At 64.9% G+C, this 52791-nt stretch carries 28 protein-coding genes; 18 read left to right on the top strand and 10 right to left on the bottom strand.

Annotated elements, in window-relative coordinates:
• Positions 1-104 precede the first annotated feature (104 nt).
• The gene (locus tag AC6H42_RS20395) at positions 105-563 is read right to left on the bottom strand and encodes a rhodanese-like domain-containing protein (RefSeq protein ID WP_057153492.1); all 459 of its coding nucleotides are present in this window, start codon (positions 561-563) and stop codon (positions 105-107) included.
• Positions 564-846: 283 nt separating this feature from the next.
• Between AC6H42_RS20395 and glnA the strand changes: the two genes are divergently transcribed.
• The 8 genes from glnA (at position 847) to AC6H42_RS20355 (ending at position 13382) form a co-directional block, all read left to right on the top strand.
• Complete coding sequence (glnA, locus tag AC6H42_RS20390) at positions 847-2262, top strand: type I glutamate--ammonia ligase (RefSeq protein ID WP_028833743.1); 1416 nt, start codon at positions 847-849, stop codon at positions 2260-2262.
• Between the two features lie 100 nt (positions 2263-2362).
• Positions 2363-2866, top strand: coding sequence for a DUF4124 domain-containing protein (locus AC6H42_RS20385; protein ID WP_057153493.1), 504 nt, complete (start codon positions 2363-2365; stop codon positions 2864-2866).
• Between the two features lie 69 nt (positions 2867-2935).
• Positions 2936-4045 carry a nitrogen regulation protein NR(II) gene (gene glnL, locus AC6H42_RS20380; protein ID WP_057153494.1) on the top strand — a complete coding sequence of 370 codons (1110 nt, stop codon included), beginning with the start codon at positions 2936-2938 and terminating at the stop codon, positions 4043-4045.
• Between the two features lie 65 nt (positions 4046-4110).
• Complete coding sequence (ntrC, locus tag AC6H42_RS20375) at positions 4111-5691, top strand: nitrogen regulation protein NR(I) (RefSeq protein ID WP_497548815.1); 1581 nt, start codon at positions 4111-4113, stop codon at positions 5689-5691.
• Positions 5692-5766: 75 nt separating this feature from the next.
• On the top strand, positions 5767-6738 hold the full coding sequence (gene corA, locus AC6H42_RS20370; protein WP_057153496.1) for a magnesium/cobalt transporter CorA: 972 nt from the start codon (positions 5767-5769) through the stop codon (positions 6736-6738).
• Positions 6739-7456: 718 nt separating this feature from the next.
• Complete coding sequence (locus tag AC6H42_RS20365; protein ID WP_229418053.1) at positions 7457-10240, top strand: TonB-dependent receptor; 2784 nt, start codon at positions 7457-7459, stop codon at positions 10238-10240.
• 130 nt (positions 10241-10370) lie between these two features.
• Entirely contained in the window at positions 10371-11957 is a 1587-nt protein-coding gene (locus tag AC6H42_RS20360; protein WP_497548814.1) for an HD domain-containing phosphohydrolase, read from the top strand.
• Between the two features lie 69 nt (positions 11958-12026).
• Complete coding sequence (locus AC6H42_RS20355) at positions 12027-13382, top strand: sensor histidine kinase (RefSeq protein ID WP_057153499.1); 1356 nt, start codon at positions 12027-12029, stop codon at positions 13380-13382.
• A gap of 4 nt (positions 13383-13386) precedes the next feature.
• Here AC6H42_RS20355 and AC6H42_RS20350 read toward each other — a convergent pair whose 3' ends face one another.
• Complete coding sequence (locus tag AC6H42_RS20350; RefSeq protein ID WP_497548813.1) at positions 13387-15012, bottom strand: NAD(P)/FAD-dependent oxidoreductase; 1626 nt, start codon at positions 15010-15012, stop codon at positions 13387-13389.
• Positions 15013-15314: 302 nt separating this feature from the next.
• Here AC6H42_RS20350 and AC6H42_RS20345 point away from each other — a divergent pair, with 302 nt between their 5' ends.
• Complete coding sequence (locus AC6H42_RS20345; RefSeq protein ID WP_497548812.1) at positions 15315-18149, top strand: TonB-dependent receptor; 2835 nt, start codon at positions 15315-15317, stop codon at positions 18147-18149.
• 93 nt (positions 18150-18242) lie between these two features.
• Here AC6H42_RS20345 and AC6H42_RS20340 read toward each other — a convergent pair whose 3' ends face one another.
• Complete coding sequence (locus AC6H42_RS20340; RefSeq protein WP_057153502.1) at positions 18243-18968, bottom strand: 16S rRNA (uracil(1498)-N(3))-methyltransferase; 726 nt, start codon at positions 18966-18968, stop codon at positions 18243-18245.
• Between the two features lie 121 nt (positions 18969-19089).
• On the opposite strand from AC6H42_RS20340, the gene tkt reads away from it, so the two are divergent.
• Together tkt and gap are read left to right on the top strand one after the other, a co-directional pair.
• Positions 19090-21087, top strand: coding sequence for a transketolase (gene tkt, locus AC6H42_RS20335; RefSeq protein ID WP_057153503.1), 1998 nt, complete (start codon positions 19090-19092; stop codon positions 21085-21087).
• A gap of 30 nt (positions 21088-21117) precedes the next feature.
• On the top strand, positions 21118-22128 hold the full coding sequence (gene gap, locus AC6H42_RS20330) for a type I glyceraldehyde-3-phosphate dehydrogenase (RefSeq protein WP_028833731.1): 1011 nt from the start codon (positions 21118-21120) through the stop codon (positions 22126-22128).
• 88 nt (positions 22129-22216) lie between these two features.
• On the opposite strand, the gene AC6H42_RS20325 is transcribed toward gap, so the two are convergent.
• From AC6H42_RS20325 to glnE, 3 genes are all read right to left on the bottom strand, one after another.
• Positions 22217-24940 carry a TonB-dependent receptor gene (locus AC6H42_RS20325; RefSeq protein ID WP_057153504.1) on the bottom strand — a complete coding sequence of 908 codons (2724 nt, stop codon included), beginning with the start codon at positions 24938-24940 and terminating at the stop codon, positions 22217-22219.
• A 384-nt stretch (positions 24941-25324) separates the two neighbouring features.
• Complete coding sequence (locus AC6H42_RS20320; protein WP_200953920.1) at positions 25325-25774, bottom strand: cache domain-containing protein; 450 nt, start codon at positions 25772-25774, stop codon at positions 25325-25327.
• A 35-nt stretch (positions 25775-25809) separates the two neighbouring features.
• Positions 25810-28551 (bottom strand): bifunctional [glutamate--ammonia ligase]-adenylyl-L-tyrosine phosphorylase/[glutamate--ammonia-ligase] adenylyltransferase, encoded by a 2742-nt coding sequence (gene glnE, locus AC6H42_RS20315; protein ID WP_497548811.1) that lies wholly within the window; start codon positions 28549-28551, stop codon positions 25810-25812.
• Between the two features lie 159 nt (positions 28552-28710).
• Here glnE and AC6H42_RS20310 point away from each other — a divergent pair, with 159 nt between their 5' ends.
• From AC6H42_RS20310 to tldD, 3 genes are all read left to right on the top strand, one after another.
• Positions 28711-32928, top strand: a complete 4218-nt coding sequence (locus AC6H42_RS20310; protein WP_497548810.1) for a YhdP family protein — start codon at positions 28711-28713, stop codon at positions 32926-32928.
• Between the two features lie 22 nt (positions 32929-32950).
• Entirely contained in the window at positions 32951-33748 is a 798-nt protein-coding gene (locus AC6H42_RS20305; RefSeq protein WP_200953907.1) for a carbon-nitrogen hydrolase family protein, read from the top strand.
• Between the two features lie 84 nt (positions 33749-33832).
• The gene (tldD, locus tag AC6H42_RS20300) at positions 33833-35293 is read left to right on the top strand and encodes a metalloprotease TldD (protein WP_497548809.1); all 1461 of its coding nucleotides are present in this window, start codon (positions 33833-33835) and stop codon (positions 35291-35293) included.
• Positions 35294-35326: 33 nt separating this feature from the next.
• Here tldD and AC6H42_RS20295 read toward each other — a convergent pair whose 3' ends face one another.
• Positions 35327-38137, bottom strand: coding sequence for a TonB-dependent receptor (locus AC6H42_RS20295; protein ID WP_057153509.1), 2811 nt, complete (start codon positions 38135-38137; stop codon positions 35327-35329).
• Between the two features lie 383 nt (positions 38138-38520).
• Here AC6H42_RS20295 and aroG point away from each other — a divergent pair, with 383 nt between their 5' ends.
• From aroG to AC6H42_RS20275, 4 genes are all read left to right on the top strand, one after another.
• Positions 38521-39582: a 3-deoxy-7-phosphoheptulonate synthase AroG gene (gene aroG, locus AC6H42_RS20290; RefSeq protein WP_057153510.1), complete on the top strand. Its 1062-nt coding sequence runs from the start codon at positions 38521-38523 to the stop codon at positions 39580-39582.
• A 79-nt stretch (positions 39583-39661) separates the two neighbouring features.
• Complete coding sequence (locus AC6H42_RS20285; protein ID WP_057153511.1) at positions 39662-40279, top strand: TetR/AcrR family transcriptional regulator; 618 nt, start codon at positions 39662-39664, stop codon at positions 40277-40279.
• 110 nt (positions 40280-40389) lie between these two features.
• Complete coding sequence (locus tag AC6H42_RS20280) at positions 40390-41538, top strand: efflux RND transporter periplasmic adaptor subunit (RefSeq protein WP_082551532.1); 1149 nt, start codon at positions 40390-40392, stop codon at positions 41536-41538.
• Positions 41535-44594: an efflux RND transporter permease subunit gene (locus tag AC6H42_RS20275; protein ID WP_497548808.1), complete on the top strand. Its 3060-nt coding sequence runs from the start codon at positions 41535-41537 to the stop codon at positions 44592-44594. The genes AC6H42_RS20280 and AC6H42_RS20275 overlap by 4 nt, the downstream gene beginning before the upstream one ends.
• Before the next feature lie 48 nt (positions 44595-44642).
• Here the strand turns inward: AC6H42_RS20275 and AC6H42_RS20270 are convergent, their stop codons facing one another.
• The 3 genes from AC6H42_RS20270 to AC6H42_RS20260 all read right to left on the bottom strand — a co-directional run.
• A complete protein-coding gene (locus AC6H42_RS20270; protein ID WP_057153513.1) occupies positions 44643-47426 on the bottom strand; it encodes a TonB-dependent receptor domain-containing protein in 2784 nt (927 codons plus the stop codon).
• 471 nt (positions 47427-47897) lie between these two features.
• Positions 47898-50573 carry a TonB-dependent receptor gene (locus AC6H42_RS20265; protein ID WP_057153514.1) on the bottom strand — a complete coding sequence of 892 codons (2676 nt, stop codon included), beginning with the start codon at positions 50571-50573 and terminating at the stop codon, positions 47898-47900.
• 299 nt (positions 50574-50872) lie between these two features.
• A partial coding sequence (locus tag AC6H42_RS20260; RefSeq protein WP_497548807.1) for a TonB-dependent receptor domain-containing protein occupies positions 50873-52791 on the bottom strand: 1919 nt, incomplete at its 5' end.

Raw genomic sequence — 52791 nt, 5'->3', positions numbered from 1 at the left:
TGTAATACGGCAAAATGGGGTCAGGTTTAATTAATTTGTCTTGGACAAATTAATTAACCCTGACCCCATTTTTCGTTAGGGAAAGTCCTTGCGGCAGGGCGGTGTCAGGCGCCGAGCCAGGGCAGGCCGGCCTGGCACCAGCCGCCGACCAGCTTGCGGTGGCCTGCGGCGTCTTTGTCGCCTTCGAAGCCTTCCAGGATGTCGTAGCATTGGGTGTAGCCGTGCTCGGTCGCCAGTTTGGCGGCGTGGCGCGAGCGCACGCCGGAGCGGCACAGGAACAGCAGCACCTGGTCTTTTTTCGCCACCGCTTCCAGCTGTTGCACGAATTGCGGGTTGGGCACGCCGCCGGGATAGGTGCTCCACTGCACTGCACCATGCTGGGCCTCGGCGATGGCTACCCGGCCCACCCAGTCGCGCTCGGCATTGGTGCGTACATCGATCAGTTTGACCCCGCTGTCCGCGCTCAGCAGCGCGTACGCTTCGGCCGGCGTCACGGCGCCGGCGTAGGGCAGGGCGGCATCGCGGCCGCGCGCCCGGGCAAGGATCTCGGTAATAGTGCTCATGGCGATTTTTCCCACTTCCGCTGTCAATATTGCGTTTATTATAGTGCCCGATCGTCCATGAAAACTTTTTTGCACCAAGTCGATGCATTTTTTTGAAATGCCAATATTTCGCACCGAATTTGTGCAAAATTTGGCAAATGCACCATCGCGGTGCGCGTTTGATTATGCGCAAAAGTAGTGCAAGAGGGGAAAACTTCTGGCACGCTTCCTGCTTAATGGATTGACGAGTTTCAAGCTGCACGCAACAGCGTGGGCTGCCCCACTTTTTCACTAGGAGAGACGCATGGCACTGACCGCCGCAGAAGTATTGAAAATGGTACAAGATAACGAAGTGAAATTCGTTGATTTCCGCTTTGCCGACACCCGCGGCAAAGAACAGCACGTCACTGTGCCTGTATCGCACTTCGATATCGACAAGTTCGAATCCGGTCACGCCTTCGATGGCTCCTCGATCGCCGGCTGGAAGGGCATCGAAGCATCCGATATGATCCTGCTGCCTGACCCAGCAACCGCGAACATTGACCCGTTCATGGAAGAGACCACCCTGTTCATGCAGTGCGACGTGATCGAACCGTCGGACGGCAAGGGCTACGACCGCGACCCGCGCTCCATCGCCAAGCGCGCTGAAGCCTATCTGAAATCGTCCGGCCTGGGCGACACGGCCTACTTCGGTCCCGAGCCAGAGTTCTTCATCTTCGATTCCGTCAAATGGAAAATCGACATGTCGGGCGCCAAGGTGCAGATCGACTCCGACGAAGCTTCCTGGTCGACCGACAAGGACATCGAAGGCGGCAACAGCGGCCACCGTCCTACCGTCAAGGGCGGCTACTTCCCAGTGCCGCCAGTCGATTCCTTCCAGGACATGCGCTCGGAAATGTGCCTGATCCTGGAATCGCTGGGCATCCCGGTTGAAGTGCACCACCACGAAGTGGCCGGCGCCGGCCAGAACGAAATCGGCACCAAGTTCTCGACCCTGGTCGAGCGCGCCGACTGGACCCAGAACCTGAAATACGTGGTCTGGAACGTGGCCCACAGCTATGGCAAAACCGCCACCTTCATGCCGAAACCTATCGTTGGCGACAACGGTTCGGGCATGCACGTGCACCAGTCGATCTGGAAAGACGGCAAAAACCTGTTCGCCGGCGACGGCTATGCCGGCCTGTCCGACTTCGCGCTGTACTACATCGGCGGCATCATCAAGCACGCCAAGGCGCTGAACGCGATCACCAACCCGGGCACCAACTCGTACAAGCGCCTGGTGCCAGGCTACGAGGCGCCAGTGAAGCTGGCGTACTCGGCCCGCAACCGTTCGGCTTCGATCCGTATTCCGCACGTGGCCAATCCTAAGGGCCGCCGCATCGAAACCCGCTTCCCGGATCCACTGGCAAACCCATACCTGTGCTTCGCAGCACTGATGATGGCCGGCCTGGACGGCGTGCAGAACAAGATCCATCCGGGCGAAGCCGCTTCGAAAGATCTGTACCATCTGCCACCGGAAGAAGACGCACTGATCCCGACCGTGTGCGCTTCGCTGGAAGAAGCCCTGGATCACCTGAACAAGGACCGCGAGTTCCTGACCCGCGGCGGCGTGTTCACCGATTCGATGATCGATGCCTACATCGAACTGAAGATGACCGAAGTGACCCGTATGCGCATGACCACGCACCCGGTCGAATTCGACATGTACTACTCGCTGTAATGAGCGACGCAGGGCCGGCCTGGTGCCGGCCTGCAACCAGACGCGAGGACAGCAGCTGCTCTCCTCGCGTTTTTTTTACCGGATGTTGTATAGTCGGGGCATGACTACCTGGAATTTCGCACCTTTCGTTTTGTTGTTCGCCGCCGGCCTGGCTGCCGGCGCCGCGTCGGCCCAGGGACAGATTTTCCTGTGCGTGGACGCCAGCGGCCACAAGGAGCTGACTGACACCCGCAAGCACGCCTCCTGCAAGGCGCTGGACATCCCGGGCGCGATCCCGGCGCCGGCGCGGCGCGCGGAGAGCGCCAGGCCGAAGGCGCCGTCGCCCAGTCCGGCCGCCACGCCGAGCGACTTCCCGCGCGTCGACACCAGCGAGCAGAAGGCGCGCGACGCCGACCGCCGCGCGATCCTGATGGAGGAGCTGAACGGCGAGCAGGCCAAGCTGAATGAACTGCGCAAGGAGTTCAACAACGGCGAGCCGGAGCGGCGCGGGGACGAGCGCAATTATGCGAAATACCAGGAGCGGGTGGCCAGCCTGAAGGACAGCATCAGCCGGTCCGAAAAGAACGTGGAAGCGCTCAAGCGCGAGATCCAGAATATCCGCTGAAATGCGGTCGGGATACGCGGCAGGGATACGCCGGCAGCCGCTTCCGCACCCACCCCAAGGGGAGGCACCATGAGCATTGTCACCAATATCGCCCGCGCGGCGGCCGCCATGGCGCGCCCGCAATCGCTGGCCGGGCTGGAGCTGCTGGCCTCGGCCGTGATCCTGCTGGACGCCGACGGCCTGATCACCTACGTCAACGCGGCCGCCGAGAACCTGCTGGAGAGTTCGGTGAAGGCGCTGTCGCATCAGCGCTTCTCGGCGCTGTTTACCAATCCCGACGAGCTGGTCAACATCATCGCGCAGGCGCGCGAGCACAAGTTTTCCGACCTGCGCCAGGACCTGACGCTGGAGCGCGCCGGCAAGGAACCGCTGCAGGTGCACAGCATCGTGTCGGCGCTGGACGATCCGCACGGCGCCATCCTGATCGAACTGCGCGAGAACGTGCAGCAGCTCAAGCTGGACCGCGAGGAGCGCATCCTGGACCAGAGCCAGGTCAACAAGGAGCTGATCCGCAACCTGGCGCACGAGATCAAGAATCCGCTGGGCGGCATCCGCGGCGCGGCGCAGCTGCTGGAAATGGAGCTGCCGCCGCTGCACCTGGCCGAACTGCGCGAATACACCCAGGTCATCATCAAGGAGGCGGACCGCCTGCAGACCCTGGTGGACCGCCTGCTGGCGCCGCACCGCCGTCCGCACATCGTGGGCGACGTCAACATCCACGAAGTGTGCGAGCGGGTGCGCAGCCTGATCCTGGCCGAGTTCCCGTCCGGGCTGGCGATCCGGCGCGACTACGACGCCTCCATCCCCGAGTTCCGGGGCGACAAGGAGCAGCTGATCCAGACCGTGCTCAACATCGCGCACAACGCCGCGCAGGCGCTGTCGCAGCGCATCGAGCAGGGCGACGCGGAGCTGGTGCTGAAGACGCGGGTGGCGCGCCAGGTGACCCTGGCCAAGGTGCGCTACAACCTGGCATTAGACTTGCATATCATTGACAATGGACCGGGTATCGCACCCCAGATCCGCGACCGCATTTTCTATCCGCTGGTGTCGGGCAGGGAAGGCGGCAGCGGTTTGGGGCTGACCTTGGCGCAGACTTTTGTGCAGCAGCACATGGGTGTGATCGAGTGCGAGAGCCGGCCTGGATATACGGACTTCAGGATCCTGCTGCCCCTGCCATAAGCGGGCGCGGCGCGATGCCGGGTCCGGGTCCCTTGATAGATCCATCCGCGGGATACAGAGAACACATGAAGCCAATCTGGATAGTTGACGACGACGAATCGATCCGCTGGGTACTGGAAAAAGCCTTGGCCAGGGAAAGCCTGGCCACCAAGAGTTTTGCCAACGCGCGCGACGCAATCGCCGCGCTGGAGCATGAAACGCCGCAGGTGCTGGTGTCCGACATCCGCATGCCGGGCGATTCCGGCCTGGACCTGCTGCAGCTGGTCAAATCGCGCCATCCCGGCCTGCCGGTCATCATCATCACCGCCTTCTCCGACCTGGACTCGGCCGTGGCGGCGTTCCAGGGCGGGGCTTTCGAGTACCTGGCCAAGCCCTTCGACATCGACAAGGCCGTCGAGCTGATCCGGCGCGCGCTGGACGAGAGCCTGCGCGAGACCAGCGTGGAGTCCGGCCCGGCCGAGACGCCCGAGATCCTGGGCCAGGCGCCGGCCATGCAGGAGGTGTTCCGCGCCATCGGCCGCCTGTCGCAGTCCAATGTGACCGTGCTCATCACCGGCGAGTCGGGTACCGGCAAGGAACTGGTGGCGCGCGCGCTGCACAAGCACAGTCCGCGCGCGGCGCAGCCCTTTATCGCGCTCAACACGGCCGCGATCCCCAAAGACCTGCTGGAATCGGAACTGTTCGGCCATGAGCGGGGCGCCTTCACCGGCGCGCAGACCACGCGCCGCGGACGCTTCGAGCAGGCCGAGAACGGCACGCTGTTCCTCGACGAGATCGGGGACATGCCCTTCGACTTGCAGACGCGCCTGCTGCGCGTGCTGTCGGACGGACACTTCTACCGCGTCGGCGGGCACCAGCCGATGAAGGCCAATGTGCGCGTCATTACTGCAACGCACCAGAACCTGGAACAGCGCGTGCGCGACGGCCTGTTCCGCGAAGACTTGTACCATCGCCTGAACGTGATCCGCCTGCGCCTGCCCAGTTTGAGGGAGCGGCGCGAGGATATCCCCATTTTGGTGCGGCACTTCCTGGTGCAGAGCGCCAAGCAGCTGGGCGTGGAAGCCAAGCGCATGAGCGATTCGGCACTGGTGTTCCTGTGCAGCCTGGACTTGCCGGGCAACGTGCGCCAGCTGGAAAACCTGTGCAACTGGATTACCGTGATGGCGCCGGGCCAGACGGTGGAAGTGAAGGACTTGCCGCTGGAGCTGACCCAGGAGCAGGGCGGGCGGCCGGCCGAAGGCGGCATGTCGGCGCCGTCCGGTACGGCGCCGGCCAGCGCAGCGCACGAACACGGCGGCCTGCACCACCACGGCACGGTGCTGGCGGTGCCGGCCGAGGCGGGCGCAGGCTCGGGCGTGGGGACTGTGCCGGGCATGGCGGGTGCGCTGAACGGCGCCGGCCACGGCGCGGCCAGTGCTGATAGCTGGCTCAGCCTGCTGGAACTGCAGGCGGCCGGCATGCTGGCCAGCGGCCAGCAGGAGGTGATGGACGTGCTGGGCCGCCAGTTCGAATCGGCACTGATACGCACCGCGCTCAAGTACACGCACGGCCGCAAGAACGACGCGGCGGTGCGCCTGGGCATAGGCCGCAACACCATCACGCGCAAGATCGCCGAGCTTGGTATTGATGGTGCCAAGGACGATTAGCGGACCATACGCGCACGATTAGCGGCCCCACCTTTGCCATGCTAAGCTTCCGGCTTTATCGCGGAAGCTGACCTTATGCTGATCAATTGTGTTGCCTACCAGGACGGCCGCAAGCTGGCCGACGTCCCCGTGCCGGACATCAGCGACTACGTCGCGCGCGGCGACTGCTTCGTGTGGGTGGCGCTGCGCGACGGCGATGCGGCCGAGCTGGCGGTGATGCAGGAAGAGTTCGGCCTGCACGAGCTGGCCGTGGAAGACGCCAGCCGGGGCCACCAGCGCCCCAAGATCGAGGAGTACGGCGATTCCTTGTTCGTCGTGGTCAAGACCATCGAAGCCCGCCCGAACAGCGACGAGCTGCTGGTCGGCGAGGTGGACGTGTTCGTCGGCCCCAACTACGTGCTGTCGAACCGCCAGAACAGCAGCCAGGACTTGCTGGGCGTGCGCGCCCGCGCCGAGCGTGAGCCGCACTTGCTGCGGCAGGGGCCGGCCTTCGTGCTGTACGCCATCATGGACGCGGTGGTAGACCGGTATTTCCCCATTGCCGACGCGATGGAGACCGAACTTGAGCACATCGAGGAGCGCATCTTCGTGCAAAGCGCGCAACGCGCCAACATCGAGCGGCTGTATGCGCTGAAGCGCAAGGCGCTGGTGCTGCGCCACGCCATGGTGCCGCTGCTGGACGCGGTGGGCAAGCTGCACGGCGGCCGCGTGCCGGCCGTGTGCGCCGACACCCAGGAATATTTCCGCGACGTGCACGACCACTTGCTGCGCATCAGCGGCACCCTCGATTCCATCCGCGACACCATCAGCACGGCGATCCAGGTGCACCTGTCCATGGTGGCCATCGACGAGGGTGAAGTGAACAAGAAGCTGGCCGCCTATGCCGCCATCTTCGCCGTGATGACCGCCTTCGCCGGCATCTGGGGCATGAACTTCAAATACATGCCGGAACTCGATTCACCCTACGGCTACCCGGCCGCGCTGGTGCTGATGATCACTGTCTGTTGTTATTTGTACAGAAGATTCCGCAAAGCGGGCTGGTTGTAGCGAAACCATTTGTCATCCCGCAAGTTTGTCATTAGTATCTTTTCGATAGTAAACAAGCAGTCACAAAGTTCCCTGTGGAAATATGTGGCGAGACTGCCCACGCCCTGAAAAAGGGCGCGGCAGATAATGTTGCCCTACCTGATAGTTAATCTGAATATCCTTATTCGATCAATTGCGGTTCGCCGTACAAAATGCGGTTTTGGTCAAAATGAAGAAGTGACGGCGGATTTAAGTTTTAGCGGAATGATATTCGAATAAGCTCATTCGCCAAATGTTGCTTGTTGCATCGCAGCGCCTCTTTCCCGGTTTCACATTCCCCTCCAGCGCTTGCTCTCTTTTTACCGTCCTCCCTATGAGAAATGCGCCTTGCGGGTGCGGCGGCGCACCATACTGGTGCATTCTTCCGTGCAAGCGATTTGTATCGTTTAATAACAATGTCGTAAAAATACATCGATACAAAACGCAGGTTGACACTCCAAATCGCGCCGTGTTTTGATTGCTGCTTGCTAAAAACATCAAAACTGAATTTGGCATATTTTCGCATCAGCGAAAGATTGAGTGGTACCGAAGTAAACAGCCGACCGGGAATCGGCTGCAAATAATCGTACAGTCGTCCACCAGATGGCTTTTAATTGGGAAAAACCACATGTTAAGAAAAACCGTACTAGTCCGCTCCCTCATGGTAGCGTTCGGAGCCGCTGCATTCATCCAGCCGGCGATGGCGCAACAAGCGGCCGCAGAAGCAGCGCCGCAGCGCGTGGTCGTGACCGGCTCGTTGATCAGCCGCGCCGACAAGGAAACCGCAAGCCCTATACAAGTGCTGTCGGCCGACGACCTGATCAAGACCGGCTCGACCTCGATCGCAGAGGTGCTGAGTAACCTGACCTCGAACGGCCAAGGCGCCCTTGGCACCGGCTTCTCTGGTGCGTTCGCCAATGGTGCTGCCGGCGTGTCGCTGCGCGGCCTGTCCGTCGGCTTGACCCTGGTGCTGATCGACGGCCACCGCATGGCCCCGTATCCCTTGTCGGACGATGCGCAGCGCCAGTTCGTCGATGTGTCCTCGATCCCGTTCGACGCCGTCGAGCGGATTGAAGTGCTGAAGGACGGTGCTTCGTCGGTGTACGGTTCGGACGCGGTTTCCGGCGTGGTTAACATCATCCTGAAGAAGACTTTCAACGGCACAAATATCAAGCTGGACGCGGGTAACTCTCAGCACGGCGGCGGCAAAAACTACAAAGTGGCGCTGACCACGGGGTTCGGCAACCTGGATACCGACGGCTACAACGCCTTCATCTCGGGTGAATTCCGCCACGCCGACCCGATCATGCTGTCGCAGCGCGACAACCAGATCTGGGCCAATGGCGACTGGACTTCCCGTGGCGGCATGGACCTGCGTCGCGGCGTGCCAAATGCACAGAATGCCGGCCTGGTTGCCGCCAGCAGTCCGTTCTTCTACAAGCCGAACACCGTGCCCAACCCGGTCACGGGCAAAGTCGGCGCGCTGGACGAAGCCAACTTCCAGTTCCTGGATCCGAACTGCAATTTCCTCAAATACCGCGCTGGCGGTTGCTATGTGCGCGACACGGTTTCCTATCTGCAACCTGAATCGCAGAACGTGAACGTGCTGGCGGGCTTCACCAAGCAACTGAGCGAAGACTGGACCCTGGCGCTGAAAGCATCCATGTTCAAGCGTAATAGCGTGAACAACCGCGGCGTGCCAGCGACCTTCTCGCCAACCAGCTTCGCCGGCAACACTGCGCTGGTGCCGGGCCAGAATCCTGCCATCGTCAACGTATTCGGTGTCACCACCTTCCCGGCATCGCATCCGCTGAACAAGACCGGCGGAACCGCCCGTCTGTACGGCTACATCCCGGGCCTGGATCCAGCCAGCACCCAGGACAACACGGCGACTTCGACCCGCTTCGCCGCCGACTTGAAAGGCACGTTCAAGGGCTGGGACATCGCAGCATCCGTGGGCGCGTCGCAAGTCAAGACCGAGATCGACTACAGCGGTTACGTGAACCGTATCGAGCTGTACAAGGCACTGAACAACCTGGCCAACCCGTTCAATCCGCTGGGCGGCAATTCGACGGGGGTGATGGAACTGATCCAGCCGCATTTCTCGAACGAAGCCACCAACAAGCTGAGCTACTTCGACCTGACCGGTTCGCGCGAACTGGCGCAATTGCCGGGCGGCCCGTTGGTGCTGGCAACCGGCGTAAGCTGGAAGAAGAAAAAGCTGAACGCGCCTTCGCCTAGTCTGCTGCAGCAGGGTGTGGTTGGCAACGGTGCGGCCTACGCCTTCGGCGACGAGACCAACACGGCCGCCTTCGCCGAACTGGTGGCGCTGCCCGTCCGCAACGTGGAAGTGAGCGCTTCGGCCCGTTACGACCACTTCGACACCTACGGCAACTCGTTCACGCCAGGCGCCAAGGTCAAGTGGAAAGCCAGCCCGATGGCCACTGTGCGCGGCACCTTCGCCAAAGGCTTCCGCGCGCCGAACGCTGCTGAAAACGGCACCGCATCGTCGTTCTTCTCGTTCCACGCGATCAACGATCCGATTCTGTGCAAAGACGGCAATCCTAAGACCCCGGGCAATGTGCCGTCGGCATGTAACTTCGCGCCTGCCTTCGTCCAGGTCACCACCAAGGACCTGGCGCCGGAAAAATCGAAGTCCTATACCCTGGGCCTGGTACTGGATCCGATCAAGAACGTCAGCGCCACCTTCGACTACTACAACATCGAAGCGAAGAACCAGATCACCACCGCTTCGGGCCTGCCTGGCTTCGTGCCGACCTATGTACGCAACGCGGTGTTCCCGGTTGAGATTACCAACGCATCGGGCGGCACCTCGCAAGGCATTCCGTCGGTCGGCACCATCGCCTACGCTGCATCGGGCTACGTGAACGCCGGTTCGACCACGACCAGTGGCGTGGAAATGAACCTGAACGTGCGCCACAACCTGGGCGAGATCGGCATCGTCAAGGCAGGCCTGAACGTCAACCACATGATCAGCTACACGATCGAGTCGAACGGCGTCGAATACGAGCTGGCCGGCACCCACGGTCCATCGGCAGTGTCGGGCAACACTGGCAATCCGAAGAACCGCGCGCAGCTGACCCTGGGCTGGGAAAAAGGCCCGACCACTGTGACCACCACCTTCAACTGGGTGGGTTCGTACTCGGCACTTGACCCGTCGGTTGAAGTGACCGATTGCGCCGACGCGGCTGCCGTTTCCGGCCGTGCTTACTTCTTCGGCACCAGCACGCCAGCGAACTACTGCAAGATTCCGTCGTTCCTGACGACCGATCTGACCCTGCAGTACCGCATGAGCAAAAACCTGACGCTGCGCGCTTCGATCACGAATCTGTTCGACAAGGCTCCGCCGATCGACGTCGCCACCTACGGCAACTCGGGCAACCTGACGTCCTACAACGCCAGCCTGCACCAGGCAGGCGCAGTGGGCCGGTTCTTCAGCATCGGCGCGAACTACCAGTTCTAAGCTGAATCCGCTGCGGCGCCGCGTTGCGCCGTTGCTTCCAAAGGACGCTTCCGGGCGTCCTTTTTTTATGTCCTGGCGTGAAGAGCAGATGTACAATCAATAATATAATCAGAGCCCCTGCGAGGCCGCCATGACCGACGACGAGATGCTGTTTGACGACGATGCGCCCGCCGCCCCGGCCGCTGCCGCGCCGTGGCAGGTGCTGATTGTCGACGACGACGAATCGGTGCACCAGGTAACGCAGCTGGTCATGGGCGACTTCGAGTTCGACGGCCGCGCACTGCAGTTTACCCACTGCTATTCGGCAGCCGAGGCGCGCGCGGTGCTGGCCGGCGACAGCCGGGGCGCCCCGCAGTTCGCCCTCATTCTGCTGGACGTGGTGATGGAAACCGACCACGCCGGGCTGGAGCTGGTGCACTACATCCGCGAAGAGCTGGGCAACAGCACGGTGCGCATCGTGCTGCGCACCGGGCAGCCGGGCCAGGCGCCGCAAGCCTATGTGCTGAAAACCTACGACATCAACGACTACCGCGAGAAAACCGACCTCACGCACGGCAAACTGAGCACGGTGTTCTATTCTGCCCTGCGCGGCTACCGCGACCTGATGCGTCTGGAGCGTGCGCGCAGCGGCCTGCGGCGCTCGATCGACGCCATCACCCACGTGGGCGATTCGGACAATCTGCGCACCTTCTGTTCTGCCGTGCTGGAGCAGGCCAGCGCGCTGCTGGGCCACGATGGCGAAGGCGTGTGCGCCAGCCGCCGCCACGACGGCGCCGGTGTGGGCGCGGCGCCGGACATCGCCGCCTATGCCGCCGCGCCGCAGGCGGACCGGCTGCGCGTGCTGGCCGTGACCCCGGCCTACGCCGGCCTGCTGGCAGAGGAAACGCTGGGCCAGCTGCCGGCGCCGGTGGCAGAAGCCTTCGCACGCTGCATGCGCGAGCGGCGCGACCACCACGGCGACACCTATTACGCCTGCTACCACCTCACCGGGGAAGGCAACGAGAGCCTGCTGTACATGGCGTTTTCCGATCCGGTGGGCGAGGCCGAGCGCGAGCTGCTGGCGCTGTTCTCGGCCAACGTGGCAATCACTTATGAAAAGCTGCTGCAGCGCGAGGAAAGCGCCGCCACCCAGCACGCCACCGTGGCCATCCTGGGCGGCGCGCTGGAGCGGCGTGCGCCGGACAGCGGCGGCCACGTCGAGCGCGTGGGCGCCATCGCGGCCATGCTGGCCGAGGCGGCGCAGCTGGCGCCGGCGGCCGTGCGCCAGCTGCGCCAGGCCGCCCCGCTGCACGACGTGGGTCACAGCGGGGTGCCGGATGCGGTGCTGAACCAGCCCGGCCCGCTGGACGGCGAGCAGTGGCGGCTGATGCGCCGGCACAGCGAGGTGGGCCGCGCCATGCTGCAGCGTTCGCCTCAGCCGGTGCTGCAGCTGGCCGCCGCCATCGCCCATGAACACCACGAGCGCTGGGACGGCAGCGGCTACCCGCGCGGGCTGGCCGGCGAGCAGATCAGCCTGGCCGGCCGCATCACGGCGCTGGCCGATTTCGTCGACGCCATGGTCAGCCCGCGCTGCTACCGGCCGGCCTGGCCGCTGGCGCACGCGCTGGAGCAGGTGCGCGCCGAGAGCGGCAAGCGCTTCGATCCCGCGCTGGCGGCGCTGTTGCTGCAGCGCACGCCCGAACTGCAGCAGCTGTACCACCGTAGTCCGCCGCTGTAGCTGCCGCTGCCGCCAGCCCAAGCCTATCCCGCCAAGCCAACCCAATGAAGCCCTGCCCGGAGCCGCGCCATGACCGCCCAACCTCCCGCCCTGTTTGACGAGCACGACGGCCGCCTGCTGGCCGAGGCGGCACTGCGTTCGATCACCGCGTCCACGTCGCGCCTGCGCGGCGACGAGTTCCTGCGCACGCTGGTGCGCGACCTGGCCCAGGCGCTCGACGTTACCTACGTGATCGCCGGCCGGGTGATCCGCATGGCGGACGGCGAGGGCATCCGCACGCTGGCCGTATGGGGCGGCGCGGACTTTCTGCCGAATATGGAATACAGCCTGCTGCACACGCCCTGCCAGGACGTGACCGACCAGACCATGTGCTTCCACGCCTGCGGCATCCAGGCCGACTACCCGAAGGACACGCTGCTGGTGGACATGAAGGCCGAGAGCTACATCGGCATGCCGATGATAGACACCGAGGGCAAGACGCTGGGCATCCTGTCGGCCATCGACACCAAGGCCATCGACGAGAACAAGCGCTTGCTGGCGCTGTCGCTGCTGTCGATTTTCGCGGCGCGCTGCGCCGCCGAGCTGCAACACCAGGACCGCGAGGAATTGCTCGAACACAAGGTGCAGCAACGCACCGAGGCGCTGCGCGCGGCCCAGGCCAGCATGGTGGAACAGGAAAAGATGGCGGCGCTGGGCGCGCTGGTGGCGGGCGTGGCGCACGAGGTGAACACGCCGATCGGCGTGGCGGTGACGGCGGCGTCCGGCATGGGCGCCTATGCGGCGCAGATGGTCGAGACCCTGGGCGCGCCCAAGGTGAGCCGCTCGGAACTGGTGGCGCTGGCCGAGCGGCTGAAGGGGGCGGCCACGCTGATCGAGCAGAACCTGGCCCGGGCGGCCGAGCTGATCGGCAATTTCAAGCAGCTGGCGGTGGACCAGGGCACCGAGCACGTGACCGAGCTGGTGCTGCGCGAGCATGTGCAGGGGCTGGTGTCGGCGCACAGCCCGGAGCTGCGCAAGGGGGCCATCCGCGCCAAGCTGCAGATCGATCCGGCGCTGCGCGCGCGCCTGCCGGCCGGCAAGCTGTCGCAGGTGCTGTCGAACCTGCTGATGAATTCAGCCAAGCATGGCTATCCGGACGGCGGCCCGGGCGAGGTGACCGTCGCCGCGCGCGTGGAGCCGGCCGAGGGGCGGGACTGGCTGCTGATCGATTTTTCCGACGACGGCGTCGGCATGCCGCCAGCCGTGCGCGAGCGGGTGTTCGAGCCCTTCTTCACCACCAAGCGCGGGCAGGGCGGTTCCGGGCTGGGCATGCACATCGTCTACACCATCGTGCACCAGATGGGCGGCCAGGTCAGCGTGGACGCCACGGTGGAGCGGGGCTGCCGCTTCCACCTGCGCCTGCCGCTGCCGGCGCCGCAGCCATAGCGCCTCAGTCCTTGGCGGCCATCGACAGCGCCACCGCTTCGGCCACCTTGATGCCGTCCACCCCGGCCGACAGGATGCCGCCGGCGTAGCCCGCGCCTTCGCCGGCGGGGAACAGGCCGCGCGTGTTCAGGCTTTGCAGGTCGTCGTCGCGGCGCTTGATGCGGATCGGCGAGGAGGTGCGCGTTTCCAGCCCGGTCAGCACCGCGTCGTGCTTGAAGTAACCCTTGACCTGCTTGTCGAATGCCGGGAAGGCTTCGCGCAGCGCGGTCACCGCGTATTCCGGCAGGATGGTGGCCAGGTCGGTCAGGTGCACCTGCGGCTTGTACGACGGCACCACGGCGCCGAACTCGGTGGACGGGCGGCCCGCCACGAAGTCGCCCATCAGCTGGCCCGGCGCGCTGTAGTTGCTGCCGCCCAGTTCATAGGCCTTTTCCTCCAGCCGGCGCTGGAACTCGATGCCGGCCAGCGGATGGCCCGGATAGTCTTCCGGCGAAATGCTGACCACGATGGCGCTGTTGGCGTTGCGCTCGGCGCGCGAGTACTGGCTCATGCCGTTGGTGACCACGCGGCCCGGCTCGGACGCCGCCGCCACCACGGTGCCGCCCGGGCACATGCAGAAGCTGTACACCGCGCGGCCGTTGGAGGCGTGGTGCACCAGTTTGTAGTCGGCCGCGCCCAGGATGGGGTGGCCGGCGTTGGGGCCGAAGCGGCAGGCGTCGATCATGGACTGCGGGTGCTCGACGCGGAAGCCGATCGAGAATGGCTTGGCTTCAATGAACACGCCGCGTTCATACAGCATCTCGAAGGTGTCGCGCGCGCTATGGCCGATGGCCAGCACCACGTGCTCGGTTGCCAGGCGCTCGCCCGTGCTCAGGGTCAGGCTGCGCACCTGGCGCTCGCCGTTGGCCTCGTCGATCTCGATGTCGGTCACCTTGGCCTCGAAGCGGATCTCGCCGCCCAGCGCCACGATCTCCTGGCGCATCGCTTCGACCATCTTGACCAGGCGGAAGGTGCCGATGTGCGGCTTGCTGACGTAAATGATTTCCTCCGGCGCGCCGGCCTTGACGAACTCGGTCAGCACCTTGCGGCCGTAGTGCTTGGGGTCCTTGATCTGGCTGTACAGCTTGCCGTCCGAGAAGGTGCCCGCGCCGCCTTCGCCGAACTGCACGTTCGATTCCGGGTTCAGCTCGCGCTTGCGCCAGAAGCCGAAGGTGTCCTTGGTGCGCTCGCGCACGGTCTTGCCGCGTTCCAGGATGATGGGTTTCAAGCCCATCTGGGCCAGGATCAGCGCGGCGAACAGGCCGCACGGGCCCATGCCGATGACCACCGGGCGCGGCTGCGCCCCGCTGGCGTTGACGTTGTGCGCCACGTATTTGTAGCGCGTGTCGGGCGAGGGCATCAGATGGCTGTCGCGCGCGTTGGCTGCCAGGATGGCGGCGTCGTCGGTGGTTTCCACGTCCAGCGAGTAGATCAGCACGATGGCGGACTTCTTGCGCGCGTCGTAGCTGCGCTTGTAGACGGTGTAGCCGGCCAGTTGGGCCGGGGCGATGCCCAGGCGGGCCAGGACGGCGGCGGTCAGTTGTTCAGGGGTATGGTCGAGCGGGAGCTTTACTTCGTTCAGTCTGAGCATGGCGGTTCCTGTGCTTGTAGTTATCAAGCAGGTTGAAAGAGGGAAAACACGCGCGCGCAGCGCGCGTAACCGGCGATGGTAACACGCCGCCGCCCTGGTAGTCCAGAAAGGCCTGCTGCACCACTTTGGTGCTGTTGTAAATTGACAATATTATTTGGTAACCATCGGAAAGTAACAATCTTTACGAATTGCTATGGCTATACTCGGAGACGGACCCTGCTGTCGTGGTGCAGCCGGGCCGATTGATGGCTGGCAGGGCGCCTCATGAGGGCGCCGCCGGTCTTTCCTCGACTGGAGAAAAAGTGAAGAAAAAGTTGATAGTGCAGGCAATAGCACTGCTGGGAACCGTAGGCTGGAGCGAGCTGGCGCTGGCGCAATTGCAAGCAGGCGCAGCGGCCGATGCGTCGATCGAGCGCGTGATCGTGACGGGCTCCAACCTGAAGCGCACCTCGACGGAGAACCCGTCCGTGGTGCAGGTGATTTCCAAGAAAGAAATCGAGCAGTCCGGCGCGGTTAGCGTGGCCGACCTGATGGCCAAAGTGCCAGCCCTGGGTTCGTCCAACCAGGTCGACTCGCGCGACGGCGGCTTCTCCAAGGGCCTGGCCACCGCCTCGCTGCGCAACCTGGGTTCGGCTTCCACGCTGGTGCTGATCAACGGCCGCCGCATGTCGCCTGCCGCTTACGCCGACCCGAACGCCGGCCAGTCCACCCAGTACGACTTGAACTCGATCCCGCTGTCGGCGCTGGAGCGCGTCGAGATCCTGAAAGACGGCGGCTCGGCCGTGTACGGTTCCGACGCGATCGCCGGCGTGATCAACTTCATCACCAAGAGCAACTTCAAGGGCGGCGACATCACCGCCCAGCGCAGCCAGGACGGCCACGGCAACTTCGGCCGCAGCGGCATCAGCGGCGCCTACGGTTTCGGCGACCTGGAAGAGGACCGCTTCAACGCCTTCGTCGCCTTCGACTTCTCCAAGCGCGACCGTACCCCGATCGCCGAAGCGCGCGCCGTGCACGCCGACCAGTCGATGGCCATGGACGGCCGCCTGAGCAATTACTACAGCAGCGTGAGCCAATATCCGGTGTTCTTCAAGGAATCGCGCCTGGGCAGCGGCTCGTTCAACCGCTACGTGTCGGCCGACCTGAGCTGCAACCCGGCCGACATCCGCACCGGTTCCACCGCGCTGGTGCCAATGCTGGCGTCGGACGTGATGATCGGCAACAAATTCTGCAACTACGACGGCTGGCAGTATGAAGACGCGCAGGGCAAGAGCGAAAGTTCCAACGTGCTGGCGCGCGCCGAATTCAAGATCAACGACAGCACCCGCGCGTTTGCCGAAGCGTCGTACAGCAAGTCGGAACTGGAATACGCCGGCGTGTCGCGCACCCTGTCGCGCAACAAGACCACCGTGTTCCCGAAAGACGGTCCCGGCATCAGCTTCCAGCCTGTGCTGGGCGTGAACCACCCGGATAACCCGACCCGCGGCACGGCCGGCGCGGTGCCGGTGGCGGTCAACTACCGCTTCACCGACGCCAAGGGCGGCAGCTCGAACGAAAACACGTCGACCCGCCTGCTGGCCGGCCTGAAGGGCAGCCACTTCAACTGGGACTGGGATACCGGCCTGCTGTACAACGAGTCCAAGCGCCACCAGGTGTCGAACGGTTTCCTGTACCTGCCTATCGTGCAGCGCCTGGTGACCGAGAACGTGCCGCTGAAAACCATCGCCAGCACCCCTGGCGTGACGGTGGACTCGCCGCTGGACGGCAAGGCCAGCATCACGCAGTGGGACATCAAGGGCAGCACCGAGCTCGGCCAGCTGGCCGGCGGCGCCATCGGCCTGGCTGTGGGCGCCGAGGTCAAGCAGGAAAAGATGAGCATCGTGCCCGATGCGCGCACCGTCAACGGCCAGATCGTCGGCCTGGCGAACCAGTACTCGCAAGCCAAGCGCGACGTGCGTTCGGTGTTCTCCGAGGTGCGCCTGCCGGTGCTGAAGTCGGTGGACGTAGAACTGGCCGGCCGCTATGACAAATATGACGGCTTCTCCGGCAGCTTCACGCCGAAGGCGGGCGTCAAGTGGACCGTGAGCCCGACCCTGGCCGTGCGCGGCACCTATTCGGAAGGCTTCCGCGCGCCGTCGCTGACCCAGATGGTGGACGGCGGCACCCAGTACTTCCTGAACAACTTCGAAGACAAGCTGCGCTGCGGCAAGCCGGGCGCCGACGCGACCGACTGCCTGAAGAGCCTGTCGGGCGTGGCTGCATCGAACAAGAACCTGGTGCCGGAAGAATCGAAGAGTTTCACGGCTGGCCTGATCTTCTCGCCAGTGAGCAACTTCGACATCCTGTTCGACTACTACAACATCCGCAAGGAAAAGGAAACCGACCTGATGTCGGCGGTGGCCGTGATCCAGGATCCTAGCCTGGCCAACCGGGTCAAGCGCGACCAGAACCAAGGTACCTGGCTGCGCGACGCCAACAATGTCCTGATCCCGAACTCCGGCCCGCTGATCAGCATTGAAACGCCGTACATCAATGCCGGCGGCACCCGCACCAGCGGTATCGACCTGGAACTGGCGCTGCGCAACAACCTGGGCGCCTACGGCAAGCTGGCCAGCCGTCTGAACGCCACCTACACGCTGAGCTACAAGAAGGCCCAGGCTGACGGCGACCCGATGATTGATCTGGTGGGCACCAACGGCGCGATCTATAACGACACCACCAGCGTGGGCGAAATTCCGCGCCTGCGTGCGTCGCTGTCGTCGACCTGGAGCATCCAGCAGCACAGCCTGACGGCTACCGCCAACTACATTTCGTCGATTTCGATGATGGCGGTCTATAGCGTGCAGGAAGACGGCAAGGTGGGACGTTACGAAGAGCCATACTGCGAGTACGGCCGCGCCAACCGCAACCCGGACTACGCCAAGTTCTATCCGGAGTGCAAAGTGAAGTCGATGGCGACGCTGGACCTGGCCTATGCCTACACCGGCTTCCGCAACACCGTGCTGACCTTCAACGTCGCCAACCTGTTCGATAAGAAGGCGCCGTACGATCCGTCGTACTCGATCGCAGGCTACAACTCGTCGCTGCACAGCGCGCGCGGCCGCTTCTTCACGGTTAAAGCGAACTATAAGTTCTGATCCCCCGGGAGGCGGCAGTATCGCCTCTCAGGTCCCGATGCCGCCCGGTCCCGACCGGGCGGCATTTTTTTGCCGTTCCGCTGCCGGGATGGCTTACATGCCGCCCCAGCAGGCATTCAGTGCCGCCAGCGCGGCCAGGGCGGCCGTTTCGGTGCGCAGGATGCGCGGGCCCATGGACAGGGGCAGGGCGCCTTGCGCCACCGCCAGGTTTTCTTCTTCGTCGGAGAAGCCGCCCTCGGGACCGATCATGATGGTCAGCGCCTGCGGCGGCTGGTGGCGGGCCCAGTCGGCCAGCGACTGGCTGGCGCGCGGCGTCAGGATCACGCGGCGGTGCATGTCCTGCTGCGCGATCCAGTCCTTGAAGTCGTCCACCGGCGCCAGGTGGGGCAGGCGGTTGCGCCCGCTTTGTTCGCAGGCCGAGACGACCACGCCTTGCCAATGAACTAACTTTTTTTCCGCCCGTTCCCCCGACAGCTTGACCACGCAGCGCCGCGCCGCCAGCGGCTGGATGGCAGCGGCGCCCAGTTCCACGGCTTTTTCGATGATCCAGTCCATCTTGGACGCTTCCGGCAGCGCCTGCGCCACCGTCACCGCGTAGGGCAGCTCGGCGTCGCGCGCGGTGTGGGCCTTGATTTCCGCGCTGGCGCGGCGTTTTTCCACGCGCTGCAGCACTGCCGTGTACTCGCCGCCGTCGCCGTTGAACAGCGTGATGCTCTCGCCCGGCGCCAGGCGCACCACGTGCACATGGTGGGCCACCGCTTCCGGCAGGTCGATGGTCAGGCCGATGGCAAGCGGCTGCGGGCAGTGGAAACGGGGCATGCGTGGGCCTTGATGAGTGCAGTTGGATGCGTAATTTTAATGGGCGGCCCCCCGCTCTGGTAAAATACTTGGTTCAAGCAAGCACGCTTTGCCATATTTCAAACCTTCCGCAATCACCACGATGACTACTACGCTCCCAACCACTCAAATGGCCAACGCGATCCGCGCGCTGGCAATGGACGCTGTACAGAAGGCCAATTCCGGCCACCCGGGCATGCCCATGGGCATGGCTGAAATCGCTGTCGCGCTGTGGAGCGGTCATCACCGCCACAATCCCGCCAACCCGAAATGGCTGAACCGCGACCGCTTCCTGCTGTCGAATGGCCACGGCTCGATGCTGCACTACGCGCTGCTGCACCTGGCCGGCTATGCCGTGACCATGGACGACATCCGCGCCTTCCGCCAGATGCACTCGAAAACCCCGGGCCACCCGGAAGTGGACATCACGCCGGGCGTGGAAACCACCACCGGCCCGCTGGGCCAGGGCATCGCCAACGCGGTCGGCATGGCGCTGGCCGAGTACCTGCTGGCGGCTGAATTCAACAAGCCGGGCCTGGACGTGGTGGACCACTATACCTACGCGTTCGTGGGCGATGGCTGCCTGATGGAAGGCATTTCGCACGAAGTGTGCTCGCTGGCCGGCACCCTGGGCTTGAAAAAACTGATCGCCCTGTACGACGACAACGGCATCTCCATCGACGGCAAGGTTGAAGGCTGGTTCACCGACGACACCCCGAAACGCTTCGAAGCCTATGGCTGGAACGTGATCCGCGACGTGGACGGCCATAGCGTGGCCGCCGTGGACGCCGCCATCGCCGCCGCCAAGCAAGCCGACAAGCCGACCCTGATCTGCTGCAAGACCATCATCGGCAAGGGTTCGCCCAACCTGCAGGGCGGCGACAAGGTGCACGGCGCCGCGCTGGGCGACAAGGAAATCGCCGCGGTGCGCGAGTACATCGGCTGGACCCCGGCCCCGTTCGAGATCCCTGCCGAGGTGTACGCCGCATGGGACGCGAAAGCCGCCGGCGCCCAGCACGAAGCCGAATGGACCGCGAAGTTCACCGAATATAGCGCCAAGTTCCCTGCCGAAGCGGCCGAGCTGGCGCGCCGCATGGCCGGCGACCTGCCTGCCAACTTCGACGCCACGCTGGCTGCCGCCATCGCCGCCTGCGTCGAGAAGAAAGAAACCATCGCCACCCGCAAGGCCAGCCAGAACGCGATCCAGGCGCTGGCTCCCGTGCTGCCTGAATTCCTGGGCGGCTCGGCCGACCTGACCGGCTCCAACCTGACCAACTGGAAAGAGTCCGTCAACCTGCGTTCCGGCAAGACCGGCAACCACATCAACTACGGCGTGCGCGAGTTCGGCATGAGCGCCATCATGAACGGCGTGGCCCTGCACGGCGGCTACATCCCGTTCGGCGCCACCTTCCTGACCTTCTCCGACTACAGCCGCAACGCGCTGCGCATGGCCGCGCTGATGAAGCAGCGTTCGCTGTTCGTGTTCACGCACGATTCGATCGGCCTGGGCGAAGACGGCCCGACCCACCAGTCGGTGGAACACGTGTCCTCGCTGCGCCTGATCCCTGGCCTGGACAACTGGCGTCCGGCCGACACCGTCGAATCGATGGTGGCGTGGGGCGAGGCGGTCAAGCGCAAGAACGGCCCGTCGACCCTGATCTTCTCGCGCCAGAACCTGCCGTACCTGGAGCGCAGCGAAGCCGTGGTGGCCAATATCGCCAAGGGCGGCTACGTGCTGAACGACGTGGCCGACGCCAAGGTCATCCTGATCGCCACCGGTTCGGAAGTGGAACTGGCCGTCAACGCCGCCAGCGCGCTGGCTGCCGAAGGCATCGCCGCGCGCGTGGTGTCGATGCCGTCGACCGACGTGTTCGACCGCCAGGACGCCGCCTACAAGGCCAGCGTGCTGACCAAGGGCGTGCCGCGCGTGGCCATCGAAGCCGGCGTGACCGATTTCTGGTACAAATATGTGGGCCTGGAAGGCGCCGTGGTCGGTATCGACACCTTCGGCGAATCGGCCCCTGCGCCTGTGCTGTTCAAGCATTTCGGCTTCACGGTTGAAAACGTCGTGGCCAAGGTTAAATCTGTTCTGGTTGCATAATCCCCTTTTTTTTTACATCAGGAGCTTAGTATGACGATCAAAGTAGCAATCAATGGCTACGGCCGCATCGGCCGTAATGTACTGCGTGCTTTCTATGAAGGCGGCAAGAAGCAAGACATCCAGATCGTTGCCATTAACGACCTGGGCGACGCCAAGTCGAACGCGCACCTGACCCGCTACGACACCGCGCACGGCAAGTTCCCCGGCACCGTGACGGTGGACGGCGACAACATGATCGTCAACGGCGACGTGATCCGCGTGTTCGCGCAGCGCAATCCGGCTGAAATCCCATGGGGCGACCTGGGCGTGGACGTGGTGCTGGAGTGCACCGGCTTCTTCACCACCAAGGAAAAGGCTTCGGCCCACCTGAAGGGCGGCGCCAAGAAAGTCATCATCTCCGCGCCAGGCGGCAAGGACGTGGACGCGACCATCGTGTACGGCGTGAACCAGCACGTGCTGAAGTCCACCGACACCGTGATCTCGAACGCTTCCTGCACCACCAACTGCCTGGCCCCGCTGGTCAAGCCGCTGAACGACGCCATCGGCGTTGAAAACGGCCTGATGACCACCGTGCACGCCTACACCAACGACCAGGTGCTGTCCGACGTGATGCACGAAGACCTGCGCCGCGCCCGTTCGGCCACCATGTCCATGATCCCGACCAAGACCGGCGCCGCCGCCGCAGTTGGCCTGGTGCTGCCCGAGCTGAACGGCAAGCTGGACGGTTTCGCGATCCGCGTGCCGACCATCAACGTGTCGCTGGTCGACCTGTCCTTCATCGCTTCGCGCGACACCACCGTGGACGAAGTGAACGCCCTGATGAAGGCCGCTTCCGAAGGCGCGCTGAAAGAAGTGCTGACCTACCAGACCGAACCGCTGGTGTCGATCGACTTCAACCACAACCCGGCTTCGTCGAACTTCGATTCGACCCTGACCAAGGTGTCGGGCCGCCTGGTGAAGGTCTCGTCGTGGTACGACAACGAGTGGGGCTTCAGCAACCGCATGCTGGACACCACCGTGGCGCTGATGAACGCGAAGTAATTTAGTCGGACGCAAAAAAAACCCCCATCAGCCTGAACGCGCTCAAGATCGCGCTCAGTGCTGATGGGGGTTTTTTGCTTCTAAGGGATTAGAAGTTGTAGGTGGCGCGCAGGTAGTAGGTGCGGCCTTTTGGATCGGTGAAGCGCGGGTCGTAGCCAGCCTGGAAGGTCTCGGTCTGGTAGGACAGCGGCGGGGTGCGGTCGAACAGGTTGCGCACGCCGAAAGTCACCGACAGGTTCTTCAGGATGGCAGCCGTGGCGTAGCCGTCCCAGGTGGTGTACGAAGCGACGCGGAACTCGGGATCCTGGTCGATGTAGCCGGTCTTGGAGTGCGCGGCAATGCCGGCGCCCCAGATGCCCTTGGTCCAGTTCACACTGGCGTTGTTCTGCCAGCGGAAGATCGGGGCGGTGCCGGAGAACACGCCCACGTTCTGGTGCCACTCGCCGCCATCGCTGTTCTGGTACTCATACTTGTGCACGTAGGTGCTGTTCAGCGTGAAGGTGGTGTTGCCGTACTCGGCATGGCGCCAGCGGTAGTTGACGCTGATGTCCAGGCCGTCGGTATTCACGCCGCCCAGGTTCTGGGTGCGCAGGTCGATGTAGCCGCAGGTCAGCGGGTTGGGGCACTGCGAACCGTCGGTGGCCAGGTTGCCGGACGGGGTGCGGTGGTACAGCGACGCGTACTTGGCCGGGTCGCCGAACACGTCGTCCTGGTTCAGCTGGCCGATCTGGTGTTCCAGTTGCAGCTTCCAGAAGTCCAGGCCAAGCGACAGGTTGTTGATCGGCTCAAGCACGATGCCCAGGGCGTAGTTCTTCGACTCTTCCGGCGCCAGGTTCTTGTTGCCGCCGGTCAGGGTCTGGAACTGCTGCTGGCAGTTGGCCGCGGCAGGCTTGCCCGGGATCGGGGTGCCGCCCGGGCAGTTGACCGGGTCGTCATACTGGTTCGAGTTGGTGTAGGTCTGGGCCGAGTTGATCTCGTACAGCGACGGCGCGCGGAAACCGGTCGAGTAGGAGCCGCGCAGCAGCACGGTCTTGGTCGGCTGGTAGCGGAAACCGAACTTCGGATTGGTGGTGCTGCCGAAGTCGTTGTATTTGTCATAACGCACGGCGGCGGTCACGTCCAGGTCCTTCAGCAGGGCCAGGTTCAGCTCGGCGTAGGCCGCGCTGACTTTACGCGAACCTTCGTTCAGCGTGTTCGGGTCGATACCGGTGGAAGCGACCACCTTCTCGGCGTACTCGGTGTTGGCCGCGCTGTGGAATTCCTGCTTGTCGAACTGGCCGCCGATGGCCAGCGCGTTCGGACGGCCGGCGCCGAACCAGTCGCCCAGCTCGCGGCTGGCGCGCACGTCGAAGCCCTTCATGGTGCCCTTGGCGTTCTGGATGTTGCCGTTCAGCGCTGCGCTGTCGATCAGCGCCATGCCGGCGGCGCTTTGCTCGCCGTACGGGTTGATCACGCCTTCCAGCACGCCCTTGGTGATGATGCCGCCGTCGCTATAGCCGATCAGGTTGCTGGCCACCTTGTTCTGGTTGTAGGTGAAGGCTGCGCCGTAGTCCCAGCCTGCCACCGAGCCTTGCAGCGAAGCGACGAAGCGCTGCTGCGTGTTGACGTCGTCGCCGGCGCGCGAGCCGTTCGGCAGGTCGCGCCATTTCACGTGCACGAAGCCTGGCAGGACGCCGGCCGGGGTGTTTTCTTCGGTGTAGGTCGGGCTCAGCGGCACGTTCGGGGTGATCGAGCCAGGGTTGCCTGGGTAGAACGGGTTCAGCGAACCGTCCGGACGCACGCGGTTCTGGAACAGGCCGCCGTATGGCACCGGTGCGATTTCGCTGCCGATGCGGCTCTTGGTGATCAGGTATTCCAGGCCCAGTTCATGGTTCTCGGCCAGCTTCACGGTGCCCTTGATCAGGCCGGTGTTGCGCTCGCTCTTCGGAATGTAATCGACGAAGGAGGAGGTGGTCATCTGGCAGCCGCTGCCGGTGGCGTCCGGGATCAGGTTAGGCGCGCTGGTGCAGTTCGGCGCGGCAGGGTTGCCGCTGTTGCCGTCCTGGTAGTAGTTGGCCGGGCTGGTGGTGGGCGACAGGCCGCCCGGGTAGCGCTTGTTGAAGTCGCGCTCGGTGCCCATGATGCGGCGCTGCACCTGGTGGTCGCCCATGGCGAAGATATTAAAGCCGTCGGTGTCCAGGTTACCGTAGCCGACGCCGATATTCGCGCTATTCGAACCGCCGCCTTTCTTTTGCGGGGAATCGATGCCGCCGGTGACGGTCACGCCGGTGAAATCTTTACGCGTAATAAAGTTAATGACGCCGCCCACCGCGTCGGAACCGTACAGCGAGGATGCGCCGTCGCGCAATACTTCGACGCGCTCCAGCGCGGCGAATGGAATCATATTCAAATCTGGCGCCGAGCTGTCCAGCGCATTATTGGCCAGGCGGCGGCCATTGAGCAGCACCAGGGTTTTATTCGCGCCAATACCGCGCAAGTCCGCAAAGGAGGCGCCGCCGGTGCTCAGGCCGACAACCTGGCTGGTGCCCTGGTTGGTTTGCACCGAGCTCAGATTCGCCATGACCTGTTCAATGGTGGTAATACCCTGTTTCTTCAGGTCGTCCATTTTCACCACGGTTACCGGCACGGCGGTTTCCGCGTCGATGCGCTTAATGGCGGAGCCGGTAATTTCAACGCGCTGGATAGGCGCGGCTGCGGGGGCGGTTGCGTTTTGCGCGAATGCCGGCTGGGCCAGCATTCCCAGGCCGGCTATTGCCACGCCGCCGGAAAATACGACGCGCAGCGAGCGAGCCAGGGCTTTTTCAATCAACATAGTCATGTTCCTTATTAGAGTGTCTGTTGCATTAGCAATCCTCCCGAGGATTGCTAATCGGACTATCAGACACTGGGCGGAAATGCGTGTCAAACGTGTGTATGTAACGCGATTGAAACAAAGCGCCCCTTGACAGCGGCGGTTTCACGCGCGCAATGCCAATAAGTGTTTCCCTTAGCAAGGGCTAGCCCCGCATTTTGCCGTTTTGAGGCCATATTGCGCTTTGTATCAAGCGCGCGTGGACGTGCATACAACGTTGCATGTTTGCCACAGTGATGCTGCCCCCGCCTTATGCCATCTTCTGGCGCGATCAAGCCAGAAACCGGCGCACATGGCGAGAAAAAACGCCGCGGATGCGGCGTTGTGCGGGGGGGCGCGGGGGCCTTATTTGTAGACGCCGGAGCCGACCAGCAAGTCGCCTGCGCGTTCCACATAGCCGGATTTTGCCTCCACGGCCTTGGTAACCGGGTTCGGCCATTTAAAATCCACCCAGCCGCTGCCTTTCTCCTTGGCCACTTTCACCATTTCCTGGATCATGGCTTTGCCTTCATTATCTTTCATGTCCAGCAGGTTTTTTCCGACCAGCTTGGGATTGACGCCGTGCGCCACGGCGACACCGTTCATATCATAGACATAGATATACAGGTCGCGGTCGTGAAAATCCTTGTTGGCTGGATCGGATATGGCGGCGAAGGCTTTTTCCTTGCCGTCCGATTTTATTAGCGCCACGGCTTTTTTCACCATGGCCACCGCTTCATTGGCCGAGCCTTTTTCTGCCGAGTATGCGGGAACGGCGAGTAAACCCAGACTGATTGCGATGCCACTTAAGAACATTTTCATTTCGTCTCTCCTTTGGAATGGGACTGCGCTTATTCTAATATTTCCTTCCACAACTGTATTACATGCGCGGCATGGACGGCGACCCGCGCCGGATCGACGCGGGCATTTTCCTGCCCCTGCAAACGCATCTGGTGCTGCAATTTACGGAAAGCGCGGTAAGCATCGGCCACGCTGGCGGCCAGCTCCGGATTAATCAATCCCAGTTCGCCGCACATTTTCAGTAAGGCAATATTACCCACATTACCCGTCAGTTGGGAGTAGGTGGCGGCGTGCTGCAGAACGAGGTACTGGACGATGAATTCGATATCGATCATGCCGCCCGCGTCCTGCTTTAAATCGAACAAGTCGGAGCGGTTGGGACGGGCGTCGGCCATTTTCTTGCGCATGGCCTGCACCTCGCGTTTCAATTCGCCGTCCAGCGGCCGCACGCGGCGCAATACCTGGCAGCGGATTTGCTCGAAGCGCTGGCCGATGGCGGCGTCGCCGGCGCAGAAGCGGGCGCGGGTGAGCGCCTGGTGCTCCCAGATCCAGGCCGAATTGTCCTGGTAGCGTTCAAACGCTTGCACGCTGGACACCAGCATGCCGCTGGCGCCGTCCGGCCGCAGCGCGATATCGACGTCGAACAGCTGGCCGGCCGAGGTGTGCGAGGTCATCCAGGTGATGAAGCGCTGCGCCAGTTTGGCGTACTGGGCCGGCGCGTCCTGGTCCTCGTCGTCGAACAGGAAAATCACGTCCAGGTCGGAGATATAGCCCAGCTCCTTGCCGCCCAGCTTGCCGTACGCGATGACGGCAAACAGCGGCACCTCGCGGTGGCGGGTGGCTACCGTCTGCCATACCGCCTGCACGGTGGCGGCCACGATCACATCGGCCAGCGCGGACAGGTGGTCGGCCAGCTTTTCCACTGTCAGGTCGCCGGCCAGGTCCTGCGCCAGCAGGTGGAACAGCTGGGCGTGGTGCACTTCGCGCAGGATATCCATCTGGCGCTCGGTGTCGCCGGCGGCGGCGTCCAGCTGGCCGTCCAGCTCGGCTGCCAGCGCCACCGGGTCGAACACGGCGTTGCGGATGCGGTCGTCCAGCAGCTCGTCCAGCAGGATGGGGTGCTTGGTGAGGAATTTGGCGGCCCAGCCGCTGGCGTGCATCATGCGGATCACGCGCTCCAGCGTGTGCGGGTACTCGGTCAGCAGCGACAGATAGGCCGAGCGGCGTGCAATGGCTTCCAGGAAATCGAGCAGGCTGCCCAGCGTGACCAGCTGGCTGCCGATGCTGGACTGCTCGGCGGTGCGGGCAATCAGCGGCAGCGCCGCGTTCACCAGCGACACCAGGCGGTTGCGGCTCGCTTCCGGCAGCGACTGCAGGCGCGGCGCTTGCCAGGTCGCCACCAGGCGCTGGGCGGCGCCTGCCGGGTCGTCGTAGCCAAGGGCGGCAAAGCGCGACCGGATCGCCTCGAGGTTGTCCGGGTCCGCGCATTCGTTGCTGGTGGCGGGATCGATGTCGGCGTCTTGAGAGCCGTTCTGGGCTTTTTCGGCGAACATGGCGTCAAACTGCTCGGCCACGAACTTGCGGTGGGCTTCGATCCGCGCCAGCAGCGTGGCCACGTCCGGCAGGCCCATCATCTGCGCCACCACCAGCTGGTCGGCCTCGTTGGGCGGCAGGGTGTGGGTCTGGGCGTCGTCCAGGTATTGCAGGCGGTGCTCCAGATTGCGCAGGAAGGTGTAGGACGCCAGCAGCTGCAGCACGATGTCGTTGGTCAGCAAGCCTTTTTCAGGCAGGATGCGCAAGGTGGCGCGGGTCGAGCGGTCGCGCAGGGTGGCGTCGCGCCCGCCCCGTATCAGCTGGAACACCTGGGCCAGGAATTCGATTTCGCGGATGCCGCCGCGCCCCAGCTTGACGTTGTTGCTGCGGTCCGGGTGCAGCCGCTCCTGGCGGTTGACCTCGGCGCGGATCTGGGCGTGCATATTGCGGATGGCGTCGATGACGCCGAAGTCCAGGTAGCGGCGGAACACGAAGGGGCGCACGATGGCGTCCAGCGCGGCGATGTCGGCCGGCTTGCCGGTGACGGCGCGCGCCTTGACCCAGGCGTAGCGTTCCCATTCGCGCCCCTGCACGATCAAATACTGTTCCACCATGCTCAGGCTGGCCGCCAGCGGCCCGGAGCCGCCGTTCGGGCGCAACGCCATGTCGACCCGGAAGGTGTAGCCGTCTTCGGTGATCTCGGCCATGGCGGCGATCAGCTTCTTGCCGAGGCGGACGAAGAACTCATGGTTGGACAGCGAGCGCTGGCCGGGGCCGGCCACCGTGTCGCCGTCTTCCGGGTAGACGAAGATGAGGTCGATGTCGGACGACACGTTCAGCTCGCCACCGCCCTGTTTGCCCATGGCCAGCACCATCAGTTCCTGTTCCTCGCCGCTGTCGTGGCCCACCGGCTGGCCGTGCAGGGCCACCATTTCCGCGTGCAGCGCCGCCACGTGCTGCTGGATGGCGAAGTCGGCAAAGCGCGTCATGGCGGTCACCACCTCGTGCAGGTCGGCCCGGCCTTCCAGGTCGCGCCGGATCAGGCCGCACACCAGCAGGTTGCGCAGGCGCCGCATGGCGCGCGGCAACGGCAGCGGCTGGTCTTGCGCCACGTCAGCTTCCCTTGCTAAATAGTCAGCAAAATCCAGCTCGGCAAGCGATAATTGCGCCAGTGCATCAACCTTGGCCGCGCGGCCCGGATCGGCGCTGAGCCAGCGCTGGTAGTAACGGGAGGCGGAGGTCAGTGCGGGTGCGGTCATATGGTGAACAGTAAAGGAAAAGTAACTTAGTGTTGCAACGTAATAAACAGAGCGAGGCAGCGCCAGCCTATGCGGTAAAATGAAGGTGCAGGCTCCTTTAGGGCTGGAAACGATTTTAGCGATTTATTTTGACGCCGGGCCTGAATTATTAGCTTATTGATGCAAAAACCGCCGGAGGAGACCGTGACAGGCAGCGTGCCTTTGGCCGTGCGCTGGCAGCGGCTGCGTTCCGCCTATCGCGTCTGCAACCTCGCCACCCACCATGTGCTGGGCTTCGCGCTCAAGCTGGTGCTGCTGCTGTATTTTGCCTTCGCCATCCTGCTGCTGGCGCTGCGCTACCTGGTGCTGCCCAATATCGACCACTACAAGGGCGACATCGAGCGCCTGGCCAGCCGCGCGGTCGGCAATCCGGTCACCATCGCCCGCATCTATGCTTCCTGGTCCGGCCTCAGTCCCAGCCTGTTCCTGGGCGACGTGGTGCTGCGCGACCAGCAGGGCCGCGCAGTGCTGGCCCTGCCCAGCGTCTCGGCCACGCTGTCGTGGTGGAGCGTGGCGGCGGCCGACGTGCGTTTCGAATCGCTGGAGCTGATCCGCCCCAAGCTGGACGTGCGGCGCGAGCCGGACGGCAAGCTGTACGCGGCCGGCGTGTATATCGACCTGAACCAGAAGGGCGACGGCAAGGGTGCCGACTGGCTGCTGGCGCAGCGCGAAATCGTCATCCGCGAAGGCCAGCTGGACTGGACCGACAAACTGCGCGGCACGCCGCAGGTGAGCCTGGCCGACATGCGCCTGGTGCTGCGCAACAAGTGGCGCCGCCACCAGTTCGGCATGACGGCCACCCCTCCCGCCGAGCTGGGCGGTCCGCTGGACGTGCGCGCCGACTTCGTCCACCCGGCCTTCGCCGGCCGCAAGTCGGACGTGCGCCTGTGGCAGGGCGAGCTGTACGCGGACGTGCGCCAGGCCGACCTGGCCGCCTGGAAGCAACATCTCGACTATCCCTTCGACCTGCGTTCCGGCATGGGCTCGGTGCGCGCGTGGATCAAGCTGGACCACGCCAAGCTGGCCGGCTTCACGGCCGACGTCAGCCTGGCCGACGTGACGGCCCAGCTGGGCAAGGACCTGGAGCCGCTGGACCTGGTGGAAGTGCGCGGCCGGGTTTCGGCGCGCGAGGAAATCCCGGCCAGCCTGCAAAGCGGCCAGCCCGCATTCGGCGTGCTGGGCCACAGCGTGACCCTGAACAACTTCTCGCTGCGCACCCGCGACGGCCTGGACATGCCGCCCACCGACTTGTCCGAGCGCTACGTGGCGGCCACCGCCAAGGCGCCGGCGCGCATGGAGCTGAACGCCAGCGTGCTGGACCTGGAAACGCTGGCCGCGCTGGCCGGGCGCCTGCCGCTCACCGAAGGCCAGCGCGCCAAGCTGGAGGACATCGCGCCCAGCGGCCGCCTGCGCGGCGTGGCGGCCTCCTGGTACGGCAGCTATCCGGCGCTGCTGTCCTACCATGTCAAGGCGCAGCTGGACGGCCTGGGCTTGCGCCCGCGCCCGGCGCGCCTGCCGCAGCCCAAGAACGGCAAGGTCCCGGCCGTGCGCGGCATGCCGGCGCTGCCGGGCTTCGAGCACCTGAGCGGCACGCTGGAGGCCAGCGAGAAGGGCGGCAATTTCACCCTGGACGCGGACCGGCTGGTGCTGCAGATGCCGGACCACTTCGCCGAGGCGGCCATGCCGTTCGACAAGCTGCGCGGCCGGATGAGCTGGTCGTTCGAAGGCGATGAACAGTTGAAAATCGACCTGCACAGCCTGGAATTCTCGCAGGACGGCCTGAGCGGCTCGCTGTCCGGCAGCCACGTGCTGCCGCTGGACGGCAAGAGCCCCGGCGTGGCCGACTTCACCGGCAAGCTGAACGGCTTCGACGTGAAGAAGATCGGCCGCTACCTGCCGCTGCAAACCCCGGCGCACCTGCACCACTGGCTGACCGGCGCGCTGGAGGACGGCATGGCCGACGATGTCACGCTGCGCCTGCGCGGCGACCTGGCGCACTTCCCGTTCAAGAGCGCCGGTCCGGTGGCCACCGCCGCCGAGCGCGCCAAGGGCGAGTTCCGCGTGGCCGGCCGCCTGACAAACGGCAAGCTCAACTACGACCCCGGCGTGTACGCCAAGGACGGCAAGTCGCCGCTGTGGCCGCAGGCCGAGAAGATCAAGGGCGGCTTCGTGTTCGACCGCACGCGCATGGAAATCCGGGGCGACACGGCCACCACTGGCGGCGTGGCGCTGAGCGGCGTGAAAGCCGTGATCGCCGACCTGTCCTCGCACGACGGGCTGCTGGAGATCGACGGCAACGCGGCCGGGCCGATGCAGGAATTCCTGCGCTATGTGGCGGCCAGCCCGGTACTGGAATGGATCGGCCACTTCACCGACGAGACGCAAGCGAGCGGCGGCGCCCGGCTGGCGCTCAAGCTGCAGCTGCCGCTGAACCATATGCACGACTCGAAAGTGCAGGGCTCGCTGCAACTGGCCAATAACGACATCGTGCTGTGGCACGACATGCCGGTGGTCACCGGCTCGACCGGCAAGATCGAGTTCAACGAAAAAGGCGTGAACCTGAACAACCTGGCGGGCAGCTTCATCGGCGGCCCGGTGTCCATCACCGGCGGCAGCCAGCGCGACGGCAGCATCCAGGTGCGCCTGGCGGGCACCGTCACGGCCGACGGCCTGCGCAAGACCTGGCCGTCGCCGCAGATGCAGCGCGTGGCCAGCCACTTCAGCGGCGGCACCCGCTACAGCGGCCTGGTGGTGGCGCGCGACCACCATTATTCGGTCACGGTCGACTCCAGCCTGGCCGGCCTGGGCCTGGATTTCCCGGCCCCGCTGGCCAAGGGCGCCGCCGACACGCTGCCGCTGCATTTTGTGCTCAACGGCAGCGGCGCCAACGAGGCCGGGCTGATGCGCGACGAGATCCGCGTGGCCCTTGGCGCCGGCATGTCCGCCGCCTACCAGCGCCAGCGCCAGGGCAAGGAAGCGTGGCAACTGGTGCGCGGGGGCATAGGCGTAAACGTGCCGGCGCCGGAACCGGACAGCGGCATGATGTTGCAGGCGCATGTGAAATCGCTGAATGTGGACCAGTGGCTGGCGCTGGGCGAAGCCATCGCCGGCAAGGATGGCGCGCCCCCGGCCGCCTCGGCCACCGGCGGCGCCGACGTGGCGCAGTATGTGGTGGCCGACACCCTGGCCGCGCGGGCGGGCGAACTCATCATTGGTGAACGCAAGCTGGACAATGTGGTGGTGGGCGTCAGCCACCAGAAGAATGTGTGGCAGGCCAATATCGATTCGCGCCACGTGAACGGCTACCTTACCTGGAACGAGTCGCCCACCGGGCAGGGCGTGGGCAAGGTAACGGCGCGCCTGTCCTCGCTCATCATTCCCGAGTCGCAGGCCAACGAGGTCAAGGACTTGCTGGAGAATAAGGCGACCCATCCGACCATCCCCGCGCTGGACGTGGTGGCCGAGCGCTTCGAGCTGTTCAACAAGCCGCTGGGCCGGCTCGAGCTGCAGGCGCACAACGCGCTGATTACCGCCACGCGCGAGTGGCGCGTGTCGAAGCTGTCGCTGGCCAACGCGGACGGCGAGCTGAACGGCACCGGGCGCTGGGTGGTCAAGGATGGCCAGCCGCAAACCAGCCTGAACTTCGAACTGGAGATCGCCAACGCCGGCAAGCTGCTGGACCGTTTCGGTTTCGCCGACACCTTGCGCAACGGCAAGGGCAAGCTCAGCGGCGACATTTCCTGGAAGGGCTTGCCGTATTCGCTGGACATCCCCAGCCTGTCGGGCCAGATCAGCATGAATGTGGAAAAGGGCCAGTTCCTCAAGCAGGATCCGGGCGCGGCCAAGCTGCTGGGCGTGCTCAGCCTGCAGGCGCTGCCGCGCATGCTCAAGCTGGACTTCCACGACGTGTTCTCGGAAGGCCTGGCGTTCGACGGCATCAGCGCCAACGCCGCCATCACGCGCGGCATCGTCAAGACCGACAACTTGAAAATGCACGGCGTGGCCGCTACTGTACTGATGGACGGCACGGTCGATATCGCCAACGAATCGACCAATCTGCGCGTGGTGGTGATGCCGGAGGTCAATCTCGGCACGGCGCCGCTGGTGTACGCGCTGGCGGTCAACCCGGTGATCGGCCTGGGCAGCTATCTGGCGCAGCTGTTCCTGGCGCAGCCGATGATGCGCGCGCTGACCTACGAGATGCAAGTGACGGGCCCGTGGAAAGCGCCCGTGATCACCAAGCTGGATACCGGCAGGCTGGAAGCGGCCCGGCTGGAAGCGGCAAGGCAAGAGTCGGCCAAGCAAGCGGCCAAGAACGCCACCAAGGCCAAACCATAAGAACATCGATAAGGACATGCCCATGAACACCGTCGCAGCGATACAGATGATCTCCTCGCCTTCCGTGGGCGAAAACCTGGCCACCGCGCGGCGCCTGATCGCGCAGGCGGCCGACACCGGCGCCAAGCTGGTGCTGCTGCCCGAGTACTGGGCCATCATGGGCTTGAGCGACAGCGACAAGGTGGCCGTGGCCGAGCCGCTGGGCCAGGGGCCGATCCAGGAGTTCATGAGCGAAATGGCGCGCCAGCACAGCATCTGGCTGCTGGGCGGCACCCTGCCGCTGGCCTCGGACGATCCGTCGCGGGTGGTCAACACCACGCTGGTGTACGACGACCAGGGCCGCCACGTGGCGCGCTATGACAAGATCCACCTGTTCGGCTTTACCAAGGGCACCGAATCCTACGACGAGGCGCGCACCATCGTGCCGGGCCGCAACGTCGGCACGGTGGACACGCCGGTGGGCAAGGTCGGCATGTCGGTCTGCTACGACCTGCGCTTCCCGGAACTGTTCCGCGCCATGGGGCCGGTGTCGCTGATCGTGGTGCCGGCGGCGTTCACCTACACCACCGGCCAGGCGCACTGGGAAATCCTGCTGCGCGCGCGCGCGATCGAAAACCAGTGCTACGTGCTGGCGGCCGCGCAGGGCGGCACCCACCAGAACGGCCGCCGCACCTGGGGCCACAGCATGCTGATCGACCCCTGGGGCGCCGTCAAGGCGGTGCAGGCCGAAGGCGAGGGCGTGGTGCACGGCGAGGTCGATCCGCTGTTCATGGACAGCGTGCGCGAGAGCTTGCCGGCGCTGAAGCACCGCACCATGTAAGCCACGGGTCTGTCCCGGCGGGACAGAGCCCAGCATGCGCCTGCGGTTCAAAGTACAATGCAGCATCACATACAAGGCACCATCATGACTCCATTCGAACCCAATCTGTCCACCCTGGCCGTCGCGCGCGATCTGCTGCTGACGCCGTTCGGCCTGGACGAAGGCAAGCTGCTGAAAACCCTGGGCAGCATGTTCACCCACAAGGTCGATTACGCCGACCTGTATTTCCAGTTCACCAAGAACGAAGGCTGGAGCCTGGAAGAAGGCATCGTCAAGACCGGCAGTTTCTCGATCGACCAGGGCGTGGGCGTGCGCGCCATCTCCGGCGACAAGACCGCTTTTGCCTACTCGGACGACATTTCCGAGCGCGCGCTGATGGAAGCGGCGGCGGCAACCCGCACCATCGGCCGCTCCGGCGCCGGCAAGATCAAGGTGGCCGGCGGCATGACCCAGGTGGGCGGCCGTTCGCTGTATCTGCCGCACGACCCGCTGGCGTCGCTGGACGCGACCGCCAAGGTCAAGCTGCTCGAGCGCCTGGAGAAAATGGCGCGCGCCAAGGACCCGCGCGTGGTGCAGGTGATGGCCGGCCTGGCCGGTGAATACGACGTGGTGCTGGTGGCGCGCAGCGACGGCGTGCTGGCGGCCGACATCCGCCCGCTGGTGCGCGTGTCGCTGACCGTGATCGCCGAGCAGGACGGGCGCCGCGAGATGGGCTCGTCCGGCGGCGGCGGCCGCTACGACTACGGCTACTTCAGCGACGAACTGCTCGAGCAGTACGCGGAGGAGGCGGTGAAATCGGCCATCGTCAACCTGGACGCGCGTCCCGCGCCGGCCGGGCCGATGACCGTGGTGCTGGGGCCGGGCTGGCCCGGCATCCTGCTGCACGAAGCCATCGGCCATGGCCTGGAAGGCGATTTCAACCGCAAGGGTTCGTCCACTTTCTCCGGCCGCATCGGCGAACGGGTGGCGGCCAAGGGCGTCACGGTGGTCGACGACGGCACCTTGCAGGACCGCCGCGGCTCGCTCAATATCGACGACGAGGGCAATCCGACCCAGTGCACCACGCTGATCGAGGACGGCATCCTGAAAGGCTACATCCAGGACACCATGAACGCGCGCCTGATGAAAATGTCGGTGACCGGCAACGCGCGCCGCGAATCGTTCGCCCACCTGCCGATGCCGCGCATGACCAACACCTATATGCTGGGCGGCGACAAGGACCCGGGCGAGATCCTGGCGTCGGTGAAGAACGGCCTGTACGCGGTCAATTTCGGCGGCGGCCAGGTCGACATCACCAACGGCAAGTTCGTGTTCTCGGCCAGCGAGGCCTACATGATCGAGGACGGCAAGATCACCTACCCGGTCAAGGGCGCCACCCTGATCGGCAACGGCCCGGACGTGCTGAACCGGGTGTCCATGATAGGCAATGACATGAAACTCGATTCGGGCGTGGGCGTGTGCGGCAAGGAAGGCCAGAGCGTGCCGGTCGGCGTCGGCCAGCCGACCTTGCGCCTGGACGGCGTGACCGTCGGCGGCACCGCATAAAACCAAAAACCGGGCCTGGCCCGGTTTTTTTTCTTAGAACTGGTAGCGCATGCCGACGTTGAAGTAGCGCCCCAGCGCGCCGCTGTAGTCCAGCGGGTTGTACGACACCGCGCCATAGGTCAGCGGATCGAGCGGCGGGATCTTGTCGAACAGGTTCTGGATCGACGCCGTCACCTCCATCTTCGGACTCACCTTCCAGCGCGCCGTCAGGTCCACCGTGGTAAACGAAGCGAGCTTGCAGCCGTTCGGCGCGTCGTTGCCATTGGCAAAGTGGGTGGCGCAGCCGTCCGGATCGTCCTTGAACAGCGTGTTGTCCATCTTGCCCCGGTGGTTGGCCGTGGCGGTCACGCGCCAGGCTTCGCGTTCCCAGGTGGCGCTCAGGTTGACCCGGTCGTCCGGCGTGCCGATGCAGTTGGTCACGTCGCAATTGCCGTGCGTGCCGGCGAAGTCGCGCTGCGAGCCGTCGGTTTCGGTGCGCAGCCATTTGAACAGGTGGGTCCACTTGGCGTCGGCCGCCAGCGTGCCCCAGTTGCCCAGGCTGAAGCTCTTGCGCAGGTCCAGGTCGGCGCCGCGCACCTTGGTGTTGCTGGAGTTGACGTAGCGCGCCAGCACCGCCGTGATGGCGCCGGGGTCGCCCGGCACGGTGGCGGTGGACGGGTCGCGCGCGATGTGGCCGGCCGCGATGGCCGCGTCGGTCTGCTCCTGGTTGATCTCGTTCTTGCGCTTGATCTGCCAGAAGTCCAGCGACACGCTGGTGCGCGGCAGCGGGTCCCACACCACGCCGGCGCTGTAGCTCTTCGAGCGTTCCGGCGACAGCGCCGGATTGGGCGAGGTGATGACGGCGATGGAGGCCGGGTTGCACGCCACCTGCACGCCCAGCGCGCAGCGCGCCGGATCTTCGGCAGTGGAGAATGCGGCCAGGCCGCCCACGCCGTTCTCGGCCGCGCTGGGAGCGCGGAAGCCGCGCGCAAAGGTGCCGCGCAGCGCGAAGGCACGGGTCGGCGTCCACTTCAGGCCGGCTTTTGGCGTGTAGGAATTGCCGACGTCGGAGAAGTGGTCGTAGCGCAGCGCGGCCGATGCCTCCAGCGTCTTGTGCAGCGGCGCCAGCAGTTCGGTGTAGATGGCGCTGGCGGTGCGCTTGCCGCGGTAGGCCGAGTAGCCCAGGCCGATAATGTTGCCGAGCTCGGTGCCCTGGGTCGGCTCCAGCTCGGTCGACTCGCGCCGGTATTCCGCGCCCAGCGCCACGCCCATGGCGCCGCCCGGCAACTGGCCGAATTCACGGCTGGCCTTGACGTCGACCTGGTTGATGCGGGTCTCGGCGTCGTTGGCGATGGTGGGCGAGAGCGCGCCGTACAGGGCGGCCGAATTCAGGCCGGCGTTCTCGCCGATGCGCCAGTAGCTGCCGGCCGGCAGCGCGGCGTAGGCGGCACTGCGGGCGCGCGCGGCAGCCACATTGGCCGCGCTCGGGTCGAGCAGGGCGAAGGCCACGTCGCGCTGCAAGTAGCCGGTGCGGGTGTTGCCCACCTCGTTTTGCGAGAACAGCCAGGCCGCGTCGATGTCCCACTGCTGCCAGCTGCCCTTGGCGCCGGCCACGAAGCGGGTGAAGTCGGACTTCACATGGCTCACGCGCGGGCCGGCGTCGGCGGCCAGGTAGCGCAGCCGCGCAGCGCGGCCGAAGTAGGGATTGTCCGGATGGCCTGCGCCCAGCTGCACGGCGGCGTTGCTGACCGGGCCGCCGGGGTAGCCGACCGAGGCGCTCACGGTGGACGGCGTGGTGGCGGCGGTGGAGGTGCTGTGATAGAAGTTCAGCTCGCTGTACGCGACCCAGGCCGGGCTGATCTGGTAGCTCAGGCGTGCAAAGGCGTTGGCGGTTTCCTGTTCCGGCTGGATCTCGCTGTAGCGCTGCTGGGCGTCGATCAGGCAGCCGCCGCCGGGATCGCCCTGCGGGTGGCTGGTGAAGTTGGCGCAGGCGGCGCCGGGGAAGAAGCGCGTGAAGCCGGCGCCGGCCGGGTTGCCGCGATTGTAGTAGTCGAGCGTGTCGGGGTTGCGCACGTTGCCGTTGATGGCGCTGCCAGCGTTGTTGTTGCTCAGGATGGCGCCGGTGCCGCCCAGCGTTTCCTGGGCCGAGAAGCCGTAGTCGCGCAAATCGCTGCGGCCGATGTAGCGCCGGCCGGCGCGCGCACTGTTGCCGATGGCGCCCTTGCGGCCGTACTCCAGGCTGCCCATGAAGTTGTAGCGCTCGGTGTCCAGGTTGCCGACGCCGTGCGTGATGGCCACGCGCGTGTCGTGGCCGTCATGCTCGTCGGAAATGCCCTGGCTGGCGCGCACCGTGGTGCCCTGGAAGTCGCGCCGCAGGATCACGTTGACGACGCCGGCGATGGCGTCCGAACCGTAGATGGCCGAGGCGCCGTCCTTCAGGATTTCGACCCGCTCGATGGCTTCGGACGGGATCACGTTCAGGTCGGCAAACACCTTCTGGCCGTCGTCGGCCAGGCCGTAGGGCGCCACGCGGCGGCCGTTGATCAGCACCAGGGTGGAGGCGGCGCCCAGGCCGCGCAGCGAAATGCCGGAGGCGCCGGAGGCAAAGCCGCCGCCGAAGGTCATCGGCACCGAGCCCTGGTTGTCCACCGCCAGCGTCTGCATCAGTTCGGCGACCGTGGTCTTGCCCGATTTCTCGATGTCGGCGCGGTTCAGCGTTTGCACCGGCGAGGCGGTTTCGGCCTGCGCGCGGCGGATATTGGAGCCGGTGATTTCCACCCGCTGCATGGGCTGCTGGACGGCTTCCTGCGCATAGGCCTGGCCCAGCACGCTAAGCAGGCCGGGCAAGATCAGTTTCTTCATCATGTCACTCCATTAGGTAAGCAGGATTGTGCAGTCTTGCTTCCTTCGCGTGAGGGGATGCTGATCTGGATCAAGGTGCGGCGCGGATCGTGCCCAATTGTGGTGCGTGCGCCACGCATACGGCTGACGGGCCTGCTTGACAAAGTGCTTGCCAAAACTTGTAACTTGTTGCTATAGTCGTTGCAACCTTTTAGGATTTCTTCCATGCACTTCTGCGTTTTCTTTACCGGCCACTTTTACTTTAGCAATTCCAACCCAAAGGCGGTGGAGTAGCGGCCGGTTCACGTAGCAGCAAAAACGAGATCCCAGCAGACCCAGACAAACCGCCAGCGATGGCGGTTTTTTTTTAGCCCTCGATTTTTCAGCCTTAGACTTCAGGAGATACCATGCAACGCACCGACGACCTGCGCATCCGCGAAATGAAGGAACTGGTCCCGCCCTCCCACCTGATCCGCGAGTACGCCGTCAGCGAGGCTGCCAGCACCACCGCCGCCAACGCGCGCGTGGCGCTGCACCGCATCCTGCACGGCCAGGACGACCGCCTGATGGTGGTGATCGGCCCGTGCTCGATCCACGACCCGAAGGCGGCCATGGAATACGCGCGCCGCCTGGCGCCGCTGCGCGCCAAGCTGGGCGCGGACCTGGAAATCGTGATGCGGGTGTACTTCGAGAAGCCGCGCACCACGGTGGGCTGGAAGGGCATGATCAACGACCCCTACATGGACAACAGCTTCCGCATCAACGACGGCCTGCGCATGGCGCGCGAACTGCTGCGCGACATCAATGAACTGGGCCTGCCGGCCGGCACCGAATACCTGGACGTGATCAGCCCGCAGTACATCGCCGACCTGATCAGCTGGGGCGCGATCGGTGCCCGCACCACCGAGTCGCAGGTGCACCGCGAGCTGGCCTCCGGCCTGTCCTGCCCGGTGGGCTTCAAGAACGGCACCGACGGCAACGTCAAGATCGCCGTGGAAGCCATCAAGGCCGCCTCGCAGCCGCACCATTTCCTGTCGGTGACCAAGGGCGGCCACTCGGCCATCGTGTCAACCAACGGCAATGAGGACTGCCACATCATCCTGCGCGGCGGCAAGGCGCCGAACTACGATGCGGCCAGCGTGGACGAGGCCTGCAAGGCCATCGCCGCGCAAGGCCTGGCGGCGCGCCTGATGATCGACGCCTCGCACGCCAACAGCTCGAAAAAGCCGGAGAACCAGATCCCGGTGTGCGCCGACATCGCCGCCCAGGTGGCCGGCGGCGATGCCCGCATCGTCGGCGTGATGGTGGAATCGCACCTGGTGGCCGGGCGCCAGGACCTGGTGCCGGGCAAGGAACTGACCTACGGCCAGTCCATCACCGACGGCTGCATCGACTGGGACAGCAGCGTGCAGGTGCTGGAAGGCCTGGCGGCCGCCGTGCGCCAGCGCCGCCTGCGCAGCGAGGACTGACAGGGCAGCGGGGGTGGTGACTTGATTATCGAACGGTCACTCGTTGTGCGCGGCGGCTTCTCAGGGTAAGCTGTCGGCCATGAACAAGACCCCCACTGCAAGCGGCCAGCCCCGGGGCCCGGCCGAGCACGAAGTGCGCAGCCAGATCGTGGCCGCCGCCACCGCGCACTTCCGCCTGTACGGCTATGAAAAGACCACCGTTTCCGACCTGGCCAAGGCCATCGGTTTCTCCAAGGCCTACATCTACAAATTCTTCGAGTCCAAGCAGGCGATCGGCGAGCTGATCTGCGCCAATTGCCTGCGCGAGATCGAGGCCGACGTCCGCGCCGCCGTGGACGGCGCCGGCCGTCCTCCGGAAAAGCTGCGGCGCATGTTCAAGGCCGTCGTCGAATCCAGCCTGCGCCTGTTCTTCGAGGACCGCAAGCTGTACGACATCGCCGCGTCGGCCGCCACCGGACGCTGGGAAGCGGTGCGCGCGTTCGAGGAACGCATCCAGGCCTTGCTGCAGGACATACTGCGGCAGGGCCGCGACAGCGAGGAATTCGAGCGCAAGACGCCGCTCGACGAGGCCGCCGCCGCCATCTATCTGGTGATGCGCCCCTATCTCAATCCGCTGCTGCTGCAGCACAGTTTCGACTACACGGAAGACGCGCCGGCCCAGCTGTCGAGCCTGGTGTTGCGCAGCTTGTCGCCGTAACGCGCCGCTGCACAGTCGCTGCCGGCTTCGCGCCCCTGGTTTGTGACTGTTGACAAATTTGGTCACTAGTTCCAAAATGAGCCCCTGTTTAGCTCATTTACGGGATTCCCATGCTCCGCCGCCCCTCCGCTTTCCCCGCCGTCCCGCGCGTGTTGCCGCCCGGACTGCCGCTGCCGCTGTCCCTGTCCCTGTTGCTGGCTTTGGCCGCCTGCGGTGAAACCGCCCCGTCCGACCCGCGCACCGTGGCCCCGCTGGTGCGCGCGGCCACCGTCCAAGGCGCCCAGGCGGCGCCGCGCGCCTTCACCGGCACGGTGGCGGCCCGCGTGCAAAGCGACCTCGGCTTCCGTGTTCCCGGCAAGGTGCTGGAACGGCTGGTCGACGCCGGCCAGGCCGTCAAGCGCGGGCAAGTGCTGCTGCGCATCGACCCGGCCGACCTGAAGCTGGCCGTGCACGCGCAGCAGGAAGCGGTGGCCGCAGCCCGGGCGCGCGCGCAGCAGACCGCGCAGGAACTGGTGCGCTACCAGGGCTTGCGCGGCACCGGCGCGGTTTCGGTGTCGGCCTACGACCAGGCCAAGGCGGCGGCCGACGCCGCCAAGGCCGAGCTCAACGCGGCCGAAGCCCAGGCCGAGCTGGCAGGCAACGCGCGCCGCTACGCTGAACTGGCGGCGGACGCCGATGGCGTGGTGATGGAAACCCTGGCCGAGCCCGGCCAGGTGGTCAGCGCCGGGCAGATCGTGGCGCGGGTGGCCCACGCGGGGCGCCGCGAGGCCGTCATCCAGCTGCCGGAAACCCTGCGCCCCGCCGTGGGCTCGGCGGCCGCGGCCACGCTGTACGGGCGGGAGGCGCTGACCGTGCCTGCCAGGCTCCGGCAGCTGTCGGACGCGGCCGACCGGCAAACCCGCACCTTCGAGGCACGCTACGTGCTCGAGGGCGAACTGGCCGAGGCCGCGCTGGGCGCCACCGTCACGATACGGATACCGCAGGCGCAGCCCGCCGCGCAGGGCGGTGTGCGGGTGCCGATCGGTTCCCTGTTCGACGCCGGCAAAGGCCCCGGCGTGTGGCTGATCGGCGGCCAGCCGGCCAGGGTGTCCTGGCGTGCGGTGGCCGTGCAGGGCCTGGACGATGACGGCGCGCGCGTTTCCGGCCAGCTGCGGCAGGGCGACCGCATCGTCGCGCTGGGCGCCCACCTGTTGCGCGAGGGCGCGCTAGTGAGGGTGGCTGGCCAGCACGCCGAGGCCGCGGCAGGGGGCCAGCCATGAGCGCAGGCCGCTTCAACCTGTCGGCGCTGGCGGTGCGCGAGCGCTCCGTCACCTTGTTCCTGATCTGCCTGATTTCCCTGGCCGGACTGCTGTCCTTCTTCAAGCTGGGGCGCGCCGAAGACCCCGCCTTCACTGTCAAGGTGATGACGGTGGTCAGCGCCTGGCCCGGCGCCACTGCGCAGGAAATGCAGGACCAGGTGGCCGAGAAAATCGAGAAGCGCCTGCAGGAGCTGCGCTGGTACGACCGCGCGGAAACCTATACCCGGCCGGGCCTGGCGTTCACCACCCTGACCTTGCTGGACAGCACGCCGCCGGCCGAAGTGCCGGAGCAGTTCTACCAGGCCCGCAAGAAGGTGGGCGACGAGGCCGCCCAGCTGCCGGCCGGCGTCATCGGGCCCATGGTCAACGACGAGTATTCCGACGTCACCTTCGCGCTGTACGCACTGAAGGCCAGGGGCGAAGCGCAGCGCACGCTGGTGCGCGACGCGGAGGCGCTGCGCCAGCGGCTGCTGCACGTGCCGGGCGTGAAGAAGGTCAACATCGTCGGCGAGCAGTCCGAGCGCATCTTTGTCGAGTTCTCGCACGAGCGCTTGGCCACGCTGGGCGTGAGCCCGCAGGAAGTGTTCGCCGCGCTCAACAGCCAGAATGCGCTCACGCCGGCAGGTTCGGTGGAAACCCGGGGGCCGCAGGTATTCATCCGCCTGGACGGCGCGTTCGATGAATTGCAGAAGATCCGCGACACGCCGGTAGTGGCGCAGGGCCGCAGCCTGAAGCTGGCGGACATCGCCAGCGTCAGGCGCGGCTATGAAGACCCGGCCACTTTTATGATACGCAACGGCGGCGAGCCCGCGCTGCTGCTGGGCGTTGTCATGCGCGAGGGCTGGAACGGGCTGGACCTGGGCCGGGCGCTGGAGCGGGAAGTGGGCGCCATCAACGCCGCCATGCCGCTGGGCATGGGCCTGAGCAAGGTGACGGACCAGGCCGTCAATATCAGTTCGGCGGTCGACGAATTCATGGTCAAGTTTTTTGTCGCGCTGCTGGTGGTCATGCTGGTGAGTTTCCTGAGCATGGGCTGGCGCGTGGGCATCGTGGTGGCGGCGGCCGTGCCGCTGACGCTGGCGGCCGTCTTCGTGGTGATGGCCGCCACCGGCAAGAACTTCGACCGCATCACGCTGGGCTCGCTGATCCTGGGACTGGGCCTGCTGGTCGACGATGCCATCATCGCCATTGAAATGATGGTGGTGAAGATGGAAGAGGGCTACAGCCGCCTGGCCGCGTCGGCCTATGCCTGGAGCCACACGGCCGCGCCCATGCTGTCGGGCACGCTGGTCACGGCGGTCGGCTTCATGCCGAACGGCTTCGCCCGTTCCACGGCCGGGGAGTACACCAGCAATATGTTCTGGATCGTCGGCATCGCGCTGATCGCATCCTGGGTGGTGGCCGTGGTCTTTACGCCCTACCTTGGCGTGCAGCTGCTGCCCGAGCTCAAGCAGGTCGAGGGCGGCCATGACGCGCTGTACAACACGCCGCGCTACAACCGCTTCCGCCGGCTGCTCGCGCGCGTCATCACGCGCAAGTGGCTGGTGGCCGGCGCGGTGGTCGGCCTGTTCGTTGCAGCCGTGCTGGGCATGGCGGCCGTCAAGAAGCAGTTCTTCCCCATCTCGGACCGCCCCGAAGTGCTGGTCGAGGTGCAAATGCCGTACGGCACCGCGATTGCCCAGACCAGCGCGGCAGCCGCCAAGGTGGAGGCCTGGCTGGCCAGGCAGGCCGAAGCGAAGATCGTCACCGCCTACGTGGGCCAGGGCGCGCCGCGCTTTTACATGGCCATGGGGCCGGAACTGCCGGACCCGTCGTTTGCCAAGATCGTGGTCCGCACGGATAACCAGGAGCAACGCGAGGCTTTGAAGATGCGGCTGCGCCAGGCGATTGCCGACGGCCTCGCCAACGAGGCGCGGGTGCGCGTCACCCAACTGGTGTTCGGGCCGTACTCGCCGTTCCCGGTCGCCTACCGGGTCACCGGACCGGATCCGGACCGGCTGCGCGGCATCGCGGCCGAGGTGCAGCAACTGATGGAGGCCAGCCCGATGATGCGGACTGTCAACAGCGACTGGGGCACGCGCACGCCGGCGCTGCACTTCACTTTGCAGCAGGAGCGCCTGCAAGCGGTGGGGCTGACGTCCAGCGCCGTGGCGCAGCAGCTGCAGTTCCTGCTCAGCGGCGTGCCGCTGACCACGGTGCGCGAAGACATCCGCACCGTGCAGGTGGTGGCCCGCTCGGCCGGCGCCAGCCGGCTCGATCCCGCGCGGCTGGCGGACTTCACGCTGACCGGTGCCGGCGGGCAGCGCATCCCGCTGTCGCAGGTGGGGACGGTCGAAGTACGCGCGGAGGAGCCGGTCATGCGCCGGCGCGACCGCATGCCGACCATCACCGTGCGCGGCGATATCGCCGACGGCCTGCAGCCGCCGGACGTGTCCAGCGCCATCACGCGGCAGCTGCAGCCCATCATGGATAGGCTGCCGGCCGGCTACCGCATCGAGCAGGCCGGCTCCATCGAGGAATCGGGCAAGGCGACCGCCGCCATGCTGCCGCTGTTCCCCATCATGCTGGCGGTCACCCTGCTCATCATCATCTTCCAGGTGCGTTCGATCTCGGCGATGGTGATGGTGTTCCTCACCAGCCCGCTGGGACTGATCGGCGTGGTGCCCACGCTGATCCTGTTCCAGCAGCCGTTCGGCATCAATGCACTGGTGGGCCTGATTGCCCTGTCCGGCATCCTGATGCGCAACACCTTGATCCTGATCGGACAGATCCACCACAACAAGCAGGCCGGGCTGGACCCGTTCCAGGCGGTGGTGGAGGCCACCGTGCAGCGCTCCCGTCCCGTGATCCTGACCGCCCTGGCGGCCATCCTGGCGTTCATCCCGCTGACCCATTCGGTGTTCTGGGGAACGCTGGCCTACACGCTGATCGGCGGCACCTTCGCCGGGACGGTGCTGACGCTGGTGTTCCTGCCGGCCATGTATTCGATCTGGTTCAAGATCCGCCCGGCCCAATAAAAAACCCCGCCGTATCGCTACGGCGGGGTTTTTTTCAGCGGCTACGGATTACTTGAAGGTGTAGCCTGCCGACACGTACACAAAGCGGCCGCGCGGGTCGTATTGGTTGATGTCGTAGCCGGCCTGGAACTGGTTCGACACTGGCACGAACACGCCAGGCTGCTTGTCGAACAGGTTGCGTACGCCTGCGCTCAGCACCAGCGATTTCCAGCCTTTCCACGTCACGTTGGTGTCGTAGGTGGTCATGGCGCCGATGAAGTTGCGCTGGCCGTCGCCTTGGCGGAAGCCGGTTTCATAGCCGGAAGCGAAGTTCTGGGTCAGCGAGATGGCCAGAGGGCCCTGGGTCCAGGTGCCGCTCAGGGCATGACGCCAGCGCAGTACCACGCCGCCGTCCTGCGCGCCCAGTACCGGGTCGCCGTTCTTGTCTACCAGGGTGCCAACTTTGTGCGACAGGGTGCCGCCCGGGCTGGTCTGGTCGAACTTGTCCATGTAGGTACCGTTCAACGTGGTGTCGAAGCGGCCGAACGCGGTGTTCTGGCGGAACTGGGCGAACACGTCGAAGCCTTCGACGGTGGCGTTGCCGGTGTTGGCCAGGGTGGTGTAGATCAGGTCAACATCGTTGCCCTGCAGTTTCACCAGGTTGGCGTAAGCCGAGTCGCCGCGGCGGAAGCCGGACACCACTTCCTGTGCCGACGGGGTGGCCAGGATGTCGGATACCTTGATCTTGAACCAGTCCACGCCGAAGGTGAAGCTGTCGGCTGGCGACAGGACGATACCGATCGAACGCTGCTGCGATTCTTCCGGCTTCAGGTTAGGGTTGCCGCCGGATACGGCGTTAACTTGCAGCTGGGACTGGCCGGTTGCCGGATCGTTGAAGGTCTCCGACGAGCCGGTGGTCTGTGGTTGCCACAGGTCGCTCAGGGTAGGGGCGCGGAAGCCCGAACCTGCCGACGCGCGTACCAGCACCGACTTCAGTGGCTGCCAGCGGCCGTTCACTTTGTAGTTGTTGGTGCTGCCGACGTCGTTGTAGTCGTCGCGGCGCAGGGCGACGCCCAGGTCCAGGGTCTTGGTCAGCGGCAGGTTGCCTTCGGCGAACACCGAGTTGATGGTGCGCGACTTGTTCACAGGAGGTACGCTGCCGCCCAGGCCGGCGATGTCGCCGGTTTCCAGCGCAGGGCTAGGGGTGGTGTGGAACTTGTCCTTGCGCGACTGGATGCCGGCCGCGTATTGCGGGGTCAGGCCCATGAATTGCGGCAGTTCGCCGGCGATCTTGGCGTCGAAGGTGTTGCTGGTCGACTTGCCGGTCAGCGTGTCGCCCGAGTACTGGGCGGTTTTCAGCTTGTCAGCCAGCGCGCCGGTCTGCACCGCGCCTGGCGCCCATGGGTTCCAGTTGTTGGCAGGATCGTTGATGATCTTGGCGTACGCCACTTGCGAGAAGTAGCCGGCCGGCACGGTGCCGTGGATCTTGCTCTCGTTGGTAGCCAACGCCACTTCGTAGTCCTGGCCCCATACGGTGCCTTTCGAACCCAGTACCAGGCGCGACTGCTTGGCTTCGTCGACGCTGGTGCGGTTGCCGAAGTCGAACACGCGGCTGGTGATGGCCAGCGGCTTGCCGATCAGGCTGGTGAAGCCGTATTTGTTCAGGTAAGGCACGGCGATCGACTGGTATACCGGGTTGCTTGGGTACAGCAGCAGCGCTGGGTGCACGCCTTGCTTGGCGAACTCGCCGTCGGTTTCCAGGAAGGAGCGGCGTACCGGGCTGCCCTGGAAGCTCTGGGTCACGGTGGACTCGGAGTACAGTGCGTCGGCGAACAGTTCGTGGTTGGCGTTGATCTTGAACGCGCCGTTGGCGGTCAGGTTTTTCAGTTCGCGCTGAGGAATCAGGCCCACGAAGGCGGCGCTGTCGAAGGCGCAGTATGGCGTGTTCTTCGAGGTGTTGGTCGCGTTCTTGTACATCAGGATGGAATCGCACTTGCCCTGGTCGGCCAGCGGGTTGCCGTAGCCGGTGCCTGGCGCATTGCCGAAACCTGGCAGACGGTCGTTCGGATAGGTGCCCGGTACGATGCCGCCCTCGATGTTGCCCTGGCCGGTTGCGCCGGAAGCGTAATAAGGCAGGTTGTTGCCGGTGGCCGCGTAGGCGCGGTCGGCCGCTTTCAGCAGTTTTTCTTTTTCGTACGAAGCCGACACCACGACGGAGAAGCCGTCGGTGCTCATGTCGCCCAGGCCGCCGGTGATCGACGCCTTGGTGTTCTGGCCGCCGCCGCTTTCGCTAGGCGAACCGTAGCCGGCGGTGACTTCCACGCCTTTGAAGGATTTGGAGAGGATGAAGTTGACCACGCCGGCCACTGCGTCCGAACCGTACACGCCCGATGCGCCGTCTTTCAGCACTTCGACGCGCTCGATGGCTGCCAGCGGAATGACGTTGACGTTGACCGCTGCGCCGCCACCGCCGGCGAAGGCGGCCAGGCGGCGGCCGTTCACCAGTACCAGGGTGCGCTCGTCGCCCAGGCCGCGCAGGGAGATCGAGGACATGCCGTAGGTGGAGCTGCCGGCGCCGGTCGAGTTCTGGGTCGAACCGGACGAGGACAGGGCCGAGATCGAGGTCAGCAGTTCTTGCGTACTGGTGGCGCCGGTGCGGGAGATTTCTGCCTTGGTCATTACCTGCACTGGCAGGGCGGTTTCGGCGTCCACACGCTTTAGCGAGGAACCGGTGATTTCAACGCGCTGGATGGTTTCCGGTGCGGATTGGGCCTGGGCGGCATGCATGCCCAGCACCAGACCACCGGCGCAGATCAGGCGTACCGAACGGGACAAAACAGTTTCCTTCATCATTTAACTACTCCCAAGATGTACTACTTAGTGAAACGGCGTCTACGGCCGAGTTGAAAGATTTCTTATCTTTTCGACAATGCAGGCGGCTCGCCATTGATAAATGGCAAAGGTTAGCCAGTGGCTCATGTAATCATCTAGACAACGTGGTGTCAACGTGAAAAATTTGTGGTTTTTGGTGATTTTCCAGTTTTCCGCACGGTACGATAGTCCACGGCGATCCCGGCGGAACAGCGATGTTGGCGGCAAATATGGCTAAAAATCGCGGAACTTGCTGCCAAGATTGGGAACTATGTAAAAAATGGTAAAGAAGCGGAAAGCCGGTGTTTCATTGTTTACGACGAATAGTAAATAATGTAACCAGGCAAAGAAATGTCACCTTTTTGCTACAAAACGATACGTTGCGCTACAAAGCGATACCGCCGGCGTGAGCCGGCGGTGGAGCAGATGCAACAGATGGAACAGGCTGGGCGGTTAGAAGGTGTAGCTGCCGCGCAGGTAGATGGCGCGGCCGACCGCGTCGGTGTAGCGTGGGTCGTAGCCCTTCTGGAACAGCGTGCCCTGGTTGGAGAACGGCGGGTCTTTGTCGAGCAGGTTTTTCACGCCGGCCGTCAGGACCAGGCCCTTGATGCCGCTGTAGCTGGCGGTCAGGTTCCACAGGCTATAGGACGGCACTTCGTTCCGGAACTGGGGTTCCATGTCCAGGTTCTGGTCGGTGTAGCCGCTCTTGAACGATTGCGCCAGCGTGGCGCTCCACACGCCCATGCGCCAGTTCAGCGACGCGTTGTGCTTCCAGCGGAACACCGGGTTGTTGGCGGCATAGCGGCCCACGTTCTGGGTGTACGGGCCTTCGCGCTCGTCCTGGTATTCGTACTTGTGGACATAGGTCCCATCCAGCGCGAAGGTGAAGTTGCCGTAGGCGGTGCCGCCCGAGCGCAGCGTCAGCGACAGGTCGATACCGTCGGTGTTGACCTTGCCCAGGTTTTCCTTCAGGTCCAGGATGGCGAACGGCGAGCCGTCCGGATTGCGCAGGAAGCGGTCCTTGTACTTGGTGTAGTTGCCGTAGATAACTTCCTCGGGCAGCGCATTGATCTTGTCCTTCAGCTTGATGTTCCAGTAATCCAGCGCCAGGGTCGCTTGCGGGATCGGTTCGATAACGATGCCGGCGGCGAAGGTGCGCGATTCTTCCGGGCTCAGGTCCGGATTGCCGCCCTGCAGCTTGAACTGTTGCAGATCGCAGTCGCGCAGCGGGTTGGTGATCGGGTTGGACGACGGTACGCCGCCCGGGCACAGGATAGGATCGTTGTAGGAGTTGTTGGTGTCGTTCTTCGAGCGCGGCGCGTTCTTCTCGAACAGCGTCGGCGCGCGGAAGCCGGTCGAGGCTGAGCCGCGCAGCAGCACCTCCTTGGTGGGCTGGTAGCGCAGGCCCAGTTTCGGGTTGGTGGTGTTGCCGGCGTCGCTGTAGTCGTCGAAGCGGGTGGCCAGCTGCACTTCCAGGTCCTTGATCAGTGGCAAGCTCAATTCGCCGAACACCGCCTTGATGGTGCGCGAACCCGAGGTCGACTGCGAACCGGACAGGCCGGAGCTGGCGGCCTGGCCGGCGATGTCGCGGTTCACGAAGAAGTCCGCCTCTTCGCGGCGCAGTTCACCGCCGAAAGCCACGGCCGCCTTGCCGCCTGCCAGGTCCCACAGCTCGCGGCTGGCTTTGAAGTCGATGCCGGTATTGCGGGTTTTGCCGTCCTGTACCTTGCCGCGCAGCGCCACGCTGTCCAGGTAGGCCTTGCCTGCCGCGTCCTGCTTGCCGAACGGGTTCAGGATGCCGTTGGTGACGCCGGCTGCGAACGATTCGTCGCGCACATAGCCGCCGGTGAACCATTCCTCCGAGCGGCTCTCCGACAGGGTGAAGCCGGTTTTGTATTCCCAGCCGCGCAGCACGCCTTCCACGCCGATGCTGAGGCGGTCGGCCGCGCCCAGCGAATTGATTTCGCGCTGGCCCGCCTCGGTCGGCCGCCAGTTGACCGACAGGGGCTGGCCGGACAGGCCGGCCATGGCCGGTACGCCGCCACCCGGGTTGCCCGGGTAATATTTGCTGGTTTTCGGCAAGATCAGGCCGGTCTGCGGCGGCGGCGCGGTGTGCGACAGCACGTCGTTCTCGGCGTGCAGGTATTCGATGGTGGCCTGGTGGTCGTTGTTGATCTTGAAGGTGGCCTTGCCGAAGAAGGCGGTCTGCTTCTGGGCCGGCAAGTTGTCGATCAGGCGCGTGTAGTCCTGGCGGCAGGTGCCGCCGCCGCCGATCGGCAGCGAGTAGGGCTGGTCGCAGCCGCCGGCGCGGCCAGGGTTGCCGGTGATGTTGGAGCCCGGGTCGAAGAAGTTGCCGGGGAAGGTGGTGCCGGAAGTCAGGTTCAGGCCGCGCTCGGGGATCACGCCGGTCTTGGAGAATTCGCGCTGCTGCGAGGTCAGGATGTCGAGCTTGTGGTAGTCGAACACGCCGAAGACGTTGTAGCCGTCCTGGTCCAGGTTGCCGAAGCCGGACGAGATGTTGACGCGCTTTTCGTCGGCGCCGGGGGCGCGCGGCAGCAGGGCCTCGGCGGTGATGGTGGTGGTTTGCACCGAGCGTTTGGTGATGAAGTTGATCACGCCGCCGATGGCGTCGGTGCCGTAGATGGCCGAGGCGCCGTCGCGCAGCACTTCGACGCGCTCGAGCGCGCTGACCGGGATGATGTTCAGGTCGACGCTGGCGCCGTCGTACGGGTGGTTGGCGATGCGGCGCCCGTTCAGCAGCACCAGCGTCTTGTCGCTGCCCAGGCCACGCAGGTCGGCGCTGGACTGGCCGCCGGTGGGCAGGCCGGAGCTGTTGCCGCCGACCACGTTGCCGGCGCCGAAGCTGGAACTGTTGGAGGGGATCCGGTCCAGCACTTCCTGGGCCGTGGTCAAGCCTTGCTTGGCGAAGTCTTCGGCCTTGAACACCGTCAGCGGATTGGCCGTTTCCGATACCAGCCGCTTGATCGACGAGCCGGTCACTTCCACGCGCTGCATCGGCTGGCTGCTGTCCTGCGCCGAGGCGGCCTGGTTGGCCAGGCCCAGGCTCAGGCCCAGTCCGGCGGCGCACAGCAGGCGCACCGAGCGCGCGATTGTCGTTTCTTTCATCATTGCCCAAAACTCCCAAAAGAACATCGTTGTACATGTTATGGGCCGGTCCGCGCCGGATAGGCGCGTGGCCCTCGTATGGCAATTCTCTGAAGAAATGTTAATCTTCAAGCACAGAGATGTAACCACCGCCGGTTACCCATGTCAATAATGAAAGATTGTGTGTCAGCTTATTACAACGTGTCACGAATCACGCTGGGCAAGCGCGCGGTTTTGTGCAGGCGAACAAAAAGGGCGATGATCGCTCATCGCCCTTGGTCGGGAGTTAGGTGGAGTTTGCCGTCAGAAGACGGCCGATCCGCTTAAAACTTGTAAGTACCGCTGACGTAGAACTGGCGTCCCAAGGCGCTCGAATAGGACGGGTTGTAGCCGACCTGGTGCGAACCGGTGTTGCGCAAAGTGAACGGCGGCTTGCGGTCGAACAGGTTGATGATGCCCGCGGTCAGCTCCACATGCTTCAGCGGACGGTAGGCCGACTGCAGGTCGAAGGTGGTGTAGCTCGGCACGTCCAGCGTGATGCCGTAGCACTGGCCCGGCGCACCGGCCACGATGACGGCGCAATCGTCTTCCGTTTGCGGCTTGTCGGTGTAGCCGTTGCGGTAGTTCGCTGCCAGCGTGTGGGTAAAGCGGCTGGTTTCGAACGAGGTGGTGGCGCGGATCACATGGCGGAAGCTGACCTTGTCGTTCGAGCCGTAACGGTTCAAGCTGGTTTCCCACTGGTCGTCGGTGCCCGGCGTGGTGTAGCGCGACTTGATCAGGTAGGTACCTGCCAGGCGGCTGGTCAGGCGGCCGTCGAACAGCTTCATCTTGTGGGTGAAGTCGTAGTCGACGCCCTGGTTTTCCACCTTGCCGATGTTAATCGGCAGCAGCTTGATGGCCAGCACGTCCTTGCCCGTCGACCCGATGTGCTTGGTGGTAAACAGCGCGGCGTATTTGGCCGGGTTGGCGAAGATCAGGCCTTCGGAAACCGAGGTCACCTGGTCGCGGATTTCCACGTTCCACAGGTCGATTGCCATCGACAGGCTGTCGACGGGCTCGAACACCATGCCCACGCTCCATTGCCTGGACTTCTCCGGCTTCAGGTCCGGATTGCCGCCCTGGAAGGCTTCGAACTGCTGGCGCTGCACGCCGTTGCAGTAGGACGCCAGCGGGTGGCCGCCCATGCCGGTGGCGGCCGTCAGCGGGCACTGGTAGTTGCCGCCGGTGACGCCCCAGTCTTCCAGCGGACCGGCGATTTCCGTCATGCTGGCGGCGCGGAAGCCGGTGCCTGCCGCCGCGCGCAGCATCAGGTTCTTGGCGGCCGAGTACTTGGTGCTCACTTTCCAGGTGGCGGCGTTTTCCTTGCTGCCCACTTCCTTGCCGGTCAGGTTGTTGTCGATGGCGCCGATCTGGTCGTAGCGCACCGAGGCGGTCGCTTCCAGTTTCCTGGTGAACGGCATCACCAGCTCGGCGTAGGCGCCGGCGTTGTTGCGCTCGTAGTTGCTGTCCACCTGGGCGTTGTCGAACAGGATCTGCGCCTGCTTGGCGACGTCGGCCTGGTCGATGCGGAAGGCGGTGTTGCGGAAGTCCGCGCCAACGCCCAGCTGGGCGGCGCCGCCGGCCAGCTTGAACACTTCGCGCGAGGCGCGCGCGTCGATGCCCTTCATTTCCACGGTCTGCGTGTTGTAGGTGCCGCTGAAGCCGGTGTCCAGCAGGGCGCTGCGCATGGTCGCCGGCATCTCGCCCTGGGCGTAGCCGAACGGGTCGATGGTGCCGGCGTCCAGCGCGGCCTGGAACTTGTCGGCCAGCGGGAAGCCGCCCACGTATTTCTGGGTCTGCTTGTTCTTCGAGTAGGTCACCGCCGAGTTGATGTCCCAGCCGAACGCCTGGCCATCGACGCCGGCCACCAGGTGGGTGGCCTTGGTGCCGTAGTCGTAGGTGCGGTTGCCCATTTCATACAGGCGGTACTTGGCCACCACCGAGGTGGCGCCGGCTTGCTGCTCCGGCGTCAGGTAAGGCTGGATGTACTTGTTGTACAGCGCCGAGCCCTTGGTGATGCTGAAGTCGGCCGGGTAGGGCGCGATGCTGGCGACGATTTTCGCTTCGGTGTAGGCGAAGTCGAAGAAGCCCTTGAAGCCGGTGTTGCCCAGCTTCAGGCTGCCCGAACTGAAGACCGAGTCGCGCTGCGATTCCGGGTTGATCTCGATGGTGGACGGCGAGTCGTAGAAGCAGTTGCCGTCGC

This window comes from Massilia sp. NBRC 108631, assembly GCF_059704565.1.
This window is presented reverse-complemented; position numbering and strand designations above follow the sequence as displayed.

Bases quoted from the DNA above. Each gene is read 5' to 3' on its own strand.
- AC6H42_RS20395 (WP_057153492.1), bottom strand. From the start codon at position 563: ATGAGCACTATTACCGAGATCCTTGCCCGGGCGCGCGGCCGCGATGCC.
- glnA (WP_028833743.1), top strand. From the start codon at position 847: ATGGCACTGACCGCCGCAGAAGTATTGAAAATGGTACAAGATAACGAA.
- AC6H42_RS20385 (WP_057153493.1), top strand. From the start codon at position 2,363: ATGACTACCTGGAATTTCGCACCTTTCGTTTTGTTGTTCGCCGCCGGC.
- glnL (WP_057153494.1), top strand. From the start codon at position 2,936: ATGAGCATTGTCACCAATATCGCCCGCGCGGCGGCCGCCATGGCGCGC.
- ntrC (WP_497548815.1), top strand. From the start codon at position 4,111: ATGAAGCCAATCTGGATAGTTGACGACGACGAATCGATCCGCTGGGTA.
- corA (WP_057153496.1), top strand. From the start codon at position 5,767: ATGCTGATCAATTGTGTTGCCTACCAGGACGGCCGCAAGCTGGCCGAC.
- AC6H42_RS20365 (WP_229418053.1), top strand. From the start codon at position 7,457: ATGGCGCAACAAGCGGCCGCAGAAGCAGCGCCGCAGCGCGTGGTCGTG.
- AC6H42_RS20360 (WP_497548814.1), top strand. From the start codon at position 10,371: ATGACCGACGACGAGATGCTGTTTGACGACGATGCGCCCGCCGCCCCG.
- AC6H42_RS20355 (WP_057153499.1), top strand. From the start codon at position 12,027: ATGACCGCCCAACCTCCCGCCCTGTTTGACGAGCACGACGGCCGCCTG.
- AC6H42_RS20350 (WP_497548813.1), bottom strand. From the start codon at position 15,012: ATGCTCAGACTGAACGAAGTAAAGCTCCCGCTCGACCATACCCCTGAA.
- AC6H42_RS20340 (WP_057153502.1), bottom strand. From the start codon at position 18,968: ATGCCCCGTTTCCACTGCCCGCAGCCGCTTGCCATCGGCCTGACCATC.
- tkt (WP_057153503.1), top strand. From the start codon at position 19,090: ATGACTACTACGCTCCCAACCACTCAAATGGCCAACGCGATCCGCGCG.
- gap (WP_028833731.1), top strand. From the start codon at position 21,118: ATGACGATCAAAGTAGCAATCAATGGCTACGGCCGCATCGGCCGTAAT.
- AC6H42_RS20325 (WP_057153504.1), bottom strand. From the start codon at position 24,940: ATGTTGATTGAAAAAGCCCTGGCTCGCTCGCTGCGCGTCGTATTTTCC.
- AC6H42_RS20320 (WP_200953920.1), bottom strand. From the start codon at position 25,774: ATGTTCTTAAGTGGCATCGCAATCAGTCTGGGTTTACTCGCCGTTCCC.
- glnE (WP_497548811.1), bottom strand. From the start codon at position 28,551: ATGACCGCACCCGCACTGACCTCCGCCTCCCGTTACTACCAGCGCTGG.
- AC6H42_RS20310 (WP_497548810.1), top strand. From the start codon at position 28,711: ATGCAAAAACCGCCGGAGGAGACCGTGACAGGCAGCGTGCCTTTGGCC.
- AC6H42_RS20305 (WP_200953907.1), top strand. From the start codon at position 32,951: ATGAACACCGTCGCAGCGATACAGATGATCTCCTCGCCTTCCGTGGGC.
- tldD (WP_497548809.1), top strand. From the start codon at position 33,833: ATGACTCCATTCGAACCCAATCTGTCCACCCTGGCCGTCGCGCGCGAT.
- AC6H42_RS20295 (WP_057153509.1), bottom strand. From the start codon at position 38,137: ATGATGAAGAAACTGATCTTGCCCGGCCTGCTTAGCGTGCTGGGCCAG.
- aroG (WP_057153510.1), top strand. From the start codon at position 38,521: ATGCAACGCACCGACGACCTGCGCATCCGCGAAATGAAGGAACTGGTC.
- AC6H42_RS20285 (WP_057153511.1), top strand. From the start codon at position 39,662: ATGAACAAGACCCCCACTGCAAGCGGCCAGCCCCGGGGCCCGGCCGAG.
- AC6H42_RS20280 (WP_082551532.1), top strand. From the start codon at position 40,390: ATGCTCCGCCGCCCCTCCGCTTTCCCCGCCGTCCCGCGCGTGTTGCCG.
- AC6H42_RS20275 (WP_497548808.1), top strand. From the start codon at position 41,535: ATGAGCGCAGGCCGCTTCAACCTGTCGGCGCTGGCGGTGCGCGAGCGC.
- AC6H42_RS20270 (WP_057153513.1), bottom strand. From the start codon at position 47,426: ATGATGAAGGAAACTGTTTTGTCCCGTTCGGTACGCCTGATCTGCGCC.
- AC6H42_RS20265 (WP_057153514.1), bottom strand. From the start codon at position 50,573: ATGATGAAAGAAACGACAATCGCGCGCTCGGTGCGCCTGCTGTGCGCC.